Below are 53,828 nucleotides of genomic sequence, written 5' to 3'. Positions count from 1 at the left end.
GAGGACCGAGAAGGGGTCGACCTGCTCGCGCCGGTGCCGCGCTTTCCAGGCTTCGGCGATGCGGTCCTCGAGGGAGGCGTCCTCGCGCAGCAGGTTTTCGGGCAGGTCGTCGCCGTAGCGCTCCAGCAAGGTGCGGCGCAGATGGCTCGTCATCTCCCGGCGCAGGAAGCGCCGTCCCTGGTTGACCGACAGGTACTGGGCGACCTGGGGCATGCTCTCCCGGTTGTGGGGCGCCATGGGGAACCGGTAGCTCTGGGCCCAGTCCGTGGCGATCTCCTGCCGGGTGCCCAGCAGCGCGTCGGTGATTCCGGGCCCGATCACCGGGGTGCACTTCCCGTCCTCGAGGTCGGTGATGAGCGACGGCCATTTGTCGAACCGCTCCCGTCCGGGAGCGGTTCCGGGCAGGTACCACAGCCGCCCGCTCTTCAGCCGCATGAACAGCGCAGGCACCCACCAGTCGGGCCGCTCGCGCACGGCAGCCCGCGCGACCGCGGTCGCGCGGTCGACGAGCCCGTCGTCGTCCAGGCTCCTGAAGAAGGCCTGGGTGAACGCGGCGGCGGTGGTCATGGTGATGTTCCCCTGCATCGCCACGACCGCGGGCACGCCCACCTCGGCCAGCCGCGGTCCCAAAGCGGCCAGCACGCCGGCGTCCTCGCTGCGCCGGTCGGCACCCGCACCCGCACTCTGGCACGACGCCAGGAACACCAGCCGGGGCAGCCGAGGGAGGTCCCGCAACTGGCCGATGAGCTCACTGCCCAACAGCGGTGCCGCGTGGCCATCCTCGTCCACCAAGAGCAGCACCGGCTCGTCGTGCACCACGTAGCCGTGGCAGACGAGGTAGAGGACGTCGAACCCGCGGCGCACCCGGTCCAGCATGTTCGCCGCGGTCGGGGCGGCGATCCCCGGCAGCTCCGTCAGCGACAGGGAGGCCAGCCCTTCACGGGCACGGGCCAGCTCCTCATCGACGCGTACGGGGGCCAGAAGGCGCCCGGCCTCGATCGAGTCGAGGTCCGACGGGCCCGCTACGACTGCCAGAGCCTTGAGTTCCTCCCGGGGCCGGACCCCCACGGGCCGCCAGTCCTGGCTGCTGAGGTACCGCGAGAAGAGCACGTTCTCGTTGGTCAGCAGTGTCGAGCGGTCCGTGGGGTTGCGCAGCGTCTCCCACCTCAGCCCGTGCAGCGCGGCGGCGCTGCTACCCATCACCAGGCGCACGCGCAGCCGCACGCCCTGGCTCTGCGAGGTCGCGACCGCCGTCTGGAACGCGGGCCCGACCCCGTGGCCGAACAGGCCCGAGCCCAGCGCGAGGCCGTACTCCTCCTCATCGTGGATGGCGTCGAGCTCGCGCGGGTCGATGTCGGCCAGCAGCGGTCCGGCGACGTCCAGTTGCGTCTCGGCGTCGGTCCGGGGCAGCGAGAACCGGAGCTCCACGCTCCAGGTGACGGCGTCACGCCGGTGGAGGCCGATCTCCAGGTCGGCGTACTCGTCCGCTGCGCCGTACGGACCCCGGATGACAGTCATGCACAACCCCCGAGATTGCGAGAGACAAGTACACGAGCGGTTGCTCTCAGCGTGCCCTTGGGCGTCGGACGGGACAGGAATCTGTCAACGAGCTGTGACAGTGAGTAACAGGCGTGACAGTCAGTGACCACTGACCACTGGCCGGACTGGGACGACGACGCGGGGCAGCGCCAGGTGAGCTCGTCGGGCACAGCTGTGCCCGGCGAACCTCAAGCCCAAGTGCCCGCAGCGCCCCTTTCCGGCACGCAGCTTCCACGTGCGCGAGGCCTCCGGCGACGAGGTCTGACGAGATGGGGCAACCGCCGTGCGGGTATCTCGCCCGGGCCGACGACCTCAGCGAGGGCTGACTGCCGCACCTGTCGACGCATGGCGCGCCTCCCCCGACAGGAAATGAGGGCCAGAATGTACGCCCGGTCGTCGGGGACGTGAAGGCATGACGACGCGAGCGCCGAAGTGGCCGTTGCCGGTCCCGAGTAGCCAGGCACGCGCTTTCTCACGTGGTTCTCCTAGCGGTCCCGCCGCGGTAGGCGCGCCAGAAACCTGCCGGTCACGCGCAGCGAGTCGACGGTCGTCGCACGGCGGCGCTGAGCGTCGGTGCAGGTCGTCCAACGGTAGAGCGAGCGATCGTTTCGGTGGGGTGGTGACGGCGCTGCGCTCGAAGTAGACCAGGACGACGATGCCCGCGGTCGTCGAGTGCAAGGAAATCGGCGATAACGGCCGCGGCCCGCTCATCCACCTCGGATACGGGTAGCGTCCGGCTCGACGCCAGTTCGGCGTCCAGCCCCTCCGCTGGCGGGGGGAGATCGGCGGGCCCTGATGGGACCCACCCAGGCACCCATGCGCAACGGCTCACCTCCCATCCTCGTTGAGCCGGCGACGTCCGCTGCTCCCGCTCCCCGTGCCACCGAGCCCGGTGCGCCGGTCGCGGCACCGTGACCACGATCCGCTCCGTGCGCCGGCCGCCCGACAGCCGCCGGCGGTCCGCGCGGGCGCGCAGGTGAAGAGCTCCTGACGACCGGAGACCGTCGCGGAGGCGGGCTGTGATTCCGAGGGCGGCGCCCGGCCGCGATGACGGCCACGTCTGTTCCTCGGTCCCGTCGCCCCGTCCCCCCAGAGCGATCGCCACCGGGTCGATGTCGATCTGCATGTCGTCGACGCCGCCCGTTCCGCCCCTGCTCGGCATCCCAGTGCCGCCCGCCTCCCAGTGCCGAGATGCAGACACGGCGAGGTTCCGGCACCACTCAGGCACTCCCTACTGCGAGGAGCACACCGTGATCCCCTTTCCCCAGTTCCCGGGCACCGGCCAGGAGCGATTGGATCTGCACAACGCCAGCATCGACGAGCCGACCGCGGATGCCGGCCGCTGCGGCATGATCCACCTGCCCACCGGTCGGATCTGTCGGGCGCGGGCGCATCACGCCAGCGGCTGCACCTTCGTGCCCATCTCATGAGCCGTGCGCCGTCGTGATGACGCGTTGCTGCAGCCCATCCAGGGCGCTCGAGTTCTCTGTTGGTCTGGGGACGGTGAGGCCGGGTCCGCTGGTGGGCGATGCCACCGAGGCCCTCGTGCTGCTGGCACTGCCCGGGACGTTCGCCGAGTGGATCTCCGCCGATGCTGCGACACGCTGAAGCCGTCTTGACGGTCGACTGCGGTCGTCGTCACTGTCGTGCAGGAGGGCGTTCGCAGTCTTCCCGTGGCGGCCCGTGACCGGCCCGGCCGGGAAGGGGAGTGACCCGCTCCGATCGCGAGATGCCCCCGAGAGCCGCAGCACGACCGTGGCCGGAGAGGAGGGCTCTGCCGTGGCACGAGACGCAGCACCGCACCCGGGAACGCGGAACGTCGACGCCGGCGGCGAGTTCCTGGCCGACCTGAGCGACCCGACCGCCGGTCGGGTCGCCATGGCAAGGGAACTCGCCTCCGAGAACGTCCGGATGATCGCCGACCCTGCGCCGCTCGGCCTCGGCTGCTTCGCGCTCACGACGTTCCTGTTGAGCCTGTTCAACGCCGGCCTGTTGCCGGCGGCGGGCGAGCCGATCGTCTTCGGCGTCGCACTCGCCTACGGGGGCGCGATGCAGGTGCTCGCCGGCATGTGGGAGTTCCGGAAGGGCAATGTCTTCGGCGCGACCGCCTTCACGTCCTACGGCGCCTTCTGGCTCTCGTTCTGGGCGTTCGTCACCTTCTACGCGGCGGACATCCCGGACGCCGACGACCGGGCGACCGTGGTCGGCTGGTACCTGATCAGCTGGGGCATCTTCACGGTCATCATGTGGGTCGCCGCGCTGCGCACCACCGCGGCACTGGCCCTGCTCTTCACACTCCTCGCGGCGACGTTCTTCGTGCTCGGGCTCGGTGACGTGACGCACAACGAGGGCATGACCAGGTTCGGCGGCTACCTGGGCCTCGCCACCGCCGCCGTCGCCTGGTACGCGTGCCTCGCCGGGGTGAGCGCATCGACCTTCGGACGCGCGCTGCTGCCGAACCCGCCGCTGTACAAGCTGTGATGCGCCGGGACCTCCCGCTCGACCCCGTCCGGCGGCGCGGGTCATCGTGGACGCGTAGCCCCCGCGCGGCCACTGCCACGCTCCGGAGTTGGTCGTGCCGTCGGCGCTGAACCGTCCCTCGAAGCGGGCAGGGGAGTCCGTGCCGCTGAACCAGATGGTGAGGAGGTCACCTTCGAGCCGGTAGGTGTACTCGAGGACCTCCCCGCTGGCGCCAGCACCTGCAGGAGGCGCACCGCTGACCCTGGGCACGGGCGGCCCAGGTCGCAGGTGGAGAACCGGAGGAGTTCACCGCAGTATCGGGGAGGCCGGAGCGACGCCGGCACTCCACGGTGTCCCGAAGGAGATCGACATGACCGCTACCGCACCTCTGCTCGAGAGCTACGTCGCCGGCCGGTGGTACGGCGCGCCGGACGACGGCATCCCGATCGCCGATGCGGTGACCGGGGAGACCGTCGTCCGCGTCAGCAGCACCGGCCTCGACGTGGCCGCGATGCTCGACCACGCTCGCACGGTGGGCGGCCCGGCGCTGCGCGAGCTCACGTTCCACCAGCGGGCCGGTCTGCTCAAGCAGCTGGGCCTGCGGCTGATGGCCGACAAGGACGAGTTCCACGCACTGTCCCGCCGCACCGGCGCCACGGATCGGGACAGCATGGTGGACGTCGACGGCGGCTTCGGCACGCTGCTCTCCTACGCCAGCAAGGGGCGGCGCGAGCTGCCCGATGACACCGTCGTCCTCGACGGCGCGGTCGAGCCGCTCGGCCGGCGCGGCACCTTCGCCGGCCAGCACCTCTACACGCCACTGCGCGGGGTGGCGGTCCAGATCAACGCGTTCAACTTCCCGGTGTGGGGGTTCCTCGAGAAGCTGGCGCCGGCCTTCCTCGCGGGTGTGCCCACGGTCGTCAAGCCGGCCAGCCAGACCGCCTACCTCACCGAGGCGGTCGTCCGGAGGATCGTGGAGTCCGAGCTGCTGCCCGAGGGGTCGCTGCAGCTGCTCGCCGGCAGCGCGGCCGGCGTGCTCGACGGCCTGGCCGGCCAGGACCTGGTGTTCTTCACCGGTTCGGCGACCACCGCGCGCAAGCTGCGCAGCCACCCGGCCGTGGTGGCGAACTCGGTGCGGTTCAACGCCGAGGCCGACTCGCTGAACTGCTCGGTGCTGGGCCCCGACGCCACTGGCGAGACGCCGGAGTTCGAGCTCTTCGTGGAGCAGTTGGTCACCGAGATGACCGTCAAGGCGGGCCAGAAGTGCACGGCGATCCGCCGCGCGCTCGTCCCCCGGGCACTGGTGGACGACGTCGTCGAGGCCACCCGGGCGCGGCTGGAGAGGGTCGTCGTCGGTGCGCCGGGAGCCGAGGGCGTGACCATGGGTGCGCTCGCGAGCCTCGACCAGCGAGAGGAGGTGTTGCGTTCGCTCAAGGCACTGCGCGGGGTCGCCGAGCTCGTCGTCGGCGACCCGGAGCACTTCGAGGTCGTCGGTGCCGATCGCGACCGGGGGGCCTTCCTGCCGCCGATGCTGCTGCGCTGCGACGACGGAACGGCCGCCGAGCCGCACGATGTCGAGGCGTTCGGTCCGGTGAGCACCGTGCTGCCCTACGACGGGATCGCGCACGCCGTCGAGCTGGCGGCCCGCGGACAGGGCAGCCTCGTCGGGTCGATCGTCACCCACGACGAAGCGGTCGCGCGCGAGTTCGTCCTCGGTGCCGCGCATGCCCATGGCCGGATCCTGGTGCTCGACCGGGACGACGCGAAGGAGAACACCGGCCACGGCTCCCCGCTCCCGGTGCTGGTCCACGGCGGACCCGGCCGTGCCGGCGGTGGGGAAGAACTCGGCGGCATCCGCGGCGTGCTGCGCCACATGCAGCGCAGCGCCGTCCAGGGCTCACCGGACATGCTCACCGCGATCGGTGGCCGCTGGATGACGGGCGCTCGTCGCAACGACGACGCCGTGCACCCCTTCCGGAAGTCGCTGGCCGAACTGCGCATCGGCGACTCGGTGACCGCGGGCCCGCGCGCGGTGACGCTCGAGGACATCGAGCACTTCGCCGAGTTCACGGGCGACACCTTCTACGCGCACATGGACGAGGAGGCCGCCGCGGCCAACCCGCTCTTCGGTGGCCGCGTCGCGCACGGCTACCTCATCGTCAGCTGGGCCGCAGGTCTGTTCGTCGACCCCGACCCGGGCCCGGTGCTGGCCAACTACGGCGTGGACCACCTGCGCTTCCTCACCCCCGTCAAACCCGGGGAGGAGCTGACCGTCACCTTGACGGCGAAGCAGATCACCCCGCGCGGGGGCGCCGACCACGGCGAGGTGCGGTGGGATGCGGTCGTCGTGAACACCGAGGGCCAGCCCGTGGCGACCTACGACGTCCTGACGATGGTCGCCAAGACCTGGCCGCCGGCGGGCTGAGTGCCCGGGTGGTGCTCCGCGACCGGTCGCGGGGCCTCGCGCTCGCCGCGGCAGCGCGGCGTCACCGCTGTCCGGGCACCGGCGCGGACGCCAGCTCGCGCAGCTCGTCCAGCCAGCCGGTGAGGAGCACCCAGGTCGCACCGGCGTCCTCGTACACGGCCGGGTCGGTCCCGGCGGGCGCGGCCACGACGATGTCGGCGGGCGCGTCCGGACGGGCGGCGACCTCGGCCACCGCCTCGGCGGGGAGCACGTCCATCCCGCCGTCCGCCGTTCTGCTGCCGAGCAGGACGCCGTCCCACCGTGCGGCCCGGCCCAGCGTGCGCTCGTTGCGGGTCATCGCCGACACCCAGACCGGGATGCGCGGCAGTTGGAGCGGCGGCGGCAGGAACTGCACGTCGTCGAACGTGTAGTGCGCGCCGTGGTGGGTGAACGGCCGGCCCGACCACAGGCCCGACACGACCTCCAGCCCCTCGTCGAGCATGCCGGCGAGGGTGTGGCGGTCCGCGCTGCGGCCGAGCGCCGTGTACTCCGCCGGCGGCTCGCCGAGCCCGACGCCGAGGACCATCCGGCCACCGGACAGCCGATCGAGGGTGACCGCCTGGCGGGCGACCTCCTGGGGCTGGTGCCGCGGCAGGGCCGTGATCGTCGTGCCCAGGCGGATCCGCCCGGTCCGCACCGCCAGCGCCCCGAGCACGACCCACGCGTCGGACATGGGCACCGGGAAGTCGGGGGTCCCGACGACGTGGTGCCACAGGAACACGCCGTCCCACCCGTTCGCCTCCGCGGCGACGCCGAGCTCCACCAACGAGGCGGGCTCGTCCATGACGGGCACGCTGAGACCCACTCGCACGCGGCCGACCGTAGCCAACGGGGTCGGCTCGGATGGTGCCGTCGCTACTCGCGGACCACCCACACCTCGGCGGGTCCGTCGGGGGTGTCGCGCGTCTGGAGTGGCTGGAAGCGCTCGTAGACGCCGAACCAGCGGGGGCCGTCGTAGACCAGCACCGCGGAGGCGAGGGACGCGGCGGGCACGTCGGCGACCTCACCGTGCCGGGGGCCGCCCCAGTGGAAGATCAGCGGCATGCCACGACGGTAGTCGAGCGAGGGCGCCGGGGTGGGAACGGGTCCCGGGGCGGCACCCGTGGACTGGACGTGGGCCCGTCGTCGCCGTCGCCAGCCCGCCATCGGTGTGCTGCCGGCCGTCGGCCATCGAGCCGCCGTATGCGGGCGGTCGTTCCCGTGCTGTTGCCGATCGTCGGCAGGGCGAGCGGGCGGCAGCTGACCGATGGCGGCCCTGGTCCGGCGGGCGTCGCGGCGGCATGGTGGGAGCAGGAGGTGGACCGTGCTCAGCACTCATGAACAGCGGATCTGGGACGACGTCGAGCGGAACTACGCCATCGAGATCGAGGAGCCCGTGCTGCCCGCCGCGCGGCTGGCGAACCGCCGCCGGCTGGTGGACCGGGGCGTGGACGACCTGCCGACCGCCGTGGTGGCCGGCATCTGGATCAGCATCTTCTTGATCCTCTTCGGCGCCATGTCCGCCGCCCTCGCGGTCGGCGCTGCCACGACCGCGGGCGCGCTGCTGTGGCGCTACTGGCCGCTGCTGCGCGACGAGACCGCGGCGCAGGGTCCGGTCCCGGTCCGCCCCTCGTCCACCGGCCGGGGACCGACCGCTGCCGATCGGTGACGGTCCAGCGGTCGCTGTGATCGGCGGGGTCGGCCTCGGCGGCGATCGCCTCGGCCGGTGGCTCGGTGACCGGGAGCCGCGGAGCAGGCTGCCGATCCGCAGTGTCGCCTCGACGGCGGTGGTCGGGCGTTGATCGCCGGAACCGGTAGGGCGCCGCGGTGACCCGCATCGGCAGCGGTGACCGCAGCCGGGTCACCGGCACACCCGCGGCCGGCGCCCCCGCTCCGGGCGCCGCGGCGTGGACCGCGGGCGGGTCGGGATCCCGCTGCCCCTGGGCGGGGGGCGGGAGCCGTCGGCCGGATCGAGGGGCACCCGGTCGGCGCGAGGGGCGGGGACGGCAGGCATGGGGCACCTCCTCGGGGACGGCGGGCTTCAGCGCAGCGGGTCGAAGGGGGCGAGCTCCGGCGGGGCCTCGCCCTTGAGCACCGTCTGGGCCAGCAGCTGCCCGGTGATCGGGCCGAGCGCGATGCCCCACATGCCGTGCCCGCCGGCGACGAACACCCGCGGGGAGGCGGTGGCGCCGACCAGCGGCAGCCCGTCGGGGGTGCAGGGGCGGGAACCGACCCACTCGTTGCGCCGGTCGTCGAGGTCGACCCCGGTGAGGAACGGGCGGACGGCGTCGACGATGGCGGCGATGCGCCGCGGGTCGAGCGGGTCGCCGGGGCGGCGGAACTCCATCATCCCGGCCACGCGCAGCCGGCCGTTCAGCGGCGTGCACGCCACCCGCTGGGCGGGGAAGTACAGCGGCCCGCGGGGCATGTGCTCGGTCGGCACGCTGAAGCTGTACCCGCGGCCGGCCTGGACGGGCTGCCGCACGCCGAACCGGCCGGCCAGCCGCCCGAGCTCGGCGCCGGTGGCCAGGACGACCGCGTCGTGGACATGCCGCTCGGCGGTGGTGGTGACGACGGTGACCCCGTTCCCGCCGTGCTCCAGGTCGGCCACGCCGGTGCCCTCGATCACCTCCCCGCCGCGGGCGCGCACGCCCTGACCGAGGGCGCGCACGTACTCGGGCGGGTGCACGTAGCGCTGGCCGGCGATCTGCACCGCGGCGCCCACCCGGTCGGTGAGCGCGGGCTCCACCGCCCGCGCCCGCCAGCCGGTCACCGGGTGGAAGGCGACGTCCTGGCCGGCGTCGCGGACGGCCTCCAGCTCGGCGAGCAGCGGCGCGGCCTGCCGCTCCCGGGCGAAGCAGGCCAGGAAGGGCCGGGCCGCATGCGTCTGGGCGAGCACACCGCCGGCGGCCAGGGTGTCGAACGCCTCCAGCGCCCGCTCGTTCAGCGGCACGTAGGCGGCCATGCCGGCCCGCCACCGTCGCGGGGTGCTGTGCGCGACGAAGCCGGTCAGGAAGCGCAGCAGCGTGCGGTCGGCGCGCAGCGGCAGGTACACCGGCGACCGGGGACTGGCGACCGCACGCAAGCCGTAGCGCAGCACCGCCGGCTCCGGCAGCGGTGCGGTCAGCGCCGGGGTGAGCCATCCGGCGTTGCCCCAGGAGGCGCCGGCGCCGACGGAGTCCCGCTCGTAGACGGTGACCTGCACGCCGGCCTCCTGGAGGAACCAGGCGGTGGCCAGGCCGACCATCCCGGCCCCGACGACGGCGACCTGCCGCGGGGTGCCGGGTGCGAACGCCGGAGTGTGCTGGTCGTGGGAGGAAGGCATGTCCGCTCCTTCCCCGGCGGTGCCGCCGGGGGAGTGGTGCGACCGGGCCCGCCGCCGGAACGGGCGGGCGCCGGTCGGGCCGGTGGGTGTCCGGGACGCGGGCCGCCGGGTGGCGCGGCCGCTCCTCGCTCAGCGCGTCTGCTGGCAGGAGACGCAGCTCGCGGCGAACGGGCGGAACTCCAGCCGCTCCTGGGGGATGGCGGACCCGCAGTGCACGCACCGGCCGTAGGTGCCGGTGTCCAGCCGGGCCAGCGCCGCGTCGATCTCCTCGATCGTGCGGAGCAGGGTGGTGGCCCGGCTGAGGGCGACGGCGTCCGGCACCGAGGTGACCGTCTCGGCCAGGGCGAGCTCGCGCTGGTCGACGCAGTCGGCGCGATGGGTCTCCAGCAGGGCCCGGAACGGCGCCCAGCCGGGGGCCGGGCCGGCCGAGGTGGTGGCAGCGGGGGTGAGCACGGTGGTCATGGGTGTTCTCCTGGGACGACGAACGAACGCGTCCCGCCGGAGCGGGACGCGGAGGACGGGGCCGAAGCCGGCGGGGTCAGGAACCCCCGGGCGGCGCCCGGTCCTGACTGCGGCGGAGCACGTCCAGGCCGCGCAGGCCACGCGCGCGCAGGGTCATCGCCAGGGCCAGCCGCTCCCCGCCGGTGACCGGGGACGGACGGCGCCCGGGCGGTCGCTGGAGGGCGACCGGACCGGTGAGCCCGGTCCTGGGTTCGTGCATCCGAGATCACCTCCTGGTCGCCGTTCCGTCGCGGGTCGGCCTCCGCGCACGGACGCGGTCGAGGGCTCCCGTGGTCGGGCTCGCCCAGCGCCTCTCGAGGCCTGAGCCCAGCCTGCCCACCCGCGGTTCGTCGGGGTAGGCCGACGACCGGCCAACCGGCGCGGGTCCGGGTTGCCGATCACCGGCAACCTCCTCGGTTGCGCCACGCCGCCGGCACCAACCGGCGGGTCGAGGAGCGGTGACACGGTGCGCCCGGGGCGGTAGGACGTGGGGGTGGACGCGGCGCCACTGATCGGCCGGGCCGAGGCCATGGCCGTCGTGCGGTCCGCCGTCACGCGTGCCGGCGCGGGGCGCGGCGGGGTCCTGCTGGTCGTCGGTGAGGCCGGGGTCGGGAAGTCCCGGCTGCTCACCGAGGCGGCGCGGCTGGCTCGGGAGGACCGGGTGGAGGTTCTGTGCGGCCGGGCCACGGAGTCCGGCGGCGCCTACCGGCCGCTGATCGAGGCCCTCCTGCGCGGCGGAGCCGACGACCTGGACCCGGCGACCGTGCCCGCGCCGTACGGCGCCGCCCTCGGCCGCCTGCTGCCCGGCTGGGCGACGGGTGGCGCGACCGCGACCGAACCCAGCGTCGACCCGGTGCTCGTGCTGGGCGAGGCAGTCGTCCGGGTGCTGGACGCGCTGGTCGGTGGGCCGTGCCTGATCGTGCTCGAGGACCTGCACTGGGCCGACGCGGACACGCTGGCGATGCTCGAGTACCTCGCCGAGCGGCTGCGCGACCGGCCCGTGCTCGTGGCGGCGTCCGCGCGCGACGACGAGCCGGGGTCCGCGGCGGTGGACCGGCTGACCGGCAGCCCCGGTGTGCACACGGTGACCCTCGCCCGGCTGAGCGCGGCGGAGCTCGCGGCCCTCGCCGCTCAGCGGGCGACCGACCGGCTGCGGGGCGACCAGCTCGCCGCCCTCGTCACCCGGGCCGACGGGCTACCGCTGCTGGCCGAGGAGCTCGTCGACGAGGCCGTGCGGACGGCCGGCCTCCCGCCGCCGTCCGGATCACCGGCGCCGTCGGTCCCCCGGACGATGACCGCCCTGGTCCGGCGCCGGCTCGGCCGCCTCGATCCCGTGGCGCACAGGTGCCTGCGGGCGGCCGCGGTGGCCGGCACGGAGCCCGACTGGGAGCTGCTGCCGACCGTGGTCGGCCGGCCGGAGGACGTCGTGCTGGACGCCGCCCGTGCCGCCGCCGACGCCCACCTGCTGCACGAGGACGCCGGCCGGCTGCGCTGGCGCCACGCGCTGATGCGCGAGGCCGTCCTCGCCGGCCTGCTCCCACCCGAACGGGCGTCGCTGGCGAGACGGGCCGCCGAGGCCCTGCTGGCCCGCGGCCGGGCCGAGGACGTCACCCGCGCCGCCGAGCTCCTCGCCCAGGGCGACGACCGGGACCGGGCCGCGACGATCTTCCTGAGGCTGGCGCGACAGGACCGGGCGACCGGCGCGCTGCGGCGGGCCGAGCAGCTGCTCGACCAGGCGGCCCGGACGGGCGCCGTCCCGGCCGAGGTGGCGATCGAACGGGTCGCCGTGCTGACCGCCGTCGGCCGCATCGGCGACGCCCTGGACGCCGGGGTCGAAGCACTGCCGTCGGCGACGGGCGAGCTGCACGCCGAGCTGTGCCTGCGGCTGGCCCGCACGGCCGTGGCCGCTCGGCGGTGGCGGGACGCCGAGGCCTACGTCGACCGGGCCGGCCGCCCGGACGACCCACGCTCGCTGCTGCTGGCCGCCGACGCCGCGTTCGGCGCCGGCGACGTCGAGCGCGCCGGCCCGCTGGCCGCCGCCGCGGTGACGCGGGCGGAACGGTGCGGCGGCCCGGCCGTCCTGTGCGAGGCGCTGGACGTCGCCGGCCGGGTGGCCCGGCTGCACAGCCCACCGGCGGCCCGGGCCGCGTTCTCCCGCGCCGTGCAGGTGGCCGAGGAGCACCGGCTCGTTCCGCAGCTGGTCACCGCCCTGCTGGGGCTGGGGACGGTCGAGCTGCTGGAGGGGGAGGTCTCCGCGGCGTTGCCCCGGGCCAGGGAGCTGGCCGCGGCGGCGGGGCTGCTCGGCCTCGCCAGCGCCGCCGACGTCATCCTGCTCGACTCGATCGTCGTCGAGCAGGGCCCGCGGGCCGTGGAGGCATCGGCCCGGCTGCTCCTCGACCGGGGGACGCGGCTGCACATGCCGGAGGTGCAGGCGGCCAGCGCGTTCGGCGTCGCCCTCGCCCGGGCCGCGTCGGGGGACCCGGCCGGCATGGAGGCGGCGCTGGCGCGGCTCCCGCTGTCCGCGGCCTGGCCGGATGCGGACCCGCTGGTGGCCGGCGTCCGCGCGCTCCCCCTGCTGCTGGCGCACGACCTCGCCGCGGCCAACGCGGTGCTGGACGCGGGCCTCACCCGGCTGGTCGGGCACCGGGTGGCCGCGCCGCTGCACCAGTTCGGGCTCTGGGCGCTGCTGCGGACGGCGGTCGACGACCGGGGCGCGGCTGCCCGGGACGTGCTCCGTGAGCTGCCGGCGGTGCTGCGGCCGGCCAACCGTGGGGCGCTGCGCTACGCCGACGCCATCGCCGCCGGGCGCCGCGGCCGTCCCGACGAGGCCCTGGCGCTGTTCGCACTCGGCGAGGCCGACCTCGCCGGCGTGCCCTGGCTGCACCGGCTGCTGCGCCTGCTGGTCCTCGAGGCCGCGGTCACCGACGGCTGGGGAGATCCCGTGCCGCTGCTGCGCCGCGACCTCGGCGAGCACGAGCGGGCCGGTGAGCACCAGCTGGCCCGCACCTGCCGGGACCTGCTCAAGCGGGCCGGCGCCCCGACCCGGCGCGGCCGCGGCACCTCACCCGTGCCCGGTGCCCTCCGCGCCGCCGGGGTCACCAGCCGCGAGATGGACGTCCTCACCCTGGTGTCCTCGGGGTTGACCAACGCCGAGATCGCTGCCCGGCTGTACCTGTCGCCCCGCACGGTCGAGACCCACGTGGCGAGCCTGCTGGCCAAGCTCGGCGCGGCCGACCGCGGTCAGCTCCGCAGCCGGGTGGCGGCGCTGACCCCGCAGCGGGGGTCGCTGCCCTGACTCCGTACTCGGGTCGCTCGCTAACTCCGTAGTCGGTACGGATCCGCCCGCGCGTCGTCCCGGCGACCGTGGAGCGGACACGACCGAACCCGACCGGAGAGAGCCCCCGATGATCCATGACCACCAGACCTACGACGTCCTGGTCGTCGGTGCCGGCCCCGCCGGCCTCACCACCGCCGCCGGTCTCGCCCGCGCCGGGATCCGGGTCCTGGTCGTCGAGAAGCACGCGGGCACGTCGATCTTCCCGAAGGCGTCCGGAGTCCGGCCGCGGACCATGGAGATCCTCCGGTCCTGGGGCCTGGAGCAGCGCGTTCTCGCGGCTGGTCAGGACGTCCGGCTGGAGCTGGGGATCTCCCCCGTACTGGCCGCTCCCGTGGTGGCGGTGGAGTCCCTCGGCGCTCCCGCCGCGCAGTACGTCGCCACGATGAGCCCGACGTCGTTCGCCTTCGTCCCCCAGGACGACTTCGAGCCCGTGCTGCTCGAGCACGTGACCGACCGTGGCGGGGAGGTGCGCTTCCGGACCGAGCTGACGGGCTTCACGATGGACGACGACGGCGTGCGGGCGAGGTTGCGCCCCCGGTCCGGCTCTGCAGCGGAGTACGAGGTCCACGCCCGGTACCTGGTCGGCGCGGACGGTCCGCGCAGCAGCGTGCGCCGGGCACTGGGCATCGAGATGGAGCACCTGGGCTCGGAGGGGTGGCAACTGACGGCGCTGTTCGCCGCCGACCTCGACGGCGTCGTCCCCGATCCGCCGTTCGCGCTGTCCTGGGTGACGGCGCCGGGTGCGGAGGGGCTCTTCGTGGCCTCCGGCCGGCACCGCTGGGGGTACGGCTGGGATACGGCGGGCGACGACGTCGTCATGCCGACGTCCGAGCAGGTGGCCGAGCGCATCCGCGCCTCCGCCGGCCTCCCGGACCTCGACCTGGAGGTCCAGGGCACCTTCGCGTGGGCGTTCGCCGCCGAGAACGCCGCGCGCTTCCGCCGCGGTCCGGTGTTCCTGGTCGGGGACGCGGCGACCCGGACGACGCCGCGGCGGGCCACCGGCATGAACACCGGCATCGCCGCCGCGCACAACCTGTCCTGGAAGCTCGCCTGGGTGCTGCACGGCTGGGCCGACGAGGCGCTGCTCGACACCTACGAGGAGGAGCGACGCCCGGTGGGGCTGGCGAACGCGCTGCGGTCGCTGCAGCTGCGCGAGGGTCCGCACGAGGCGTCGGGTCTCGAGGACTTCGGCGTCACCTACGCGTCGGCGGCCATCGCGCCCACCGAGCACGCCGATCCACCGGCGACCATCGGTGAGCGTGCCGCGCCCGGTCGGCGCGCGCCGCACGCCTGGCTGGACGTGACCGGTCGCCGGATGTCCACGCTCGACCTCTTCGACGGCCGGCTGACGCTGCTCACCGGCCGTGAGGGCGGCGACTGGTGCGCAGCCGCCCAGCACCTGGCGGCCGGTGGACCGCCGCTCGCGGTGCTCCGGTTGGGGCTGGACCTGCCCGATCCGGACGGCTCCCTGGCCCTCCGGTACGGCGTCGGAGCGCGCGGCGCGGTCCTGGTGCGTCCCGACGGGTTCGTGGCCTGGCAGACCTCGTCGGCCGCCGGCGACCGGGCGGGTCTGCTCGGGTCCGCGGTGGACCTGGCCACCGTGCGCTCGGCCGCGGTCGACGTCGCCCGGCTGTCGGCCTGAGTCCGGCCGGTCAGCGGCATCCGGACCACTGGAGCCGGCTCGCGGCTGGCTACAGCTGTGCGGGGCCGACCGTCCCGGACGGGGAGTCGAGCGTGAGCTTGCGCGGTTCCACCCGGCCCTCGCTGGCGAGCAGTGGCCATCCCCTCCGCAGCACGAAGTCCAGCCAGACGCCGCAGGCCTGGGAGGTGAGGACGGCAGTGACGACCAGGGTGGTGAAGAACGGCGCGCTGATGATGCCGGCGTCGAAGGCCACGCTGGCCAGGACGATGCCGGGTCCGCCGCGGGCATTGCAGGTCATCGCCAGGTTGACGATGTCGAGGCCGCGGAAGCCGGCCAGCCGGGCGGCGAGCCCGATCGACAGCAGCACGACCACCGACGAGCCGAGCAGGAACGCGATCAGCATCAGCGGGGAGAAGCCCTCGACGAAGTCGAGCCGGTACCCCACGACGGCGAAGTAGATCGGGATGAACACCGCCGCGGACACGTGCGTGATCGAGTCCAGGGGAGCCCGGAAGCGCTGGCGCTCGGTGCCCTTCATGCCGCCGACGATCCCGAAGCCGGCGAGGAAGGCGGCGAAGGCCAGGGTGACGTCCAGGGCCGCAGCCACGCTCACGTAGCCCAGGAACACCACGATGATCCAGGCGATCGGCGACTCGGTGGCGAGCAGGTTCCACCGGGCGCGACTCGGCCGGCGCAGCACTCGGGGAGCCACGGTCATGGCGAGCAGCACGAACAGGATGTTCGTGACCACGTGCACGGACACCGTCGCGGCCAGGACGCCACCGCCGGAGGCGACGGTGGCCGAGGCGATCGCGGTGGCGAGTGAGAGCACCGCCCACAGCGCGATGTCCTCCAGCACGGCCGCGCCGAGCATCAGGCTGGCGAACCGGGTGTGCAGGATGCCCAGGTCGAAGAAGATCTTGGTGATGACCGGGATGGAGGTCACCGCTGCCGCGATGGCGAAGACGAGGACCACGGCCGGTTTGCTGCCGGCCGGGCCCATGAACGCCTCCAGGGGGAGGAACGGGGTCAGCCCGAGGGCGAGGAAGAACGGCAGGGGTGTGCCCAGGCCGAGGATCCACGCGGTGGGCCTGCGGTTGTCCTTGCCCAGGACGTTCCGGACGCTGGCGCCGGAGACGAACATCAGCAGCAGCAGGCCCAGGTTGTACAGGAACTCGAGGACCACGGTCGGGGTGTCCTGGTCGCCGGCACCGAAGACCTGCGCGGCGACGCCGGGGGCCAGCAGGCCCAGCAGCGACGGGCCGAGCAGCACTCCGGCGAGGATCTCGCCGACCACCTTCGGCTGCCGCAGCCGGGCGGCGAGGTGGCCGAGCAGATTGGCGCCGCCCACCAGCAGCAGCAGCGCCAGGGTGAGCGATCCCAGGGTCTCCGTCGACATGTGCTCTCCCTTGCGCCACACGACAGCGTGCCGACCTGGTGGGACCCCGACCCACGGGCCGGGACGGACGAGCGGGAGCCGGAGCCGGCACACCCGCCGGTCGACGTAGCGGCAGTCGTCCACGTGTCGGACGAGCGAGACCGACGGCCGCACCGACGGCACGCGGTCAGGGCGGCCGCCGGTGGACCGACGTGTCGCTGGGTCGGCGGCTCAGGGCGCGCCCCGCCCGGACGTCCCACGGCGAGCCGGGACGTCCGGCGCGACGGGGCTGCGCCCACCGGTCACGTGCGGCGTCAATCGACGTCGTCGCCGTCCGGCAGGTCGGCCAGCGAGATCTGACCGTCCGTGACCTCGAACCGGGTGAGCGACCCGCGCCCGACCGGGATGCGCCATTCCTCGCCCTCCAGGCCGGTCAGCCAGGCGACGACGAGACGGATCATGACCGCGTGGCTCACCGCGGCCACCGTCTCGCCGGCGTGCCGGCTGCCGATCAGCTCGAGTGCCCCCACCATGCGCGACTGAGCGTCGCTGAGCCGTTCACCCATGGGGCAGGCCGCGCGGCTCGGTGAGGTGCGGTAGAGGTCGAAGGCGACCGGGTCGTACATGGCGGCCTCGACGGAGGTCAGCCCCTCCCACGCGCCGTAGTCGACGTTGTTCAGGCCGTGCAGGATCCGCAGGTCCGGAACCCGCGCCTCGTCCGCGATGATCTGCGCGGTCGCTATCGTGCGACGCAGCGGTCCGCAGTACACCGCGGTGAGTCCCGCCCCGGACAGCTGACGGGCGGCGTCGACGGCGTCCTGGTACCCCTGGGCGTCGAGAGGCACGTCGCGGCGACCGCGATAGCGGTTCTCGATGTTCAGGGTCGTCGTCCCGTGGCGGACCACGAAGACCTGGCAGGTACGCGTCGACGGTGGTGCCACCAGGCGCCGTTCCGCCACGTCCGATGGTGTTCTGTCCACGGCTTCCCCCATGGTGCGTGGCGGGCCTCGGGGACTCCTCGGCACGTGTGTGCTCCCCGGCGTCCGCTTTCCGCGAAGAACCTAGGCGGAGCGGGCATCGATTCGGGCGGACCAGTTCCTTCCCCCCGTGCGGCCCGGGGTTGTCGCGGCCGTGCCTCACGGCATGCATGCACTCGTGGTCGGTGGGTGAGCGAGGAGACCTCCGGGTCGGGTCCGGGCGGTCCGACCGTGTGCCCGATCGACGGCGGACCCGGCACGAGGGGCTTGACCTCTCGCCCGGGAGGCGGCCGAATAGTCCTCGTGGTCTCGCTGCCGCACGGGGGTGCCCTCGTGGACCTCCGCGTCGAGGACGGCCGCGCCGCGGAACTGGCGGAGGCAGCACGCCGGTTGCCCGTCTGGGAGCTGTCGCGGCGGCAACGGTGCGACCTGGAGTTGCTGGCCACCGGCGGGTTCTCGCCGCTGCGCACCTTCCTGGACCAGGCGGACTACGAGTCGGCCTGTGCGGCGATGCGCCTGTCGACCGGCGAGCTGTGGCCCGTCCCGGTGACCTTGGACCTGCCGGAGCAGGTGGTGGCAGCGGCCTCCGCGGCCGGCGGTGTGCTGCTCCGCGCACGCGGGGTGGACGTTGCGGTGCTGTGGCTGGAGGCGGCGTGGCGACCGGACCGGCGGGCGGAGGCCGCCGCCGTTCTCGGCACCACGGACACGGCGCACCCCGGTGTCCAGGACCTGCTCCACGAGAGCCATCCGTGGTACGTGAGCGGTCCGCTCGAGGTGCTGCGGCTTCCCCCTCACCACGGGTTCCGCACCGTCCGCCACACGCCGGGTGAGCTCCGGTCCCTCATGGCCGGACACGGATGGGACAGGGTCGTCGCCTTCCAGACCCGGAACCCCATGCACCGGGCCCACCAGGAGCTCACCGTCCGTGCCGCGCGGGACCTCGACGCGAACCTCCTCCTGCACCCCGTCGTCGGAGTCACCAAGCCGGGGGACGTGGATCCCCACATCCGCGTGCGTTGCTACCGCGCGCTGCTGCCCACCTACCCACCGGGTCGGGTACTGCTGTCACTGCTGCCCCTGGCCATGCGGATGGCCGGCCCGCGCGAGGCCCTCTGGCACGCCATCGTGCGGAAGAACCACGGTGCGACCCACTTCATCGTGGGCCGGGACCACGCAGGCCCGGGCGAGGACTCGGCGGGCCGGCCGTTCTACGAGCCCTACGCGGCCCAGGCACTCGTGGGCATGCACGCGAGGGAGCTCGGCATCGGGGTCGTCCCGTTCCGGCAGATGGTCTACGTGGAGGAACTCCAGGGGTACGTCCCCGAAGACGACGTCCAGCCGGGCCAGCACTGTCTGCGGATCTCCGGAACGGAACAACGTCGCCGGCTCGCGCACGGGGAGGAGCTGCCTGCGTGGTTCACGCCTCCCGAGGTCGCCGCCGAACTCCGCCGCGCCTTCCCCCCTCGCTCCGAACGCGGAGTGTGCGTGCTCCTGCCCGACGCGCTGCCCGATCCGCGGCGGGACCAGGCGGCGGCGGTCATCGCGGCACGACTGCGCGAGGCCGGACGCACCGTCACCCTGCTCAGCCGCTCGCTCCTGGCCGAGGGGGAGGCGCCGTCCCACCTGGTCGTCCACCTCATCGGCGAGGTGATGCGCAACGGAGGGGCCGTCGTGTGCCCCGGCGGGGTCGTCCACGGCCTGGCCCACGCCGCGGAGCGGCTGGCGGAGAGGGGTCTCGTCGTCGACGTCGGCATCGCCGGGGAGGAGCCCCGCCTCACCGACGCCCCATCGGCGACGGAGTCCTCGTGCACCCGGCTGCTTGTCCCTGTCGGGGCTGCTCCCGAACTCGTGGGGGACGTCGTGGTCGACCACGTGAGGACGTCGGCGTACCTGGAACCCGCCGTCCCCGCTGCGCTGCGAGCCATCCGGGACGGCGAGCCGGGCGCACCCCGCGACGACGGGTGACGAGGGCTGGGGCTCCCATCGGGCTCCGGCGTCCGGGCGGGCGTCTCAGGCGATGCCCCACCCGTCGAAGGTGGGTCCCAGGTGCCCCCGCAGTCGGCGCACGTCCTCCTCGAGTTCGGCGACCAGGCGCTCGCGGACGTCGTCGGAGATGTCCACCCGCGGAGGTCGCTGGGCAGGCCCGCTGCTCCGGCCGGTGACCCGCCGCATCACACTGATCGTGTTGTTCTCCACCTCCTTGAACCGCCGTGTCACCGGGAACCGGCGTTTGAGGGGCTTCCGGATGAACAGCGGGATCGGCGAGCGGGCGGCGCGGTCCTTCGTCAGGTAGAAGTCCCGGTCCAGCTCGGGGGGCATGACGTCGGGGTCGACGCCGATGAACCCGTAGACCCGCCGCATCGTGGCCTCGCGCGCCGAGCGGAGGTCCTCGGACGTGATCACCAGGAGCTGGTCGCGGGGGAAGTGTTCGAGGTACTGCTCGATCTGCAGCGCATAGCGGCTGTAGTCGAGGTAGATGTGGTTGCTGAAGACCGCGTCGGCGAAGGGCAGTCTCTCGCTGCGCTCCGCCAGTCTGGTCTGGTAGTGGGACCGGATCCTCTCGATGGGATCGCGGATGACGTAGAGGAGCCGGACGTCGGGGAGGTGCGCGGCGATGCGCTCGGGCACACCGCGGTACCGGGGGTACTTGGTGTACGCGTTCGAGGCCTCGCCGATGGCGAGCACATCGGGACCGGTGACCGGGAACTGCCTTCGGTACCAGTCGATGCCTCGGCGCCAGTTGGCCTCCTCGACGAAGAACTCGGGCGCCTTGTACACGGGGGTGGCGACCTGCGGATGCCCGCCGAGATAGTGGAAGAGGCTGGTGGTACCGCCCTTCATCGCTCCGACGAGCAGGAACGTCGGCAGGCGCCGTCCACCGCTCTCGCCAGGACCAGATCCCACCTGCGACCCCCGCTCGACCGTCACTGTGCAACCCGTAGCCGTCATCCGCTGTGCCTGTGACGCCGGGGGCCGTGGCGGGCCGATACAACCGCAGAAGTCGGCGGAGCGGAAGGTGCGTCGGCCACGAACCGGTGGAGCAGACCACGACCATGGTCGCTCGTGCGCCGAGCGGGTCCCCGTCGCCGACCGGCGGACGGGACCGGCCGGACGGCGGCCCGCGGACGTACCGTGGGTACCCGCGCCTGTCGAGTCCTCCGTGGAGGCGACATGACTGCCTCACTCGTCCACCTCGGGCTGATCGTCGGTGGCGTGGTCGCGGCCGTGGGCGGGATGGGCTGGCTGGCCCGCCTCGTCTTCGGGTCCGCGCGGCTGCCGGGGCGGGGCCGGCGACCGGTGGAGCCGGCGCCCCCGCCGCACCGGCCGATCGAGGTCGTCGCCGCGGACCTGCGCCGGCTCGCCCGGCAGCTGGACCGCGTGCCCGCCGGTGTGCCGATGGCCCGGCGCCGTGGCCTGCAGGCCGCCTACGACGACGTCCTGGTCGAGGCGGCCCTGCTCCTCGCGGTGCCGCACACCCTGACCGGCCGGCCGGACGGGCGGGCTCGTAACGTGGAGCGGCTGCGGCTGCGGGCGGCCGTCTCCGACGCCGGGCTGGTGTGCGACTGAGTCCTCGGACGCGCCTCAGGACCGGCCGGCTGCCCGCCCGACGACGTCGGCCTCCACCGCGGCCGCGTCGACGCCGAGAGCGGCGAGCACCCCGGTCCCGTCCTCGACGGCCAGGACCGCGAGCAGCAGGTGCTCGCTGCCGATCGACTCGGCGCCGAGGCGCTGGGCCTCCGCGAAGGTGCGATCGAGCGCGTCACGGGCATGGGCGTCGAACGGGATGAGGGTGGGCACGGTCGCCGCGGCGGGCGGCAGCGTGGCCGATGCCGTGTGGACGACGTCGTCCAGCGAGGCGCCCTGCGCGGTGACAGCGCGCGCGGCCGCGCTGCCCGGGTCGGCGACCAGCGCGAGCACCAGGTGGTTGACGGTGATGGTGTCGTTGCCCGCGGCGCGGGCCTTCTCCTGCGCCGTCACCACGGCGGCCCGCGCCTCGTCGGTGAAACGGCTGAACCCCTGGCTCGGGTCCAGCGGAGCGACGCCGGACTCGCCCCGGGCGACGAAGCGCTTCTGCGCCGCCTGCTTCGTCACCCCCATGCTCCGACCGATCTCCGACCAGGAAGCCCCTGCCCGGCGGGCCTGGTCGACGAAGTGGCCGATGAGGGAGTCGGCGACCTCGCCGAGGTGCTCCGCGAGCACGACGGCGTCGGTGAGCCGGTCGAGGGGTTCGGCGTGCGCGCCGGCGATCGCGCCGATGAGGTCGTCGAGGCGGACCGTAGGACCGGGGGAGGGCGTCATGTCGTCAACCGTAAGTTGACGACATGGCGTCCGTCAACCGGTCGTTGACGTACCGGGCATCGGGTTCGCGGCTGAGGACGTCGTCGCGGCCGGCTCGAACCCACAGGTCACGGGACGACCGTCGCGGAGGGCCCGGCAGGTCGGCCGGGCCCTCCACGACCGGTGGTCAGGCGGCCGGCGGCGCGAGGACCTGGTCGACGATGTAGACGGTCGCGTTGGCGGTCTGCACGTCGCCGCAGATCACGCCGGCGTCCATCTGGCCCAGGACGGTGCCGGCGGCCGGGACGGCGAAGTCCTCCCCGGAGCCCTCGATCGTCACCTGGTCCCCGTTGAGGGTGGTGTGCGTGCCGGCCAGCTCGTCGGGGGCGAGCCGGCCCTCGATGACGTGGTGGGTCAGCACCGCGGTCAGCTGCGCCTGGTCCGCCAGCAGGGCGTTCAGCGAGTCGGCCGGGACCGCCTCGAAGGCCGCGTTGGCCGGGGCCAGCACGGTGATGTCGGTGGCGGAGTTCAGCGAGTCGCCGAGCCCGGCGGCCTGGACGGCGGACACCAGGGTGGACAGCGCCGGGTTGTTGCTCGCCGCGGTGGCCACCGGGTCGTCGGTCATGCCGGCAAAGCTGCCCTCGCCGTCGGCCGGCACGGCCGCGCAGCCGGCACCGAACGGCTCGTCCGAGGCGGGCATCGCGCTGCTCCCGGCCGCCGACGACGGGGCCGCGCTCGTGCCGCTCATGTCCGCGGCGGCGCTCGCGTCGGAAGTGTCGTCGGAGCCGCAGGCGGTCAGGCCGAGGGCGAGGACGGCCGCGGTGCCGAGGAGGGTGCCGCGGGTCAGCAGGGTGCTCTTCACGGGATGGTGCTCCTGTCCTGTCGGGGGCGACGGCCGGATCCGGCGTCGCGGTCAGGTGGTGGACCGGCCGCAGGGTGCGACCGGGGACGTCCCCGGCGGGTGCCGGGCACGGGTCTGGGGGGAGGGGTCCGGCGCGGAGCCGGAAAGCGTCAGGCGGCGGTCACCTGGATCGAGTGCCAGCCACTGGCGCCGTCGGGGAAGGGGTCGGCCCGCCGGTCGGTCTGCACCTCGCCGTCGGCCCCCGTGGCGCGGACGGTGAGGGTGTGCGGGCCGGGCGCGAACTCGTAGGGGAGCACCCACTGTCGCCAGACGTCGGCGTCCACCGCGGGGGAGAGGTCGGCGTCGGCCCAGTCCTTGTCGTCCACTCGGACCTCCACCCGGGCGATGCCGCGGGTCTGCGCCCAGGCGACGCCGGCGATGGCCCGCCGCCCGGCCGGGAAGCGGCGCAGGGCGGCCGGGGTGTCGATCCGTGAAGCGATCTTGATCGGCGCCTCGGCGGCCCAGTCCCGCTCGACCCAGTACGCGTCGAAGGCGTCGAAGGTGGTGGCCTCGATGCGGGTCAGCCACTTGCACGCCGACACGTAGCCGTACAGGCCGGGGATCAGCATGCGCACCGGGAACCCGTGCTCGACCGGCAGGGGCTCGCCGTTCATGCCGATCGCGAGCATCGCGTCCTCGGCCTCCAGCGCCGCCCGGGTCGGGGCGCCGATCGTCATCCCGTCCACCGAGCGGCAGACCAGCTGGGAGCTGCCGCTCCGCACGCCGTTCTCGCGCAGGAAGGCGCCCAGCGGCACCCCGAGCCAGCGGGCGGTGCCGGCCAGCCCGCCGCCGACCTCGTTGGAGACGCAGGTGAGGGTGATGTCCCGCTCGATCAGGTCCGTGCGCCCGAACAGGTCGGCGAGCGTGTAGGTGCCGGGGGAGTCGAACATGCCGGTGGTCTCCAGCCGGTGGTCGGCCGGCCGCACCAGCGGCGCGACGATCGCGGTGTCCACCCGGTAGAAGTCGCGGTTGGCCGTGAACAGCGGGGTCAGTCCCGCGACGCCGGCAGCCAGGTCGGCACCGGCGGGCACGGCCGGGGCGGGGGACGCCGGGCGCGGCAGGGTCAGGGCCGCCCGGGCCTCGGCGACGTCGAACCGCCGGCGCAGCAGCCGGCCGCCGTACCCGCCGGCCGCGGCCACCCCGACCGCGACCCCGCTGGCGAGGAAGAAGCGGCGCCGGTCCAGCGCGCCGCCCTTGCGGTCGCCCGCGGCCAGCACCTCCCGCAGCCGGTCGGCGGCCACCCCGTCGCGCGGACCGGCCTCGGGGCGCCCTCCGGACGGCGCCGGCGCGGCGACCGGGCGGGTCAGCGGCCGGAGGAGCAGGAGGAGCACGGTGATCCCGGCGGCGGCGCCGGCCACCGCGGGCAGCGCGTCCAGGGCCCTCCCGGCGGGCCGCAGGACGGCGGCGAGGACGCCGAGCAGGCCGAACGCCCCGATGCCGGCGACGCCGAGCCGGGCGCTGCGCAGCGAGCCCAGGCCCAGCAGCAGCGCGGCGAGCGCCACGAGCACGAGGGTGCCCACGACCAGGGCCACCTTGTCCTGCTCGCCGAAGGTGGCGATGGCGAACGCCTTCACCGGCTCGGGGGTCAGCGTGATCACGACGTCGCCGACCGCGACGACCGGGGACGACGACGGTCCGACCAGGCCGGCGACCAGCTCGGCCACCCCGAGGGCCACCGCGGCCGACACCAGGCCGGCCAGGGCGCCCAGCGGCCGGCGGCCGTCGTGGCGCGCCGGCAGCCGGCGGCCGGGCAGCTCCTCCGTAATGGTCACGGGAGGTGTTCGCGCCCAACCGCCGCAGCGGTTCACCCCACCGGCGGATCGGGTGCGTCAGGCTCCCGGCAGGAGCTCCGCCCGGTGCGGCTCAGGCGTCGGCGACCGCCGGGCTGAGCCGGGACCGGCCGGCGCGCGGGTGCGGCCCGGGAACGGCCGGGACCCGCCGGCACGGCTCGGGCACGATCCGCTGCAGCACCGCGGGCAGCCGGTCCCAGACCGCCGCCTCGAGCCAGACGCCGCCCAGCGCCTCCACCCACCGCGGGTCGGCGCTGCACCGATCGGCGAACGCCGCGGCGTAGGCGTCGGTGTGGTGGGCGAGCAGGTCCTCCAGCGGGCCGGCCGCCAGGTGCGCCCGGTACTCGGCGTCGCCGTCCGGGTCGCGCACCATCGCGTCGAGCACCTCGACCGGCAGGTCGCCGTCCCGGACGGCGTCCTCCACCCGCTCGAGGGCCCACCGGTGCCCGCCGGCCTCGCCGTCCCCGCGGGAGAGCTCATGGTGCCGGCGGTAGGCCGGGACTGCATCCGCCCACGTCAGGTCCATGGGCGCACACCCTGCCGCATGGACGGCGATCTCGGGGAGTCCGGCCCGTGCCCCGGGGACCGCCGCGGTCAGCGGGGACGGGCCGGTGGCCCGCCCGCCGTGCCCGGGCCCGGTGCCGGGCGGCGTCCGGCGGGGGTGCCGGACTGCGTCGTCGGCTGGCCGGCCGGGCGCTGCGCCGGGGTGATCCGCGGCAGCTCGCTGGTTAGCCAGCGGACCGGACGGCGCTGCGCCGGCCGGCGGGCCGCCAGGAAGTCCAGCGCGATCGCCGCCGTCCACGACTGGTCGCGGCTGCCCAGCGTCTCGCCGGTCATCGGCTCGTAGTACTCGGCGAAGTCGCAGTCGATGAGCTGGGACAGCCCGGCCAGCCGGAGCTGGTTGGCCGCCTCCTGCTCGCCGGACCGGTTGAGCGCCCAGGCCATCAGCCAGTTGAGCACCGGCCACTGCGGCCCGCGCCAGTAGGTGCGCGGCCGGAAGGCCGGGGAGGCGGGGGAGACCGACGGCACCACCGGCCACCGCAGCCGGGAGTGCCCGCACCAGCGGGGGCCGAGCAGCAGGTCCCGCTGCCGCCGGGTGAGCGCCTCGTCGCCGCCGCACAGCAGGGGAGCGAAGCCCGCGGCGCTCTCCACGTCCAGCCACTTCCCGGTGCGCAGGTCCAGGTCGCGGGCCAGCCCGGTGCCCGGGTCGACCGAGCGCAGCACCCCGGTGCGGAAGCGGCGGGCGATCGACCGGGACCGCTCGACCCCGCCGGCGGCCCCGCCGCCGATGCCGAGGTCCTCGCCCATGTCGGCGAGCAGGTCGCTGGCCGCGGCGAGCAGGGCCGAGATCAGCACGTCGCCCACGACGAAGTCGCCGGTGGCCCGGTACACGGCGTCGTCGTAACGGCTGCGCACCTTCTGCTCGAGCAGCCACAGGTAGCGGGCGTACTCGGCGTCGGTGGGCCGCTGCGAGGGGTCCGTCACGTGGGCGAGGTCCGCGCGCACGAACGGGGGCATGTCCGGCTGCGGGTGCACGTTGGCGTACGGCTCGTCCCAGCGCGGTGAGTCGTCCATGCCGGACTCCCAGCCGTGGTGGATCTCGACCAGGCCGTAGGTGTAGGGATCGCGCGCGGTGGCGAGGTACTCGTGCCAGGCCAGCCACTGGTCGAAGGTCTCGACGACGAACTGCTCGGCGAGCTCCTGGTCGGCGCCGCCGCGCCGCCGGGCGTCGTGCAGGATCCGGGACAGCGCGATCACGTGGATCGGCGGCTGGCAGATGCCGGAGGTGAGCACGTCGGCCGGGCGGGCCGCGGCCACCTGCGTGCGCCAGCGCTCCGGGCCGGGGAAGTAGTCGCTGGGCTGGTGGAACAGGATGTGCGGGATCATCCCGCTGGCCCACTGCCCGGTCAGCAGCGTGCGCAGCTCGCCCAGGGCCCGGGGCACGGAGACGGTTGCGATGCCGAGCGCGACGAAGCCGGCGTCCCAGCTCCACATGTGCGGGTACAGGGTCGGCGAGGCGACGGTGAACGCCCCGCGGTCGTTGGCCTTGAGCACGTAGCCGGCCCGGCCGGACATCAGCCCGATCTCCACGGCGCTGGGCTGGGACACGGTCATCCGAGGTCTGCTCCTCTTCCCGGCGTCGTCCGACTCCGTCGAGTCTTCGGGGCGGAGGCGACGGTCGGCAACCCCGGAGCCGGCACGTCGCCGTCCCCACCCCGGGCCGGGCAGGCTGGCCCGATGACGACGACCGAGGTGACCACCGACGACCACGGCCGGCCGGAACCGCCGCTGGCGGCCGACGAGACCGGCACCCTGCTCGGCTTCCTCGACTTCCAGCGGGCGACGCTGGCCTGGAAGTGCGCGGGCCTGGACGCGGCCGGCTTCCGGGTCGCCGTCGGCGTCTCCGAGGTGACCCTGGGCGGCCTGCTGAAGCACATGGCGCTGGTCGAGGACGACTGGTTCTCCCGCTGGCTGCACGGGCGGGACAGGCAGCCGCCGTTCGACACCGCCGACTGGGCCGCCGACCCCGACTGGGAGTGGCACTCGGCCGCCGAGGACTCCCCGGAGGAGCTGCGTGCCCTGTGGGCGACCGCGGTGGCCCGCTCCCGGGCCGCGGTCGCCGCGGTGCTCGCCGACGGCGGCCTGGACCACCGGCCTCCCCGGGCGGCCTGGCCCGACGGCGGGACGCCGAGTTTGCGCTGGCTGCTCGTCCACATGATCGAGGAGTACGCGCGGCACAACGGCCACGCCGACCTGATCCGGGAGGCGGTGGACGGCGCGACCGGCGAGTAGCCGGCCGACCGGTCAGTGGCCGTCCGGTCCGCGGTGGGCCTTGACGACGACGAGCACGTCCTCGCTCTCCAGGGTGCCGATCAGCGGGTCGTCGAAGCGCAGGTTCCGCCCGCCGCGGGTGACCGACAGGACGACGTCGCGCAGCTGCCGCGGGCCCAGCCCGACCTCGGACTGGGTGACCGTGCGCTGCACGAGGTCCAGCCCGCGCCCGGCGGTCAGCAGGTCCTCGACCGCGGCGACCACGCGCGGCTGGTCGGTCGACAGGCCGAGCAGCCGGCCGGAGGTGGCGGCGGTGGTGATGACCATGTCGGCCCCGGACTGCCGCAGCAGGCTGGCGTTCTCCTCCTCGCGGACGCTCGCCGTGATCGGCACCGTGGGGTTGATCTGGCGCACGGTGAGCGTGATCAGCACCGAGGCGTCGTCCCGGTGGGCCGCCACGATCACCGCGCGGGCCTTCTCCACCGAGGTGCGGCGCAGCACCTCGGTGCGCCCGGCGTCCCCGACGATCCCGGTCAGCCCGGCCGCGGTCGCCTCGTCGACGGCCCGCGGGTCGGTGTCGACGACGACGATGTGCTCGGCGTCCGTCCCGGTGGTCAGCAGGGCGCGGATGGCGCTGCGCCCCTTGGTGCCGTACCCGCACACGACGACGTGCTGGCGCAATCGAGACCTCCACCGTCGGACCCGGAACTCCTCCCGCGAGCGCTCGGTGAGCGCCTCCAGGGTCGTTCCGATGAGCACGATCAGGAACATGATCCGCAGGGGCGTGATCACGAAGATGTTGATGAGCCGGGCGCCCGGGGTCAGTGGCGTGATGTCGCCGTACCCGGTCGTGGAGAGCGTGACGGTCGAGTAGTAGACGGCGTCCAGGAAGGTGATGCCGATCTCGTCGCCGTCCCGGTAGGCGTCCCGGTCCAGCCAGACGATGAGCACGGTGAACGCGAGCACGACCGCCGCGATCACGACCCGCCGCCACACCTGCCGGGCCGGTGAGGCCTCGATGTGGGGCAGCCGGACGCCGGCGTGGTCCTCGGTCAGCACGCCCGCCCCCCGCTGGTCACCGGCGCGACGATAGCGACTGCGCAGGGTGCCCGCCCGAACACGACGCGTCACAGCGATTCCCCGAGGACCGGCAGCTCGTCGTCCGACCGGGTGGCCACCGTGGCGAGCACCCGCTGGAGCAGGGCCTGCAGGGTGACCGCCTCGGCCTCGCTGAGCCCGAGCGCGGCCGGCCGCCCGAGCTCCGCGAGCACCGGCCCGGCGCCCAGCAGGGCCCGCCGGCCGGGATCGGTCAGCCGCACGTCGATCCGCTGACCCCGCCGCACGTCCTGCCGCCGGTCCACCCAGCCGGTGTCGGCGAGGCTACGCAGCAGCGCGCTCATGCTCTGCGGGGTCAGCTCGAGGCGCCGGGCCAGCTCGGCGGAGGTGAGCGCCTGGTCGCGGGCCAGGTGCACCAGCACGAAGAACGTGTGCGGCCGCAGCCCCACCCGCGCCAGCTGCCGGGCGAACAGGGCGTTCACCGCGGCACCGGTCCGGGCCAGCGCGCAGGTGGGCAGACCCACGGGATCCCGGGCCACCCAGGGGGGCGGGACGGGCGCTGCGCCGTCGTCCAGTGCCCCCTGCATGGGGCACACCGTAGGTCGTGCCGGGAGCGTGCCGCTCGGGACGGGCCGCGGAGGTCAGGCAGTGAGGTCCCGCTGCCGGTAGGCGGCGGTCCCCAGGGCGATCGGCGCGGCCGCCACCAGGCCCATCGCGATCAGCGGGACGGCGTCCAGGGCCGCGCCCCGCACCGCCGAGCCGAGCACTTCGGGTAGGTGTCCATGGCTGCGCTGGGTGACCGACGCGCGCACCGCGGCGACGTCCCGGTGCCGGATCGGGGCGGGAGCTGTGCGATCGGCGGGCGGGCCGGCGGCGAGGGTCGCCGTCCGGGTCCCGGGGGGTCCCCGTGCGCACCGTCCACCGGCTGCCCGCTGCGGCCGTCGCCGTCCTCGTCGTCCTGCTCGCCATGCTGGTGCCGCCGAGCGCGCCGGCCAGGGGTGTCCCCGGCCCACAGGGTGCGGAGCTGCTGGTCATCGGGCACCGCGGCGCCGCCGGCCACCGCCCCGAGCACACCCTTGCGTCCTACGAGCTCGCCGCCCGGATGGGCGCGGACTCCATCGAGTGCGACGTGGTGAGCACCTCCGACGGCGTCCTGGTGTGCCGCCACGAGAACGAGATCGCCGGCACCACCGACGTCGCCGACCACCCGGAGTTCGCCGACCGGCGGACGACGAGGACCGTGGACGGCGTCGAGCTCTCCGGCTGGTTCACCGAGGACTTCACCCTGGCCGAGCTGCGGACCCTGCGCGCGGTCGAGCGGCTGCCCGACCTGCGACAGGAGAACACCCTCTACGACGAGCTCTTCGCCGTCCCCACGCTCGACGAGTACCTCGAGCTCCGCGAGGACCTCAGCGAGGAGCTGGACCGCGAGGTCGGCGCCTACGTCGAGACCAAGCACCCGACGTACTTCGACTCCCTCGGGCTCTCGCTGGAGGAGCCGCTGGTGGCCGGGCTGCGGAAGGCGGACCTGGACGACGAGGGCGACCCGGTGTTCCTCCAGTCCTTCGAGACCGCGAACCTGCGCGAGCTGGACGACGAGGTCGACGTGCCGCTGGTCCAGCTGCTGTCGGCGACCGGCGCCCCGGCCGACCTGGTCGCCGCCGGGGACCCGCGCACGTACGCCGACCTGTCCACCGCCGCCGGGCTGGCGGACGTCGCGGAGTACGCCAACGGCATCGGCCCGGCCAAGGAGCAGGTGATCCCGCTGACCGCGGACGGCACGCCGGGGCAGCCGACGTCCCTCGTCGCCGACGCGCACGCGGCCGGGCTGCTGGTGCACCCGTACACGTTCCGCAACGAGAACGACTTCCTGCCGGCCGAGCTGGACCGCGGCACCGACCCGGCCGCCTACGGCGACGCCATCGAGGAGCAGTTGCGCTTCTGGGCGGCGGGGGCCGACGGGCTGTTCACCGACCAGCCGGACACCGGCGTGCTGACCCGCGACCTGTTCCTCGCCGCCGGCTGACCGGTCGCGGGAGGCGTCAGCGCTCGGCGAGGTGGCGGAGCACGGTCTCGCCGATGTCCCGCATCGCGGCGACCTGGGCGGGGGAGAGCTGGTCGAACAGGTGCGACCGGACACCCTCGACGTGCACCGGAGCCGCCGCCTCCAGGGCGGCGAACCCCTCGTCGGTGAGGACGGCGAGCTGCCCCCGGCCGTCCTCGGCGCAGACCTGCCGGCGCACCCAGCCGCGCTCCTCCAGGCGCGAGACGGCGTGGGACAGCCGGCTGCGGGAGGACAGGCAGCGCTCGGCGAGCTCGCTCATCCGCAGCTGCCGGTCCGCGGCCTCGGACAGCTGCACGAGGATCTCGTAGTAGGCGTGCGAGATGCCGGTCTCCCGGGTCAGCTCGCGGTCCAGCCGGTCCTCCAGGAGCATCCAGCTGTACATGTAGGCGCGCCAGGCGCGCTGCTCCTCTGCGTCCAGCCACCGGGTGGGCGCCGCCGCGGCCGGGTCGAGGGCCGTCGTCCGTGTGGGGGACGACACGTCGCTGCTCATGCCGAGAGAGTACTGGCGGAATACTCAAGCTCTCAACTACGCTACGACCCAGCGAGACAGTAAAACGCTCAACCACTTGGAGCTCATCATGGCCAGCATCACCCAGATCCCCGGCTACGTCGTCGGCACGTGGGACATCGACGCCACCCACTCGACCGTCGGCTTCTCCGTCCGCCACATGATGGTCAGCAAGGTCCGCGGCTACTTCCGCGAGTTCTCCGGCGAGATCGTCACCGCCGAGGACCCGTCGCAGTCCTCGGTCACCGCGACCGTCGACATGGACTCGATCGACACCCGCCAGGAGCAGCGGGACGCGCACATCAAGTCCGCCGACTTCTTCGACACCGGCAACCACACCGTGATGAGCTTCCGGTCGACCGGTGTCCGCAACCACGGCGAGGACTGGGTCGTCGAGGGTGACCTGACCATCAAGGGCATCACCAAGCCGGTCACCCTGGCCCTCGAGCTGAACGGCTTCGGGCCGGACGCCTACGGCGGCACCCGCGCCGGCTTCTCCGGCAGGACCTCGATCTCCCGCAAGGAGTTCGGCGTGGACATCGACATGCCGATGGACGGCGGCGGCGTCGTCGTCGGCGACAAGATCGACGTCGAGCTCGAGATCGAGGCCGTGCTCCGCACCGTCTGACGAAGGACCCCGTCCTCCTCAGGAGGGCCGGGCAGTACCCGTACAGCAAGCGGGCCCTGGCGCGCGGCGCCGGGGCCCTGCTGCGTCCCGGGCGGCGCGGGCGGAGGGACACTGGGGGACATGTCGAACCCCACCCTCGCCCGCGCGCGCACCCGGTTCCCCTCCGCCGTCCTCGCCGCGGTCGGCCTGGCCGTCGGCTTCGGCGTCGCGCAGGGCACCGGCGTCCGCGCGCTGGGCGGGCTGGTGCTCGCCGCCTGCGGCGCGGGTGCCGGGTGGCTCTGGTACCAGCGCCGCGGCCTGGCCGTCGCGGTCGGCCTGGCGGTCGCGTACCTGGCGCTGTTCGCCCTCGCCCACGTGCTCGCGCTGGGGCTGGGCTGGCCGGCGTGGCTGGCGGTGGGACTGGTCGCCGCGGCCGCCGCGGCGCTGTCCTGGGTGGTCGCGGACCGGCCGACGTCCTCCACCTGAGTGCGGGACCGGTCACAGCCGGTCGGAGCAGACGCGCCGGTCGCCTACCATGGGAAGGTCTCGGCCCGCAGGGTCGTTGCCACCGACGTGCGCTGAAGCGCGCCGACCCCACGCGAACTTCTGAGGTGCCTTTCCGCATGCCCACCCGTAACGACCTGCGCAACGTGGCGATCATCGCCCACGTCGACCACGGCAAGACGACCCTGGTCGATGCGCTCCTCCGTCAGTCCGGCGCGCTGCACCGGGCCAAGGGCGAGGGCACCGACAACGACTCGACGCAGGACCGGGTCATGGACTCGATGGACCTCGAGCGTGAGCGTGGGATCACCATCCTCGCCAAGAACACCGCCATCCGGCTCGCCGACTCCGCGGGCGACCCGGTCGTCGTCAACATCGTCGACACACCCGGCCACGCCGACTTCGGTGGCGAGGTCGAGCGCGGCCTGTCGATGGTGGACGGCGTCGTGCTGCTCGTCGACGCCTCCGAGGGCCCGCTGCCGCAGACCCGGTTCGTGCTGCGCAAGGCGCTCGGCAAGGGGATGCCGGTCATCCTCGCGGTCAACAAGACCGACCGCTCCGACGCCCGCATCGCCGAGGTCGTCGACGAGACCTACGAGCTGTTCATGGAGCTGCTCGAGGACTCCGGCATGGACGTCGACGCGCTGGAGTTCCCGATCGTCTACGTGCAGGGCAAGACCGGCCAGGCCTCGCTGAACCGGCCCGCCGACGGCACCAGCCCGGACAGCCCGGACCTGCAGCCGCTGGTCCAGACGCTGCTGGACACCATCCCGGCGCCGACGTACGACGCCGAGGAGCCGCTGCGCGCCCAGGTCACCAACCTCGACGCCTCGCCGTTCCTCGGCCGGCTGGCACTGCTGCGCATCCACTCCGGCGAGATGAAGCGCGGCCAGCAGGTCGCCTGGTGCAAGACCGACGGCACCATCCAGCGGGTCAAGATCACCGAGCTGCTGATGACCGAGGGCCTCGACCGGACCTCGGCCGACAGCGCCGGCCCCGGCGACCTGGTCGCCATCGCCGGCATCGAGGACATCATGATCGGCGACACCCTCGCCGACCCGAACGACCCGCGTCCGCTGCCGCCGCTGACCGTCGACGAGCCGTCCATCTCGATCACCATCGGGATCAACACGTCGCCGATCTCGGGCAGGTCGGGCAAGAAGCTCACCGCACGGCTGATCAAGAACCGGCTCGACCAGGAGCTGGTCGGCAACGTCTCGGTGCGCATGCTGCCCACCGAGCGCCCCGACACCTGGGAGATGCAGGGCCGCGGCGAGCTGGCGCTGGCCATCCTGGTGGAGCAGCTGCGCCGCGAGGAGTTCGAGCTGACCGTCGGCCGCCCGCAGGTGGTCACCAAGGAGATCGACGGCAAGCTGCACGAGCCGGTCGAGCGGGTCACCATCGACGTGCCCGGCGACTACGTCGGCACCCTGACCCAGGCACTCGCCACCCGCCGTGGACGGCTGGAGAACCTGGTGCACCACGACACCGGCTGGGCGCGAATGGAGTACATCGTCCCCTCGCGCGGCCTGATCGGGTTCCGCACCGAGTTCCTCACCGAGACCCGGGGCACCGGCATCCTCAACCACAACCTCGAGGGCTACGAGCCGTGGCTGGGCGACATGCGCGCGCGGCCGACCGGTTCGCTGGTCGCCGACCGCTCGGGTGCGGCGACGACGTACTCGATGTTCTCCCTGCAGGAGCGCGGCCAGCTGATGGTGGAGCCGGGCACCGAGGTCTACGAGGGCATGATCGTCGGTGAGAACTCCCGTCCGGACGACATGGACGTGAACATCACCAAGGAGAAGAAGCTCACCAACATGCGCAAGTCCACCTCCGAGGAGCTGGAGCGCCTGATCCCGCCGCGCATCCTCAACCTCGAGCAGGCGCTGGAGTTCTGTGCCGAGGACGAGTGCGTGGAGGTCACCCCCGGCGCCGTCCGGGTGCGCAAGGTCGAGCTCGACCAGACCATCCGCGGCCGCGCGAAGAACCGGAAGCCCAAGCCCTGACGGACCCCGCTGCCCCTCGACGCGCGCACGCTCGCGCCGGGGCCCTGCAGCGGAACGTCGCGAACGCCGTCGTCCCCCCGGGGCGGCGGCGTCGTCGTCCGGCGGCGTGTCGGTGGACGGCGGGGGCGCAGGAGCTGCCGGAACGGGCGGTGCGCCTGTGGCCACTGTCGCCAGTCGACCACCCACCGTGACGACGGGCCGACGCATCCCGACACGTTCCGCGGCCTCCCGAGTGTCATCGCGGGGTGGCGGAGAGCCCGGCTTAACTTCCGGGCGCGAGTGGTGTGCGCGGCAGGGGAAGGCCGCGCACCGCCTGGGGGACGGCACAGAAGGGTCGGGCAGGCCATGGCGATGGAACGGGCGGCGGGTTTCCGCAACGGGATCGACGTGCGGGTGCGGCTGCGCCGCGAGGGGGCCTCGGCGGACGTCGCCTTCGACGGTGCCTGGTGGCCGCGCAGCCGGCTGCTGGCCGTCGAGCTGCCCGAGCTGGTGGCGGCCCTCGCGACGCTCGGCGTCCGGGTCGACCGGTTCACCTACGCGGTGGACGCCTGGGACGAGGCGCCGCCCCGCAAGGTGGCCGTGGCCGGCCGGACCGTGCGCACCGGCGGCTTCCGCAGCATGGACCCCCAGCTCGTCTCGCTGACCGTCGACGACGACCGCCGGATCGACCTGCTCGTGGTGCCGCCGGAGGCCGACGCGCTGACCGGGGTGCGCGCGCTGCGCTTCGCCAGCCTGCGCGAGGTGTCGCCCAGCGCCAGCCCGCAGCGGGCGCTGGCGGTGGCCGGCTCCCGTCCGCGTCCCGAGGTCGCCCCGCTGGCCGGCGTCCGCGCCGGCTGAGCGCCGGCGGGGCGCCGGTCACCCCGGCGGTCGGCGGGCGGCCTCGGCGAGGGGACCGGCCACCCACCGGTCGACCGCGTGCCGGTCCGGCAGCCGGATCACGACGAGCTCCGGCCGCTCCTCCCGGACCGCGGCCACCCGGGGCGCCATCAGCGGGTGGTGGCTCCAGGCCCACCGCACGATGTGCTGCGGATCGGTGACCACGGTCCACAGCGGCGGCTCGACGTTGCCGTTCCACAGGCGCTCCCGCCGCACCCGCCGGCGCACGGTCCGGGAGGTCACCTGCCACGTCACCCGCGCGCGGCTGAGGTCCAGCCAGACCAGCAGGTCCGCGCGCATCGCGAGCAGGTGCCGCACCCGCTCGTACTGCCACTCGGTCACCCAGGCGTCGCCGGCGCAGAGCCGGCGCACGTCGTCCACGAACTCCCGGCGCGGGGTCCACCCCGGCCCGTGGAAGAGGGCGTCGATCTCGACGTGCGGGATGCCGAGCCGGTCGCCGATCCGTGCGGCTAGCGTCGTCTTCCCCGCTCCGGAGGCACCGGCGACGAGTACCCGGGCCGGCCGGTGCGGGAGCCGGTCGTCGGGTCCGAGCAGCGCCACCCGGTCACCGTAGGCACCGGTACGCCGTCGGCGAACCGCCTGGACGGCCCGCTGCGGTATGCGCTGGGCCGGCGCCATGAGACTCCTCGTGCTCGGCGGCACGCACTTCCTCGGCCGGCACGTCGTGACCGCGGCGCTCGAGCGCGGCCACGAGGTCGCCAGCTTCACCCGCGGCGTCTCGGGCGGCCCGGCGGACGGCGTCCGGGCCCTGCGCGGGGACCGCGACGACCCCGCGGCGCTGCCGGCCGCGCTGGCCGGGTGGGCACCGGAACTCGTCATCGACACCTCCTGCCAGTAGAAGGACCCCCGTGCCCCCCGGCCCTCGCAAGCTCGCGCCGGGACCCTGCACGAGGGCCGGCAGCCTCAACGTCTACCGGAACTGGCCGCCCGGGCCGCTCCGCGGGGAGGACGCCCCGACCTGGGACACCGACGAGGACCCCTACGGCCCGAACAAGGCGCACGCCGAGCGGGTGCTGGCCGCCTCGGTGGGGGAGCGGTTCCTGACCGCCCGGGCCGGGCTGATCGTCGGGCCGCACGACCCGCTGTACCGGCTCGGCTGGTGGTAGAAGGACCCCGACTGCCCCCCACGCCTCGCAGGCTCGGCGCGGGACCCTGCAGCCGGGCCGCGCCCTGGTCGACGCCCGGGACCTCGCCGGCTGGCTGGTCGCGATGGCCGAACGCGGGGTCGGCGGCGCGGTCAACGCGACCGGGCCGGCGGGCATGACGACCCTGGGCGGGCTGCTGGACACCTGCCGCGAGGTCACCGGCAGCGACGCGGAGTGGGTCCCGGTGCCGGACGCCGACCTGCTCGCCGCCGGGGTGGAGCCGTGGGCACACCTGCCGCTGTGGCTGCCGGCGGAGACGGCGCGCACCGCCTGGGACGTCGACACCACCCGGGCCCGCGAGCTCGGCCTGCCCTCCCGCCCGGTGCGCGACTCGGTCGCCGACACCTGGGCGTGGATGCAGGCGTGCCCGCCGACCTCGAGTCGCGGCTGCTGGCCGGCCGCTGATCAGCGGCGGCGGGCCCGCACGACCTCGTCGGCGTCGGGATGGCCGGGCTCCGCGGCCGGTCGCGGCCGCGCCGTGGCCACCAGGACCTCCCACTCCCGCGGGTCGAGGTCGGCGGCGACCTCGGCGGCGGGGGTGAACCGGCTCACGCCCCAGGTGGCGGCGCGGACCTCGTCGAACGAGTGGCCGACCCACAGCAGCGTCCCGCCCGGGACGACGGCCGCCGCGAGCCGCGGGAGCAGGACGCTCCGCTGTTCCGCCGTCGGGTGCAGGTAGTGCGCGGTGACCAGGTCGTACGCGTCCGCGGGGGGCTCCCAGGTCTCGACGTCCCCGCGCACCCACTCGACCCGGTCGCTGAGCCCGGCGGCGGCCGCGTGCTCCGCGGCGCGGGCCAGGGCCACCTCCGACCAGTCCAGGCCGGTCACCTGCCAGCCGCGGCCGGCCAGCCAGAGGACGTCGGCGCCCTCGCCGCAGCCGACGTCCAGTGCGCGGCCCGGGGTCAGGTCGGCCGCCTCGGCGGCCAGCGACGGGTTCACCCGGCCGCTCCACAGCGCCGTCGCGGAGCCGTAGCGCTCCTCCCAGGACGCGTGGTCGTGGCCGGTCGACGCCAGGTCGTGCTGGTGGTCGTGCTGGTGTTCCTGCACCGGTCCTCCTCAGTTCCGCTGGGCCGGGTCGGCCAGCGTCAGCTCCGGCCCGGCCGGGGGAGCGGACGCCTGCCGTGCCGCCACGGCCCGCCGGACGTCCTCGAACAGCAGGTCGGCGTTGATCGCGCCACCGGCCTGCAGACCGGCCGCCGCGGCGGTGATCACCTGCGCCATCAGGTCGGTGACGTTGCCGGCCACCCACACCCCGGGGACGGCGGTCGCGCCGGCCGGCCCGGCGGACACGGCGCTGCCGACGACGTGCCCGTCGGGCGCCGCCACGTCCTCCGCGGCCAGGCCGAGCGAGGTCAGCACCCCCGACCGGGCGGTGAAGACCGGCGCGACCACCAGCGCGTCGCGCGGCACCAGTCGGCCCGAGGCGAGCCGGACGCCGGTGAGCCGGTCGCCGTCGGCCTCCACCGCGGCCACCTCGTCGGTCACCACCGCGATGCCGCGGGCGGCCAGCTGCGCCCGCTCGTCGTCGCTCGGCTCCGGGCCGGTGTGCAGGAAGAGGGTCACGTCGGCGCTCCACTGCCGCCACAGCAGCGCCTTGAGCACGCCGCCCGGCCCGGTCGACAGGACGCCGATCGACCGGTCCCGCACCTCCCAGCCGTGGCAGTAGGGGCAGTGCAGGACGTCGTGTCCCCACCGCTCGCGCAGCCCCGGCACGTCGGGCAGCTCGTCGACCAGGCCGGTGGTGACCAGCAGCCGGCGCGCCCGGACCGACCGCCCGTCGGCCAGCGTGGCGCGGAAGCCGCCGTCGTCCTCCCGGGTCGCGGACACGACGTCGCCGCGCACGACCTCCCCGCCGTAGCCGGCCACCTCGGCCCGGCCGGTCGCCAGCAGGTCGCCCGGCGCGGTGTCGTCCCGCCCCAGGTAGTTGTGCATCTCCTCGGCCGGGGCGTTGCGCGGTTCACCGCCGTCCACCACCAGGACCGACCGGCGCGCGCGGGCGAGGGCCAGCGCCCCGCTCAGCCCCGCGGCGCCGCCGCCGACCACCACCACGTCGTACATCCCGTCCATGTCCACTCCTCGTCCGCCGGGCCCGGCCCGGCAGGACGACGGTGCACCCGGAGCCGTCCGTTTGACAAGTTCCGTTGCTGGAACGGCAAACTGTGCGCATGGACGACGACCTGGACGGCGTGCTCGACGGGGTGGGGCCGCGGTTGCGCGCGCTGCGGCAGGAGCGGAGTGCCACCCTGGCCGACCTGTCGGCCACGACGGGCATCTCGGTGAGCACGCTGTCCCGGCTGGAGTCCGGGCAGCGCAAGCCGACGCTGGAGCTGCTCCTGCCGCTGGCGCGGGCCCACCGGGTGCCGCTGGACGAGCTGGTCGGGGCGCCGGTGCCCGACGACCCGAGGCTGCACCCGAAGCCGATCGAACGGAACGGCATGACGATGTGGCCGCTGACCCGCCGGCCGGGCGGGCTGCAGGCCTACCGGGCGCTGATCCCGCCGGGCAACCGGGCGGAGCCGGAGCAGAAGTCGCACGAGGGCTACGAGTGGATGTACGTGCTCTCCGGCCGGCTGCGGCTGCTGCTGGGCGACCACGACCTCGTGCTCGCGCCGGGGGAGGTGGTGGAGTTCGACACGCACGTGCCTCACTGGTTCGGCAACACCGGGGACCAGCCGGCGGAGGTGCTCGTCCTGTTCGGCCCGCAGGGGGAGCGGATGCACGTGCGGGCGCGCCCGTCCCGCCGCTGAACGACCGAAGGCCCCGTCCGGCACCTGCCGGACGGGGCCTTCGGCCTCCTTCAGTTCTGCGGGGACTGCGACCGGCCGGCCGTGAGGCTGCCGGCCTGGTCCCCGAGCGGCGCGACGGCGTTCGGGTCGGCGAGCCGCTCGGCCTCGGCGAGCCGCTCGGCCTCGGCGAGGCGCTCGGCCTCGAGGGCGAGCGCGTCGGCCGACTCCTGCACGCGGTCCTTGCGGTACTCGCGGAAGGAGTGCAACACCGCGGCGGCCCAGATCAGGTAGATCACGGCGTACGTGGAGTAGCGCACCGGGTCCGGGGCGTCGATCCAGTCGCTGCGCAGCAACGTCCGGGTGTTGGTGAGCACGATGACCCCGCCGACCAGCGAGCCGAGCATCCGCGGCGGGACGTGCCGGACCAGCCAGGCGGCGAGCGGTGCCGCGATCAGGCCGCCGATCAGCAGCGCCACAACCCAGGCGAAGTCGACGCCCTGGGAGCCGAGCGCCAGCAGGAACCCGAGGCTGGCGGCCAGCGCGACGAGGAACTCCGAGGTGTCGATGGAGCCGATCACCTTGCGCGGCTCCATCCGGCCGCTGGCCAGGATGGCGGGGGTACCCACCGGGCCCCAGCCGCCACCGCCGGTGGCGTCGACGAAGCCGGCGACCAGGCCCAGCGGGCCGAGGAAGCGCTTGCGCATCGGCTTGCCGAGGTGGCGCCGGTCGACGCCGCGGAGGGTGAACCGGACCAGCAGGTAGATGCCCAGCCCGAGCAGGATGAGCGACATCACCGGGGCGGCGACCTCGGTGGACAGGTTGGCGAGGAACGTCGCGCCGGCGAAGGCGCCGACCGCGCCGGGCACGCCGATCTTGGCGACGACCTTCCAGTCGACGTTGCCGAACTTCCAGTGCGAGAGGCCGGAGGCCAGGGTGGTGCCGATCTCGGCCAGGTGCACCGTTGCCGATGCCGCGGCGGGGTTGGTGCCGATGGCCAGCAGCAGGGTGGTCGAGGTGACGCCGTAGGCCATACCGAGGCTGCCGTCCACCAGCTGCGCGCCGAGCCCGACGAGGGCCAGCAGGATGAGGGTCTTCACAGATCTACTCCGGGATCGAGGGGGACCGGCGCGCGAGGTGGCGCAGCAGCCCGTGGAGGGTGGCTGGACGGTTCAGGAACTCAACTGCCGCGACAGGTCGCGGTGTTCACCCGGAGCAGGTCGACGTGCAGTCGGCTCACCAGGAGATCGCCCGGGAGTGCTGCCCGGGACGCTGCGGTCGTCGACACGGCGCCATTCCTACCATCTCGGTGAGCTTTGTTGGCAAGGGGGTTCCGTCCGGGGCCGCTCACCGGGCCAGCGCGTCGTCACGGATGGTCGCGTACGCAATCCCCCCACCGACGGCCATCAGGCCGGCGCAGGCCCACATCGCTGAGCGGTAGCCGTCGCTGAACGCGGACGGGTCCGCGTAGTCGTCGCCGGACAGGCCGACCAGGACCGGCAGCGCGGCGACCGCCAGCAGGCTCGCGGCCCGGGCGACGGCGTTGTTCACCCCGCTCGCCACGCCCACGAGGTGGTCCGGGGCGGCGCCCAGCACGGTGGCGGTCAGCGGGGCCACCAGCAGCGCCATCCCCAGCCCGAACACCACCGACCCGGGCAGCACGTCGGTCCAGTACGAGCTGCCCGCCCCGACGACGGACAGCCACAGCAGCCCGGCGCCCGCGACGAGCGGCCCCACGGTCATCGGCCGCCGCGGCCCGATCCGCTGGGCGAGGGCGCCGGCCCGCGCCGAGAGCACGGTGAGCAGCACGATCGAGGGCAGCGTCGCCGCGCCGGCCAGGGTGGCGCTGTAGCCGAGCACGGTCTGCAACTGGAGCGCCAGGAAGAAGGAGAAGCCACCCATCGCCCCGTACACGGCCAGGGTGCTCAGGTTGGCGCCGGTGAACTGCCGGTCGGCGAAGACGGCGGGCGGCAGCATCGGCTCAGGCGCCCGCCGCTCCTGGACGACGAAGGCCACGGCCGCGACGATGCCGAGCGCGCCGGGCGCCCAGACCTGCGGCCGGGCGGGGCCCTCCCCGGCCGCGATCAGCGCCTGGGTGGCGCCGCCCAGGGCCAGCGCGCCCCACACCGCGCCCGGGACGTCGAAGCGCCCGTGCCGGGTGGGGTCCCGGCTCTCGGGCACGTGCCGGGTGGCGGCCAGGGTGAGGACGGCGAGGGGCACGTTGATCCCGAACACCCAGCGCCAGCTCGCCGCGTCGACGAGGAAGCCGCCGACGAACGGGCCGATCAGGCCGGCGACCCCGCTCAGCGCCGACCACAGCCCGATCGCCCGGGCGCGGTCCTGCGGCCGGAACGAGGCCTGGATGATCGCCAGGCTGCCCGGGGTGAGCAGCGCTCCGCCGACGCCCTGCAGCACCCGGGCGGCGACGAGCTGGCCGGTGCTCTGGGCCACTCCGCAGACGAGAGAGGCGAGGGCGAACCAGACCACGCCCACCGCGAAGACCCGCCGCCGGCCGTACCGGTCGCCGAGCGCACCGCCGAGCAGGATCAACGCGGCCAGCGCGAGGGTGTAGCCGGTCACCGTCCACTGCAGCCCGGACAGCGAGGCGCCGAGGTCGGTCCCGATCGCGGGCAGGGCGAGGGTGACCGCGGTGGCGTCGAGGAAGGCCATCGCCGAGGCGAGCACCGTCGACAGCAGCACCCAGCGCCCGGGCGCCGTCCCCAGCGCGACCGGCTCGCCGGCCACCGGGCCGGGCGCCGTGGCCGGGGACGGCGGCACGCCCTCCTCCCTAGCCGGCGATGGCGTTGGTGGCGAAGAACGCCACCGCGGCGACCAGGCCGGCGGCGGGGAGGGTGACGATCCAGGCGACGACGATGTTGCCCGCGACGCCCCAGCGGACCGCGGAGAGCCGGCGGGTGGAGCCGACGCCCATGATCGAGGTGGTCGTGATGTGCGTGGTGGAGACCGGGACCGCGAAGACGGTGGCGGTGGTGACCATGACGCCGGAGGCCACGGTCTGCGCGGCGAAGCCACCGGCGGGCGTCAGCTGGATGACCCGCCGTCCCAGCGTACGCATGATTCGGAACCCGCCGGCGTAGGTGCCGGCGCTGATCGCCAGGGCGGCCGCCAGGACCACCCACAGCGGGACCTCGAAGGTGTCGATCTCACCCGCGGTCACCAGGGCGAGGGTGATGATGCCCATCGTCTTCTGGGCGTCCTGCATGCCGTGGCCGAGGGCCATCGTCGCGGAGCTGGCGATCTGTGCGTAGCGGAAGCCGCGGTGCGCGCGGTGCGCGTTGGCCTTCCGGAACGACCACAGGATCAGCAGCATGAACAGGTAGCCGAGGCCGAAGCCCACCAGCGGCGACAGGACCATCGGGATGATCACCTTGTCCAGGATCCCCATCCACTGGACCGAGTGGGCGGCCGCCAGCGCCGCGCCGACGAGCCCGCCGATCAGCGCGTGCGACGACGACGAGGGCAGCCCGAAGTACCAGGTGATGAGGTTCCACACGATCGCGCCGATGAGCGCGGCGAAGACCAGTTGCAGGCCCTCGCTGCCCGTGGGCGCGTCGATGATGCCCTCACCCACGGTCTTGGCGACCTTGGTGGAGATCAGGGCGCCGACGAGGTTCATCACCGCGGCCAGCGCCAGTGCCGCGCGCGGCGTGAGCGCCTTGGTGGAGACGGCGACGGCGATCGCGTTGGCCGCGTCGTGGAAGCCGTTGGTGTAGTCGAACGCCAGCGCGACCACGACGATCACGACCAGTGCGAGGAAGAACCCGTCCATCGGCGGGTCAGGACTCCTTGACCGCGATGGTCTCGACCACGTTCGCCACGTGCTCGAAGGCGTCAGCCGCCTCCTCCAGCTCGTCGGCGACCTCCTTGAGCTTCAGGATCTCCAGCGCGTCGAACTCACCGGAGTACAGCCGGGACAGCAGCCGGCGGTACAGCTTGTCCGCCTCGTTCTCCAGCCGGTTGACCTCGATCCAGTAGTCGGAGAGGTCCTTCATCGACCGCAGCCGGGGCATCGACTCGGCGGTGGTCTGCGCGCAGCGCTGCAGCAGGGCGACCTGCTGGCCCATCTCCGCCGGCAGCGTGCCCAGACCGGTGAGCACCACCAGGTCGGCGGCGGCCTCGATGCAGTCCATGACGTCGTCGAGGTCGCTGGCGAGGTTGTAGATGTCCTCGCGGTCGAACGGCGTCACGAAGCTGGAGTTGACCTGCCGGAAGATGGCGTGGGTCGCCTGGTCGCCGGTGTGCTCCAGGTCGCGCAGTTGGCGGCCCAGCTCTTCCCGCCGGGTGTGCTCGTGCACGAACTCGCTGAGGACGTCGGTGGCCACGACCAGGTTCTCCGCCGAGGCGGTGAACATGTCGTAGAAGCTCGAGTCTCTGGGGGTCAGGCGGAAGGCCACGTGGTGCTCCGGGGGTGACGAGGACGACGGTGGTCGTCCTCCGTTGCTCCGGGCGACCCTGGGGAGCATAGGGCTCCTCCCGTTCACCTGCTGTCCACCCCCGTGTCGGAGGACGCCCGTCTGTGACCGGCATCGCGGGAACCGGAGGAGCTCGGCGGACGACCAGTACGTCGTGCAGTGCGTCAGCAGGGGCCCTCGGTCCACGCCGGGGACGGCGGACCGGTGAGGCGGGGAGTCCCCGCCGTCCTGCTCCTGGTGGCGTTCCTCGTGACCGGCGTCGTCACCGCGGCCCCGGCGTCGGCGCACGCCACCGTGATCTCCTCGTCCCCGGCGGACGGGGAACGGCTGCAGGAGGCGCCGGCCGAGGTCGTCGTCGAGTTCGACGAGCCGGTCTCGCTCGGGGCCGGCTACGCGCGGGTGCTGGGGGCCGGCGGCGAGCGGGTGGACGCCGGCGACGCCGACGTCCGCGATCGCACGGTGCACGTCCCGCTCCGCGACGGGCTGCCCGACGCGAGCTACGTCGTCACCTACCGGGTGGTCTCCGCCGACTCGCACCCGATCTCGGGTGCCTTCTCCTTCGTGGTCGGCGACGGCGAGCTGCTGCCGGCCGATCCTGCGGACACCGGGGACGCCACCGACGCCGGGGTCGCCGCGGCGCTGCCCGCGGCCCGATGGCTGGGCTTCCTCGGCCTGACGCTGGGCCTCGGGATCCCGCTCGTGCTGGCCGCCAGCTGGCCGGCCGGCTGGGCGCTGCCGCGGCTGCGCCGCCTGGTGTCCGCCGGGCTGGGAGCCGTCGCCGCCGGCGCGGTGCTGTCCTTCCTGCTCCAGGGGCCGTACGCGGCGGGCGGCGGGCTCGGCTCGGTCGCCGATCCGCAACTCCTCGGCGCGACCCTGGACTCGGCCTACGGCCTCACCCTGCTGGCCCGGGTGGTGCTGACGGCGGCGCTGGTGGTCCTCCTCCGCGCCCGGCGCTACGGCGGGGCGCCCGGTCCGGCGGTGCTGGGGACGGCGGCCGTGCTCGGGGCCGGCCTCGTCGTGTCCGTGGCCGCGGTCGGGCACCCGGTGGCGGGGCCCCTGCCGGGCCTCGCCGTTCCGGTGACCGCGGTGCACGTGGCCGCGATGAGCGCCTGGCTCGGCGGGCTGGTCGTGCTCGTGGCCGGGGTGCTGCACCGGGCCACGCCGACCGGGGAGCTGGCGGCCGCGCTGCCCCGGTGGTCGCGGCTGGCCGGCGGCCTGATCGCCGCGCTCGTCGTCACCGGGGTGCTGCAGTCGGTGCGCGAGGTCGGGTCGCTCACCGCGCTCGGGCAGACCGCCTACGGCCGGCTGCTGCTGGCCAAGGTCGCCGTGGTGCTGGTCGTGCTGGTCGCCGCCCTGGTCAGCCGCGACTGGGTGCAGCAGCGGCTGGGCGACGGGCGCCGTCCGCGCCGGCGGGTCGTCGCGCAGGCCTTCGCCGAGGGCGCCGACGCCGAGCCCCCCGACACGGTCGACGTGCTGCGCCGCTCGGTGCTCGTCGAGCTCGCGGGGGCCGTCGTCGTCCTCATGGTGTCCGCCGCCCTGGTCGGCACCCCGCCGGCCCGGGCGGCCGTCGCGACGCCGGTCGAGGTGACCCTGCCGCTGCAGTCGGCCAGCAGCGCCGAGGGCAACGGCAACGTGCAGATCTCGCTCGACCCGGCCCGGGTCGGGCCGACCACCGTGACCCTCCACCTGCACGACGACGCCGGCACGCTCATCCAGCCGCAGCAGATCGCGGCCGCGCTGACCGAGCCGGAGCAGGAGATCGGCCCGCTGGAGCTCGAGCTGGCCCCCGCCGGCCCCGGCCAGTACGTCGCCTCCCCGTCCCTGCCGACCGCCGGCGACTGGACCCTGACCGTGACCGTCCGGCTGGACGAGTTCACCGCCGTGACCGCCCGCACCACCTTCCCGGTGCGCTGAGCGCACTCAGAGCCGAGGAGATCCGTTGCCTCTGACCCCGTCCCGCCCCGCGCGCCGCCTGGGCGTCGTGTTGCTCGCCGCGCTCACGGCGCTCGCCGGGCTGCTCGCCGCCGGGGCCGGCGTCGCCTCCGCGCACGTGACGGTGTCCTCGGCCGACGCGGCGCCCGGGGGGTACGGGAAGCTCACCTTCCGCGTGCCCAACGAGAGCGACGCCGCCAGCACCGTCGGGCTGCGGATCCAGCTGCCCACGGACACCCCGCTGACCTCGGTGCGGGCGCAGCCGGTGCCCGGCTGGACGGTCACGCTGACCCGGGCCCAGCTGCCCGAGCCGATCGAGGTCTCCGGCGGGGAGGTCGACGAGGTCGTCTCGGTGGTCGAGTACCGGGCCGTGGACGGCGGTGGAGTCGCGCCCGGGCAGTTCCAGGAGTTCGCCCTGTCCGGCGGGCCGTTCCCGGACGCCGAGAGCCTGGCCTTCAACGTGGTGCAGAGTTACAGCGACGGTAGTGAGGTGGCCTGGATCGAGCCCACGATCGAGGGCCAGGGCGAGCCCGAGCACCCGGCGGCGGTGCTGTCGCTGGCCTCGGCGGACGGCGGCACCAGCGACGCGCACGGCGGCACCACGGAGACCGGCGCCGCCTCAGGCACCGACGACGGCGGGAACGGCCTGGCGGTCACCGCGCTGGTGGTCGCCGTCCTCGGGCTGGTGGCCGGGCTCACCGGTCTCGTCCTCGGCCTGCGGGCGCGCCGACGTACCGTGTCCTCGTGACCTCCCGACGCGGCCTGCCCGCCCTCGTCGTGGCCGCCGGCCTGCTGCTGACCGGGTGCGGTGGCGGCGACGACCCGGCCGCCGCGGCGGCCGAGGGGCACGACCACTCCAGCGGCGAGGCCCCCGCGACGGTGGAGGACACCGGCGGCCCCTACGAGGGACTGCACCTGCAGGACCCGTACCAGAAGCCGCAGTTCACCCTCACCGACACCGCGGGTGCCCCGTACGACTTCCAGGCGACCACGGGGGCGGGGCCCACGCTGCTGTTCTTCGGCTACACGAACTGCCCCGACGTCTGCCCGACCACGATGTCCGACGTCGCGGTCGCCCTCCGCAAGGTCGACCCGGCGGTCGCGGCGCAGACCACGGTCGTGTTCGTGACCACCGACCCCGCCCGGGACACCCCCGAGGTGCTGGCGGAGTACCTGGACCGGTTCGACAGCGACCTGCCCACCTCCTTCGTCGGGCTCACCGGCGAGCAGGCGCAGCTCGACCAGGCGCAGCTGGCCGCCGGCGTGCCGCAGGCGGTGGACGGCGGGCAGACCCACTCGACGCTGCTGCTCCTCTACGGCACCGACGGGGAGGCCGACGTCGCCTTCGACGCGGAGAACACCGGCGCGGACATCGCCCACGATCTGGCCCTCGTCGCGTCCCAGTGACCCGTGGGGCGGGAGTCGTCCCGCGGGGCAGCGTGGAATCGTGACGAGGGCCTCACTCCGCGTGTTCTGACGGACACGCCGCGCTGCAAATTACAAGTCTGCAACTCGGTGTTCGAATGGCTGCCAGACCGATCCGGGGTCGGAGGGCGCCGGGCACGATCCGAGGGGCAGGCGGATGGGCTCGAGGCAGGCCGGGACCACGACCGGGACCGCTGTCTCCAGCACCCTCAACCGCCGCCGTCCGGCCGCCCTGCTCTGTGCCCTGGTCGTCGGCGGGGTGATCGCCCTCCTCGGCAGCCAGGCGCTGGCCACGACCGCCGCGGAGGAGCCGACCCTCGCCGCCGAGCTGGCCGCGCACAACGCCGCGCTGTCCGACGAGGAGCTGGTCACCCCGCAGGCGGCGATCAGCGAGGTCGAGGCCCGCGCCCGCCTCGAGCAGGTGGCCACCGCGCGGGCCGAGCGCCAGGCCGCCGAGGACGCGGCCGCGGCGGCCGCCGCCGCTGCCGCGGAGGCCGCCCGCCCCAAGGTCGTGGTGCCCGTCGACGGCGCCCGGCTGACCTCCTGCTTCTGCATGCGCTGGGGCACCATGCACTGGGGCATCGACCTGGCCGCCCCGATGCTCACACCCGAGTACGCCGTCGAGGACGGCGTCGTGCTCCGCGCCGGATCGGCCAGCGGCTACGGCCAGGCGGTCTACATCCTCGGGGTCAGCGGCGACGTGACCGTCTACGGCCACATGGAGGAGATCCAGGTCGACGCCGGCGACGTCGTCGAGGCCGGCGACCAGATCGCGCTGCTCGGCAGCCGGGGCCAGTCCACCGGCCCGCACCTGCACTTCGAGGTGCACTCCGGCGGCATGAACGGCAAGCGGGTCGACCCGGTGAAGTGGCTGCGCGCCCGGGGTGCCGACATCTGATCGAGGACCCCTGCGGTGCGGCGGGCGGGTGCCATGCTGGTGCCGTGGGGCTGGGGACGCTGTTCGCGCTGACGACCCCGGGGCTGGCGGTGCTGCTCGTCGTCCTGGCGGTGGTCGAGCGGGTCGCCTCGGGCCTGCGCCGGGCCAGCCCGCTGCACCGGGAGCGGCGGCCGGCGCTGTCCGCGGCCGGGGCCGACGTCCTCTCCACGGCCCTGGATCCGGGCCGGGCGGTCGACGTCGAGCAACGACTGGCCAGTGAGCTGATGCGGGAGGACGAGACCGACGGCGCGCCGCCGCGCAGCCGCATCGACCTCGACGCCGGTGTGGCGCACCTGGTGCTGCGGCCGCCTCGATGAGCCGGGCGAGCGAGGACTCCAACCAGCGGATGCTGCGGGCGCGGGACGCGATGGACCGCCGCTACGCCGAGCCGCTCGACGTCCCGACCCTGGCCCGGGTCGCGCACGTCTCCGAGGCGCACTTCATCCGCACCTTCCGGGCCACCTTCGGCGAGACGCCCAACCGGTACCTGCAGCGCCGGCGGGTGGAGCGGGCCATGTGGCTCCTGCGCAGCACCGACCGCTCGGTCACCGACGTCTGCATGAGCGTCGGCTTCTCGAGTCTGGGCACGTTCAGCCGGGTGTTCCGCGAGATCGTCGGGGAGTCGCCGAGCGCGCACCGCCGGCGCGGGCCGCTGGCTCCGGTGCCCAGTTGCTTCGGGATGCGGTGGCTGCGGCCGAGCAGCGCAGTTTCGGAGAAGCACGGGGACGGCGGCGGGTCCTAGCGTCCTGATCATGTTGAACTCGATCTCGATCACCTCCCTGTACGTGCTGGACCAGGACGAGGCGCTGGACTTCTACGTCGGCAAGCTCGGCTTCCAGGTGCAGACCGACCAGCAGTTCGGGCCGATGCGCTTCCTCACGGTCGTGCTGCCCGGCGACCCGGGGCACGCGGTGCTGCTGGAGCTGCCCGCCCCGCCGTCGGTGAGCCCGGAGATCGCCGGCCAGGTGCGCGACCTGGTGAGCAAGGGCGCCGGCGGCGGGCACCTGTTCTTCAGCACCGACGACGCGCACAAGACCCACGCCCAGCTCAAGGAGCGGGGCGTGGAGCTGCCCGAGGAGCCGATCGTGCAGCCCTACGGCATCGACTTCGGGTTCCGTGACCCGTTCGGCAACTCCGTCCGGGTCGCCCAGCTCACCCCGCCGCCGTCCGCCGGCTGACCGCCGTCCTCACCCACCGGACTCGCCCTGGCGTCGCCGGGCTCGCGCTGCTGGGCGAGCCCGGTGACGCCGGCGCGAGGCCGGTCGCGACACGGCGCCGGTGGGGACCCCCCTCACCGGGTGCCGTCCGCAGGCCTGTATCGTTCTCTACGGCTCGGACACACCGGACGGGCCGGCACCAAGGGGCTGTGGCGCAGCTGGTAGCGCACCACACTGGCAGTGTGGGGGTCAGGGGTTCGAGTCCCCTCAGCTCCACCCCGTTGACCAGGCCGTCCTCCCTGCGGGAGGACGGCCTGAGTCGTCTCTGGTGCCAGCGTGGTGGCCACTGGAGCAGATGTGGTGCCCGGCTCAGTCCCACAGGGCGTTGCCCATCCGATCGGCGGCGTCGCGGCCGAGGGCCGGCATGACGTGGCTGTAGGTGTCCGTCGTGGTGCGCATCTGTGCGTGGCCGAGCACCTCCATGACGACCCGGGGGTGCGCGCACTCGGACAGCAGCAGGGTCGCCGCGGTGTGTCGCCCGTCGTGCAGCCGGACCTCGCGGACCCCAGCTTCGTTCAACAGGGCCTTCCAGGCGCGCCAGTCCGCCTTACGGTCGATCGGTCGGCCGCTCGGCTGGGCGAAGACCAGGTCGTGGTCCTCCCACACCGGGCCGGCCACGACGCGTTCCGCGAGCTGGGCGGCTCGGTGCGCCCGCAGTCCTTCCACCAGGGGCGCCGGCAGTGCCAGGGTGCGTCGGCTCCGGTCTGCCTTGGGTTCCTCGTACACCAGACCTTGCTGGGCTACCCGGTGCAGACCTCGTCGGACGCTCAGCGTGCCGTTTCTCTAGGTCGACGTCGCTCCAGCGCAAGCCCAGCGCCTCCGACTGGCGGAGCCCCATTGCCAACGCCACCGTCCACCGCGCCGCGTTCCGGCGCGTCTGCGCGGCCGACATGACCCTCCTGGCCGCCGCGGCGCTGAGAGGAAGGGCGGTCTGGGGACGCCGCACTGCAGGCGGGTCGACCAGGGTGGCTACGTTCCTGGCGACCTTGCCGCGCTGGGAGGCAACCCGTAGTGCGCGGGACAGCACCCTGTGGGCGCGCAGGATCGAAGCCGGGCTGAGTCCTTGTCGGCGAGTGCTGCGTAGAGCCGTTCCAGGTGCTCCCGTTGCAGTCGGTCGAGCCGGTGATGTCCGATGCCGGGACGAAGGTGCAGTCGCTGCACGGGCAGGCTGGCGCTCTCGCGCTCGTCGGCGGCGTACTTCGTCTCGATCTCACGTTGCACGGTGACCGTCGGCATGTCTGCTCCCGACGAAACTCGTGGCGCCATCCGCCGGTCCCTCATGAACCTGGATCCGGGCCGGTGCGGGTGATCCCTGATGTCAAGGGGAGACAGTGCTCCACTCATGGCCGCTTGGGTGGGTGCCCGTGCGGGCGTCGCGCAGTCGTTGTTCGGTGCGGCGAACGGCGGCGCGGATGGCCGGGGCGCGGGCTGTGTGCACCTGAGCCTGCGGACTGTGCGGGCCGTGCCGGGTGAGCATGTCGGTGAACCGGTCCTCCACGGCCATCGGCCGGCCGTCGGGACCGGTGGTCTGGTCGGCGTAGGCCAGCGCGTCAGCCAGCGGCCCGACGGTGTACGCCAGCGCGTCGAAATGCCTCATGAGGTGGCCCAACCCGCGGACGGCGGCCACGAAGCGGGCGCCCGAATGGTGAGCCACCAGACCGGGCACCGGGGCGCCCCAGTCCGCAGCCTGCAAGTAAAAGGCGCCGTCGAGCGGATGGAAGGCGCACCGCTTCAGCGGCTCGGCGTAGCCGATGTCGTGCAGCCAGGCGGCGGCGACCAGCACCGACCGGTCTGCGTCCGGAACGGAGGCCGCGACGCTCGCGGCCCGACGGGCGACCCCCTCGGTGTGTGACCACCGTCGGCCCAAGCCGCCGATCAGTCGGTGTGCCAACTCCCGGGCATCGATTACGAGCGTCTCGGAGCCCAGGTCCCGGACGGCGTCGGGCAACGGTGCCCGGTGCTCCGGTGCGGCCATGGACGTCCAGGCCGACGACAGGGCCGTGGCTGACAGCGCCAGGTGGCACGCATGGGGGCAGTCGAACTGGACCGGATCTTCGCTCGACCGCCGGACAGCCACTAGCCGTTGACACTTCGGGCACGTCGCCCGGGGCACCGGTTCGCGGTGGCCCTCCCGGCTCGTGACCACGCGGGGGGGTCCGGCGGAGGATCCGGGCGCCGGGTCGGACACCTGTCGGCCATCCGCACGCGCTGGACGCATGGCTGCTCCTACGGGGCTACCGAGGTCGCCGGGCCTGGGCCACCAGATGAGCAATCGGCTCATTGAAGGTCCCCGGTTTGCGCCCAAGCAACTCCGGAGCGTTCACGAAGCGAGGCTCAGACGGCGCATGTCGTATTTTCCTACCGTGCGTGAGGAGCCGATTACTATCCGAGTCGGAGTCCTGCCCTGCGGACGACAGGACCGTCGCGGTGCTCTGCCCTCACTGACATCACCACGGGTGATCCGCTCGCTGGGCCGGCCCAGGACAGCAACCGGTACACCAACGCGGCCGTACAGGCCGGGGGTGGGGGACGTCGGCGACGCCACAGGCGCCGTCCGGCACGGCTCCGAGCACTTCGCCGGAGCCGCCAACCAGCTTCTGGGCCGCTGTCCCGTCCGGCGTGACGCTTCGCGCAGCTCCCCTCCCTGCCCGCGACATTCGACTCGCCGGCCGCCCTCGACAAAGCTGCAGAAGTTCTTGGAGTCGCACTCGGAGCCTGTGGCCTCGGGAGAGTGGAGCAACGGCCCGCTCGGCCGCGACTTTCGCGTTGTGGCTGCTGGCGATCCCGCCCGTTCGATCACGGTCGCGCAGGGCGGGGAAGACCGTCAGCTGGGACGCGCTGGTGCTCCCCCAGTCAAGCATCGTCGACGCGGCCAGCCTGGCGATCACCCGCAGCCCTAAGCAGGTCGAGGACGACGTCATCGTTCAGGACGGGGGGCGGGTTCTGGACGGGCACCTGCCCCGGAACAGACAGGTCGGAACCGGGTGCATGTGGATCACCTCACGTGCCTACCGTCACCTGGGTGAACGATGGCCGGCGGTTGGTGGAACGCCCCGTCGTCCCGCTGTGGCATGTCCAGGTCGAAGCGGCCGGCCGACGGTGGCCCGGCGTGCAGCACGGGTGGCGTATCTGCACCGACGGCACGGGCTGGCGAGCCGCGGTTCGCCTCATCGCCTTGGGACCCGCCGGCATCAGTTCGCATGACGCCGATGTCCCCGTGATCCGGATCCGGGAGCGGGCTGTGCAGCCGTCCTCGTCGTGACCGGCACGCCCGCGCGGGGTGGCACCAGCACGGGGTTGCGCAGCCTCCCGAGGTCGCCGCACCCCGGACAGCCGTGGCCGCATGATGAGCTCGCCGGCCATCCGCTCGTCCAGGCAGCCTGCGACCTGGCGCGGGCTCTCCTCGAGGGCCTGACAGCCGGCGATGGCGACACACCCAGGGCGTCGCCCGCCGCGCCGCCGACGCGGCGGGCGCGGTACCAGAGCTGGACCGGCCGGTCCTGGTCGCGGCGGCCTGGCTGCACGACGTCGGGTACGCCGAGCCGCTGGGGCGCTCCGGCTTCCATCCGCTCGACGGTGCCTGGTACCAGCAGGAGCGCGCCTGGCCGGCACCGGTTCCTGGGCTGGTTGCCCACCGCTCCGCCGCTCGGTTCGTCGCCGCGGTGCGCGGCCTGACCGGACCGATGCACGGCTTCGCGGCCGCCCGATACGCCCGCGGTCCGCTGGCCGACGCCCTGACCTACCCCGACCAGACCAGCCCCGCGGACAGGTCATGGCGGTCGACGCACGGCTTGCCGACGTGCTGCGCCGGCACGGGCCGGACAGCCCCAACGCTCGCGCGCACCAACGACGGGAACCGGCGCTCCGGGCAGCGGTGCGCCGAACCGAACAGTGCGTGGGCGAGGGATGCCTCCCGTAGCCGGGCTTCAGGGGCTCCTCACGGCGTGCGGCCTGCTGCCCGAGTCGGGCGTCTGCCTTGCTCAGTGCCGCCGGTCAGAGCATCATGCAGCTCGGCGCGCAGCGAGTCATCGACCCGGACGAGTTCGTCGCCCCGCCCAGGGTGCGCACCGCCCCACCAGGGCGGATCGGACCTGCTGACGATCTGGCCGTCGCCTGGATCGACGCCGATGCCGACGGCAGGTCACGTGGCTGCGGGTCTACAACGATCAGAGCCTGTTGCGGGCGGCGCCCCCGGGGACTGCGCTTCGCTGACGTCACCGCCGCCTCACGTACTGTCCGCCTCGCCGGGCCAGGTGACGGGAGCTCTCCGCGCCGTCGGTGCCAGTGCTCCGGTGCGCCACGACCATGACTGTTCAGCCCGGCTCGGCGGCGCGTGCGTGGCGAGGGCGTGCCGCCTGGGGGAAGGTCTGTCGGCAGCTGTTCCGCGGCGGCTCGCGCGCCGGGCACCGTCACCCTGCATTCGGTTCATCTGCCGCCCGGACGCTAGGTGGGTCCCGACACGGACCCACCCCGGAGGAGGCACCGATGACCAGTTCCACCAGCAACGAGTCGGCCGCGCAGAGCACGGCCACGAAGAACCGCCGCGACAGCGGGCAGGACCGTACCCAGAACGGCGACGGCACCCAGGCTGCTCCGGCACCGGCTGACCTCGACGACCTGGCACGCGCGCAGGAGAACCTCACCCAGGAGGTGCGTCAACAGGTCGCGCGCCAACTCGTGGAGAACGGGTCGGACGGCGGCGAGGAGGCGCGCGTCGCGAAGATGCTCGCCGCCGCCCGGTCCGAGCTGCTGGAGCAGTTGCTCGGTCAGCAGCAGGAGCAGGCGCGTCGTCAGCTGGCCGAGGCCGCGCGCCAGGGCGAGGACGTCGTGGCCGGCGTCGTCCGCAGCGTCACCTCGATCGTCCGCAGCATCGTCCCGGCGGCTCTGGTCCGGCCCGAGGACCTGATCGAGGCGACGTACTCCCTCGCCGACCAGGGGCTGCGGGTCGGCCGGCGCCTAGACGAGTAAGTCCGAAGCCGATCAGTGGTCGTAGGCGATCAGGGATCGGGTGATCGGCTGGCCGGTGG

General features: G+C 74.2%; 53 protein-coding genes and 1 tRNA gene. 26 read left to right on the top strand and 28 right to left on the bottom strand.

Annotated features, from left to right (window positions below; all coding sequences use genetic code 11):
- On the bottom strand, positions 1-1,518 hold a 1,518-nt coding region (locus HK417_RS19885; RefSeq protein ID WP_222270119.1), incomplete at its 3' end, for a CHAT domain-containing protein.
- 1,271 nt (positions 1,519-2,789) lie between these two features.
- On the opposite strand from HK417_RS19885, the gene HK417_RS19880 reads away from it, so the two are divergent.
- From HK417_RS19880 to paaZ, 3 genes are all read left to right on the top strand, one after another.
- Positions 2,790-2,969 carry a hypothetical protein gene (locus tag HK417_RS19880; RefSeq protein ID WP_222270117.1) on the top strand — a complete coding sequence of 60 codons (180 nt, stop codon included), beginning with the start codon at positions 2,790-2,792 and terminating at the stop codon, positions 2,967-2,969.
- Positions 2,970-3,318: 349 nt separating this feature from the next.
- Positions 3,319-4,020, top strand: a complete 702-nt coding sequence (locus tag HK417_RS19875) for an acetate uptake transporter (RefSeq protein ID WP_308123718.1) — start codon at positions 3,319-3,321, stop codon at positions 4,018-4,020.
- Between the two features lie 349 nt (positions 4,021-4,369).
- On the top strand, positions 4,370-6,424 hold the full coding sequence (gene paaZ / locus HK417_RS19870; RefSeq protein WP_222270115.1) for a phenylacetic acid degradation bifunctional protein PaaZ: 2,055 nt from the start codon (positions 4,370-4,372) through the stop codon (positions 6,422-6,424).
- A gap of 61 nt (positions 6,425-6,485) precedes the next feature.
- On the opposite strand, the gene HK417_RS19865 is transcribed toward paaZ, so the two are convergent.
- Positions 6,486-7,268 carry an LLM class flavin-dependent oxidoreductase gene (locus tag HK417_RS19865; RefSeq protein WP_439957935.1) on the bottom strand — a complete coding sequence of 261 codons (783 nt, stop codon included), beginning with the start codon at positions 7,266-7,268 and terminating at the stop codon, positions 6,486-6,488.
- Between the two features lie 50 nt (positions 7,269-7,318).
- A complete protein-coding gene (locus tag HK417_RS19860; RefSeq protein ID WP_222270110.1) occupies positions 7,319-7,507 on the bottom strand; it encodes a hypothetical protein in 189 nt (62 codons plus the stop codon).
- Between the two features lie 259 nt (positions 7,508-7,766).
- Here HK417_RS19860 and HK417_RS19855 point away from each other — a divergent pair, with 259 nt between their 5' ends.
- Entirely contained in the window at positions 7,767-8,111 is a 345-nt protein-coding gene (locus HK417_RS19855) for a DUF3040 domain-containing protein (protein WP_222270108.1), read from the top strand.
- A 192-nt stretch (positions 8,112-8,303) separates the two neighbouring features.
- Here HK417_RS19855 and HK417_RS19850 read toward each other — a convergent pair whose 3' ends face one another.
- The 4 genes from HK417_RS19850 to HK417_RS19835 all read right to left on the bottom strand — a co-directional run bounded on the left by HK417_RS19850 (position 8,304) and on the right by HK417_RS19835 (position 10,488).
- Positions 8,304-8,456, bottom strand: coding sequence for a hypothetical protein (locus HK417_RS19850; RefSeq protein ID WP_222270098.1), 153 nt, complete (start codon positions 8,454-8,456; stop codon positions 8,304-8,306).
- A gap of 27 nt (positions 8,457-8,483) precedes the next feature.
- Complete coding sequence (locus HK417_RS19845; RefSeq protein ID WP_222270096.1) at positions 8,484-9,767, bottom strand: NAD(P)/FAD-dependent oxidoreductase; 1,284 nt, start codon at positions 9,765-9,767, stop codon at positions 8,484-8,486.
- A gap of 129 nt (positions 9,768-9,896) precedes the next feature.
- The gene (locus tag HK417_RS19840; protein ID WP_222270094.1) at positions 9,897-10,229 is read right to left on the bottom strand and encodes a TraR/DksA family transcriptional regulator; all 333 of its coding nucleotides are present in this window, start codon (positions 10,227-10,229) and stop codon (positions 9,897-9,899) included.
- Between the two features lie 76 nt (positions 10,230-10,305).
- Positions 10,306-10,488 (bottom strand): hypothetical protein, encoded by a 183-nt coding sequence (locus HK417_RS19835; RefSeq protein WP_222270084.1) that lies wholly within the window; start codon positions 10,486-10,488, stop codon positions 10,306-10,308.
- 273 nt (positions 10,489-10,761) lie between these two features.
- Here HK417_RS19835 and HK417_RS19830 point away from each other — a divergent pair, with 273 nt between their 5' ends.
- Together HK417_RS19830 and HK417_RS19825 are read left to right on the top strand one after the other, a co-directional pair.
- Complete coding sequence (locus tag HK417_RS19830; protein ID WP_222270082.1) at positions 10,762-13,563, top strand: ATP-binding protein; 2,802 nt, start codon at positions 10,762-10,764, stop codon at positions 13,561-13,563.
- Positions 13,564-13,672: 109 nt separating this feature from the next.
- A complete protein-coding gene (locus tag HK417_RS19825) occupies positions 13,673-15,247 on the top strand; it encodes an FAD-dependent monooxygenase (protein ID WP_222270080.1) in 1,575 nt (524 codons plus the stop codon).
- A gap of 49 nt (positions 15,248-15,296) precedes the next feature.
- Here HK417_RS19825 and HK417_RS19820 read toward each other — a convergent pair whose 3' ends face one another.
- Together HK417_RS19820 and HK417_RS19815 are read right to left on the bottom strand one after the other, a co-directional pair.
- Positions 15,297-16,646 carry a cation:proton antiporter gene (locus HK417_RS19820; RefSeq protein ID WP_222270077.1) on the bottom strand — a complete coding sequence of 450 codons (1,350 nt, stop codon included), beginning with the start codon at positions 16,644-16,646 and terminating at the stop codon, positions 15,297-15,299.
- Positions 16,647-16,939: 293 nt separating this feature from the next.
- A complete protein-coding gene (locus tag HK417_RS19815) occupies positions 16,940-17,584 on the bottom strand; it encodes a histidine phosphatase family protein (protein WP_222270075.1) in 645 nt (214 codons plus the stop codon).
- Here HK417_RS19815 and sat point away from each other — a divergent pair.
- Positions 17,519-19,567, top strand: a complete 2,049-nt coding sequence (gene sat, locus HK417_RS19810) for a sulfate adenylyltransferase (protein ID WP_308123717.1) — start codon at positions 17,519-17,521, stop codon at positions 19,565-19,567. The two genes, HK417_RS19815 and sat, sit on opposite strands and share 66 nt — an antisense overlap.
- A 45-nt stretch (positions 19,568-19,612) precedes the next feature.
- On the opposite strand, the gene HK417_RS19805 is transcribed toward sat, so the two are convergent.
- On the bottom strand, positions 19,613-20,506 hold the full coding sequence (locus HK417_RS19805) for a sulfotransferase family protein (RefSeq protein ID WP_222270049.1): 894 nt from the start codon (positions 20,504-20,506) through the stop codon (positions 19,613-19,615).
- Positions 20,507-20,773: 267 nt separating this feature from the next.
- Between HK417_RS19805 and HK417_RS19800 the strand changes: the two genes are divergently transcribed.
- Positions 20,774-21,169, top strand: a complete 396-nt coding sequence (locus HK417_RS19800) for a hypothetical protein (protein ID WP_222270047.1) — start codon at positions 20,774-20,776, stop codon at positions 21,167-21,169.
- Between the two features lie 15 nt (positions 21,170-21,184).
- On the opposite strand, the gene HK417_RS19795 is transcribed toward HK417_RS19800, so the two are convergent.
- The 5 genes from HK417_RS19795 to ggh form a co-directional block, all read right to left on the bottom strand.
- Positions 21,185-21,901, bottom strand: coding sequence for a Clp protease N-terminal domain-containing protein (locus tag HK417_RS19795; RefSeq protein ID WP_222270045.1), 717 nt, complete (start codon positions 21,899-21,901; stop codon positions 21,185-21,187).
- 166 nt (positions 21,902-22,067) lie between these two features.
- Complete coding sequence (locus tag HK417_RS19790) at positions 22,068-22,742, bottom strand: fasciclin domain-containing protein (RefSeq protein ID WP_222270043.1); 675 nt, start codon at positions 22,740-22,742, stop codon at positions 22,068-22,070.
- A gap of 149 nt (positions 22,743-22,891) precedes the next feature.
- Positions 22,892-24,553 (bottom strand): molybdopterin-dependent oxidoreductase, encoded by a 1,662-nt coding sequence (locus HK417_RS26605; protein WP_222270041.1) that lies wholly within the window; start codon positions 24,551-24,553, stop codon positions 22,892-22,894.
- Between the two features lie 91 nt (positions 24,554-24,644).
- Positions 24,645-25,097: a DUF6869 domain-containing protein gene (locus HK417_RS19780; RefSeq protein WP_222270032.1), complete on the bottom strand. Its 453-nt coding sequence runs from the start codon at positions 25,095-25,097 to the stop codon at positions 24,645-24,647.
- Between the two features lie 68 nt (positions 25,098-25,165).
- Positions 25,166-26,686 carry a glucosylglycerate hydrolase gene (gene ggh, locus HK417_RS19775; RefSeq protein ID WP_261327364.1) on the bottom strand — a complete coding sequence of 507 codons (1,521 nt, stop codon included), beginning with the start codon at positions 26,684-26,686 and terminating at the stop codon, positions 25,166-25,168.
- A gap of 123 nt (positions 26,687-26,809) precedes the next feature.
- On the opposite strand from ggh, the gene HK417_RS19770 reads away from it, so the two are divergent.
- The gene (locus HK417_RS19770) at positions 26,810-27,364 is read left to right on the top strand and encodes a DinB family protein (RefSeq protein WP_222270030.1); all 555 of its coding nucleotides are present in this window, start codon (positions 26,810-26,812) and stop codon (positions 27,362-27,364) included.
- A gap of 12 nt (positions 27,365-27,376) precedes the next feature.
- Here HK417_RS19770 and HK417_RS19765 read toward each other — a convergent pair whose 3' ends face one another.
- The 3 genes from HK417_RS19765 to HK417_RS19755 form a co-directional block, all read right to left on the bottom strand.
- The gene (locus tag HK417_RS19765) at positions 27,377-28,402 is read right to left on the bottom strand and encodes a potassium channel family protein (RefSeq protein WP_222270028.1); all 1,026 of its coding nucleotides are present in this window, start codon (positions 28,400-28,402) and stop codon (positions 27,377-27,379) included.
- Positions 28,403-28,470: 68 nt separating this feature from the next.
- The gene (locus HK417_RS19760) at positions 28,471-28,986 is read right to left on the bottom strand and encodes a MarR family winged helix-turn-helix transcriptional regulator (protein ID WP_222270002.1); all 516 of its coding nucleotides are present in this window, start codon (positions 28,984-28,986) and stop codon (positions 28,471-28,473) included.
- 54 nt (positions 28,987-29,040) lie between these two features.
- Complete coding sequence (locus HK417_RS19755; protein WP_222269999.1) at positions 29,041-29,211, bottom strand: hypothetical protein; 171 nt, start codon at positions 29,209-29,211, stop codon at positions 29,041-29,043.
- Between the two features lie 95 nt (positions 29,212-29,306).
- On the opposite strand from HK417_RS19755, the gene HK417_RS19750 reads away from it, so the two are divergent.
- Entirely contained in the window at positions 29,307-30,425 is a 1,119-nt protein-coding gene (locus tag HK417_RS19750; protein WP_308123716.1) for a glycerophosphodiester phosphodiesterase, read from the top strand.
- Positions 30,426-30,441: 16 nt separating this feature from the next.
- Here the strand turns inward: HK417_RS19750 and HK417_RS19745 are convergent, their stop codons facing one another.
- The gene (locus tag HK417_RS19745) at positions 30,442-30,954 is read right to left on the bottom strand and encodes a MarR family winged helix-turn-helix transcriptional regulator (RefSeq protein ID WP_222269990.1); all 513 of its coding nucleotides are present in this window, start codon (positions 30,952-30,954) and stop codon (positions 30,442-30,444) included.
- An 88-nt stretch (positions 30,955-31,042) separates the two neighbouring features.
- Between HK417_RS19745 and HK417_RS19740 the strand changes: the two genes are divergently transcribed.
- The 4 genes from HK417_RS19740 (at position 31,043) to HK417_RS19725 (ending at position 34,929) form a co-directional block, all read left to right on the top strand.
- Positions 31,043-31,600, top strand: coding sequence for a YceI family protein (locus HK417_RS19740; protein WP_261327362.1), 558 nt, complete (start codon positions 31,043-31,045; stop codon positions 31,598-31,600).
- A 120-nt stretch (positions 31,601-31,720) separates the two neighbouring features.
- Positions 31,721-32,065 (top strand): hypothetical protein, encoded by a 345-nt coding sequence (locus HK417_RS19735; protein WP_222269980.1) that lies wholly within the window; start codon positions 31,721-31,723, stop codon positions 32,063-32,065.
- A gap of 137 nt (positions 32,066-32,202) precedes the next feature.
- Complete coding sequence (gene typA / locus HK417_RS19730) at positions 32,203-34,092, top strand: translational GTPase TypA (protein WP_222269978.1); 1,890 nt, start codon at positions 32,203-32,205, stop codon at positions 34,090-34,092.
- Between the two features lie 345 nt (positions 34,093-34,437).
- Positions 34,438-34,929: a DUF5994 family protein gene (locus HK417_RS19725; protein ID WP_222269976.1), complete on the top strand. Its 492-nt coding sequence runs from the start codon at positions 34,438-34,440 to the stop codon at positions 34,927-34,929.
- 18 nt (positions 34,930-34,947) lie between these two features.
- Here HK417_RS19725 and HK417_RS19720 read toward each other — a convergent pair whose 3' ends face one another.
- Complete coding sequence (locus HK417_RS19720; protein WP_222269974.1) at positions 34,948-35,607, bottom strand: hypothetical protein; 660 nt, start codon at positions 35,605-35,607, stop codon at positions 34,948-34,950.
- Here HK417_RS19720 and HK417_RS19715 point away from each other — a divergent pair.
- Positions 35,606-35,827: an NAD-dependent epimerase/dehydratase family protein gene (locus HK417_RS19715; RefSeq protein WP_222269972.1), complete on the top strand. Its 222-nt coding sequence runs from the start codon at positions 35,606-35,608 to the stop codon at positions 35,825-35,827. The genes HK417_RS19720 and HK417_RS19715 overlap by 2 nt on opposite strands.
- Positions 35,828-35,837: 10 nt before the next feature.
- On the top strand, positions 35,838-36,095 hold the full coding sequence (locus HK417_RS19710; RefSeq protein WP_222269970.1) for a hypothetical protein: 258 nt from the start codon (positions 35,838-35,840) through the stop codon (positions 36,093-36,095).
- A gap of 444 nt (positions 36,096-36,539) precedes the next feature.
- On the opposite strand, the gene HK417_RS19705 is transcribed toward HK417_RS19710, so the two are convergent.
- Both HK417_RS19705 and HK417_RS19700 read right to left on the bottom strand, forming a co-directional pair.
- Entirely contained in the window at positions 36,540-37,181 is a 642-nt protein-coding gene (locus HK417_RS19705) for a class I SAM-dependent methyltransferase (RefSeq protein ID WP_308123715.1), read from the bottom strand.
- Positions 37,182-37,190: 9 nt separating this feature from the next.
- A complete protein-coding gene (locus tag HK417_RS19700; RefSeq protein WP_222269968.1) occupies positions 37,191-38,201 on the bottom strand; it encodes an NAD(P)/FAD-dependent oxidoreductase in 1,011 nt (336 codons plus the stop codon).
- 98 nt (positions 38,202-38,299) lie between these two features.
- On the opposite strand from HK417_RS19700, the gene HK417_RS19695 reads away from it, so the two are divergent.
- A complete protein-coding gene (locus HK417_RS19695; RefSeq protein ID WP_222269966.1) occupies positions 38,300-38,881 on the top strand; it encodes a helix-turn-helix domain-containing protein in 582 nt (193 codons plus the stop codon).
- Between the two features lie 50 nt (positions 38,882-38,931).
- Here the strand turns inward: HK417_RS19695 and HK417_RS19690 are convergent, their stop codons facing one another.
- The 4 genes from HK417_RS19690 to HK417_RS19675 all read right to left on the bottom strand — a co-directional run bounded on the left by HK417_RS19690 (position 38,932) and on the right by HK417_RS19675 (position 43,272).
- Positions 38,932-39,957: a sulfite exporter TauE/SafE family protein gene (locus HK417_RS19690; RefSeq protein WP_222269956.1), complete on the bottom strand. Its 1,026-nt coding sequence runs from the start codon at positions 39,955-39,957 to the stop codon at positions 38,932-38,934.
- 247 nt (positions 39,958-40,204) lie between these two features.
- On the bottom strand, positions 40,205-41,635 hold the full coding sequence (locus HK417_RS19685) for an MFS transporter (protein ID WP_308123714.1): 1,431 nt from the start codon (positions 41,633-41,635) through the stop codon (positions 40,205-40,207).
- A gap of 10 nt (positions 41,636-41,645) precedes the next feature.
- Positions 41,646-42,647: an inorganic phosphate transporter gene (locus HK417_RS19680; RefSeq protein WP_222269955.1), complete on the bottom strand. Its 1,002-nt coding sequence runs from the start codon at positions 42,645-42,647 to the stop codon at positions 41,646-41,648.
- A gap of 7 nt (positions 42,648-42,654) precedes the next feature.
- The gene (locus HK417_RS19675; RefSeq protein ID WP_222269953.1) at positions 42,655-43,272 is read right to left on the bottom strand and encodes a DUF47 domain-containing protein; all 618 of its coding nucleotides are present in this window, start codon (positions 43,270-43,272) and stop codon (positions 42,655-42,657) included.
- 222 nt (positions 43,273-43,494) lie between these two features.
- Between HK417_RS19675 and HK417_RS19670 the strand changes: the two genes are divergently transcribed.
- The 8 genes from HK417_RS19670 (at position 43,495) to HK417_RS19635 (ending at position 49,017) form a co-directional block, all read left to right on the top strand.
- Positions 43,495-45,204: a copper resistance CopC/CopD family protein gene (locus HK417_RS19670; RefSeq protein ID WP_222269951.1), complete on the top strand. Its 1,710-nt coding sequence runs from the start codon at positions 43,495-43,497 to the stop codon at positions 45,202-45,204.
- A gap of 25 nt (positions 45,205-45,229) precedes the next feature.
- Positions 45,230-45,970, top strand: a complete 741-nt coding sequence (locus tag HK417_RS19665) for a YcnI family copper-binding membrane protein (protein ID WP_261327359.1) — start codon at positions 45,230-45,232, stop codon at positions 45,968-45,970.
- Entirely contained in the window at positions 45,967-46,629 is a 663-nt protein-coding gene (locus tag HK417_RS19660; protein WP_222269935.1) for an SCO family protein, read from the top strand. Before HK417_RS19665 ends, HK417_RS19660 begins: the two co-directional genes overlap by 4 nt.
- A gap of 175 nt (positions 46,630-46,804) precedes the next feature.
- Positions 46,805-47,545: a M23 family metallopeptidase gene (locus HK417_RS19655; protein ID WP_222269933.1), complete on the top strand. Its 741-nt coding sequence runs from the start codon at positions 46,805-46,807 to the stop codon at positions 47,543-47,545.
- Positions 47,546-47,589: 44 nt separating this feature from the next.
- Positions 47,590-47,901, top strand: a complete 312-nt coding sequence (locus HK417_RS19650; RefSeq protein WP_222269931.1) for a DUF6191 domain-containing protein — start codon at positions 47,590-47,592, stop codon at positions 47,899-47,901.
- Positions 47,898-48,326 carry a helix-turn-helix domain-containing protein gene (locus HK417_RS19645; protein ID WP_222269923.1) on the top strand — a complete coding sequence of 143 codons (429 nt, stop codon included), beginning with the start codon at positions 47,898-47,900 and terminating at the stop codon, positions 48,324-48,326. The genes HK417_RS19650 and HK417_RS19645 overlap by 4 nt, the downstream gene beginning before the upstream one ends.
- 10 nt (positions 48,327-48,336) lie before the next feature.
- The gene (locus HK417_RS19640; RefSeq protein WP_222269914.1) at positions 48,337-48,762 is read left to right on the top strand and encodes a VOC family protein; all 426 of its coding nucleotides are present in this window, start codon (positions 48,337-48,339) and stop codon (positions 48,760-48,762) included.
- A gap of 182 nt (positions 48,763-48,944) precedes the next feature.
- Positions 48,945-49,017, top strand: a tRNA-Ala gene (locus tag HK417_RS19635).
- Positions 49,018-49,110: 93 nt separating this feature from the next.
- Here the strand turns inward: HK417_RS19635 and HK417_RS19630 are convergent.
- Positions 49,111-49,527 (bottom strand): tyrosine-type recombinase/integrase, encoded by a 417-nt coding sequence (locus HK417_RS19630; RefSeq protein WP_222269905.1) that lies wholly within the window; start codon positions 49,525-49,527, stop codon positions 49,111-49,113.
- Positions 49,528-50,119: 592 nt separating this feature from the next.
- A complete protein-coding gene (locus HK417_RS19625; protein ID WP_222269903.1) occupies positions 50,120-50,776 on the bottom strand; it encodes an HD domain-containing protein in 657 nt (218 codons plus the stop codon).
- Positions 50,777-53,286: 2,510 nt separating this feature from the next.
- Here HK417_RS19625 and HK417_RS19620 point away from each other — a divergent pair.
- Positions 53,287-53,769, top strand: a complete 483-nt coding sequence (locus HK417_RS19620; protein ID WP_222269894.1) for a hypothetical protein — start codon at positions 53,287-53,289, stop codon at positions 53,767-53,769.
- The last annotated feature ends 59 nt before the right edge of the window (positions 53,770-53,828 follow it).

Source organism: Modestobacter marinus, from assembly GCF_019799945.1.
GTDB lineage: Bacteria > Actinomycetota > Actinomycetes > Mycobacteriales > Geodermatophilaceae > Modestobacter > Modestobacter marinus_B.
The sequence above is the reverse complement of the archived record's forward strand: the minus strand, read 5'-3'. Positions and strand labels throughout refer to the sequence as shown.

Bases quoted from the DNA above. Each gene is read 5' to 3' on its own strand.
- paaZ (WP_222270115.1), top strand. From the start codon at position 4,370: ATGACCGCTACCGCACCTCTGCTCGAGAGCTACGTCGCCGGCCGGTGG.
- HK417_RS19860 (WP_222270110.1), bottom strand. From the start codon at position 7,507: ATGCCGCTGATCTTCCACTGGGGCGGCCCCCGGCACGGTGAGGTCGCC.
- HK417_RS19850 (WP_222270098.1), bottom strand. From the start codon at position 8,456: ATGCCTGCCGTCCCCGCCCCTCGCGCCGACCGGGTGCCCCTCGATCCG.
- HK417_RS19845 (WP_222270096.1), bottom strand. From the start codon at position 9,767: ATGCCTTCCTCCCACGACCAGCACACTCCGGCGTTCGCACCCGGCACC.
- HK417_RS19840 (WP_222270094.1), bottom strand. From the start codon at position 10,229: ATGACCACCGTGCTCACCCCCGCTGCCACCACCTCGGCCGGCCCGGCC.
- HK417_RS19835 (WP_222270084.1), bottom strand. From the start codon at position 10,488: ATGCACGAACCCAGGACCGGGCTCACCGGTCCGGTCGCCCTCCAGCGA.
- HK417_RS19825 (WP_222270080.1), top strand. From the start codon at position 13,673: ATGATCCATGACCACCAGACCTACGACGTCCTGGTCGTCGGTGCCGGC.
- HK417_RS19820 (WP_222270077.1), bottom strand. From the start codon at position 16,646: ATGTCGACGGAGACCCTGGGATCGCTCACCCTGGCGCTGCTGCTGCTG.
- HK417_RS19800 (WP_222270047.1), top strand. From the start codon at position 20,774: ATGACTGCCTCACTCGTCCACCTCGGGCTGATCGTCGGTGGCGTGGTC.
- HK417_RS19795 (WP_222270045.1), bottom strand. From the start codon at position 21,901: ATGACGCCCTCCCCCGGTCCTACGGTCCGCCTCGACGACCTCATCGGC.
- HK417_RS19780 (WP_222270032.1), bottom strand. From the start codon at position 25,097: ATGGACCTGACGTGGGCGGATGCAGTCCCGGCCTACCGCCGGCACCAT.
- ggh (WP_261327364.1), bottom strand. From the start codon at position 26,686: ATGACCGTGTCCCAGCCCAGCGCCGTGGAGATCGGGCTGATGTCCGGC.
- HK417_RS19770 (WP_222270030.1), top strand. From the start codon at position 26,810: ATGACGACGACCGAGGTGACCACCGACGACCACGGCCGGCCGGAACCG.
- HK417_RS19760 (WP_222270002.1), bottom strand. From the start codon at position 28,986: ATGCAGGGGGCACTGGACGACGGCGCAGCGCCCGTCCCGCCCCCCTGG.
- HK417_RS19745 (WP_222269990.1), bottom strand. From the start codon at position 30,954: ATGAGCAGCGACGTGTCGTCCCCCACACGGACGACGGCCCTCGACCCG.
- HK417_RS19740 (WP_261327362.1), top strand. From the start codon at position 31,043: ATGGCCAGCATCACCCAGATCCCCGGCTACGTCGTCGGCACGTGGGAC.
- HK417_RS19735 (WP_222269980.1), top strand. From the start codon at position 31,721: ATGTCGAACCCCACCCTCGCCCGCGCGCGCACCCGGTTCCCCTCCGCC.
- typA (WP_222269978.1), top strand. From the start codon at position 32,203: ATGCCCACCCGTAACGACCTGCGCAACGTGGCGATCATCGCCCACGTC.
- HK417_RS19725 (WP_222269976.1), top strand. From the start codon at position 34,438: ATGGCGATGGAACGGGCGGCGGGTTTCCGCAACGGGATCGACGTGCGG.
- HK417_RS19715 (WP_222269972.1), top strand. From the start codon at position 35,606: ATGAGACTCCTCGTGCTCGGCGGCACGCACTTCCTCGGCCGGCACGTC.
- HK417_RS19720 (WP_222269974.1), bottom strand. From the start codon at position 35,607: ATGGCGCCGGCCCAGCGCATACCGCAGCGGGCCGTCCAGGCGGTTCGC.
- HK417_RS19700 (WP_222269968.1), bottom strand. From the start codon at position 38,201: ATGGACGGGATGTACGACGTGGTGGTGGTCGGCGGCGGCGCCGCGGGG.
- HK417_RS19695 (WP_222269966.1), top strand. From the start codon at position 38,300: ATGGACGACGACCTGGACGGCGTGCTCGACGGGGTGGGGCCGCGGTTG.
- HK417_RS19680 (WP_222269955.1), bottom strand. From the start codon at position 42,647: ATGGACGGGTTCTTCCTCGCACTGGTCGTGATCGTCGTGGTCGCGCTG.
- HK417_RS19655 (WP_222269933.1), top strand. From the start codon at position 46,805: ATGGGCTCGAGGCAGGCCGGGACCACGACCGGGACCGCTGTCTCCAGC.
- HK417_RS19645 (WP_222269923.1), top strand. From the start codon at position 47,898: ATGAGCCGGGCGAGCGAGGACTCCAACCAGCGGATGCTGCGGGCGCGG.
- HK417_RS19640 (WP_222269914.1), top strand. From the start codon at position 48,337: ATGTTGAACTCGATCTCGATCACCTCCCTGTACGTGCTGGACCAGGAC.
- HK417_RS19625 (WP_222269903.1), bottom strand. From the start codon at position 50,776: ATGGCCGCACCGGAGCACCGGGCACCGTTGCCCGACGCCGTCCGGGAC.
- HK417_RS19620 (WP_222269894.1), top strand. From the start codon at position 53,287: ATGACCAGTTCCACCAGCAACGAGTCGGCCGCGCAGAGCACGGCCACG.